Below are 56,853 nucleotides of genomic sequence, written 5' to 3' on the forward strand. Positions count from 1 at the left end.
GCGCCTTGCGGCGGACGTCGCGGAGGCGGGGCGCCCGACGCTTTCCGTGTGCCGCGTGGGGCAGTGGCACGAGGGCGAAGATGGCAATCTCGTGGAGCCGCTCCCAACCGACGGCGAGGGCGCCTGAACGCAGGTATTCTGTGCTAGGCGTGTTCTGCGTGTGAACGACGTTTCCCCGTTGACTCTGCAGGTCATCGCTAGTAAGATGTTCAGCTGTTGCACTAGAACCAGTAATGAAGGGTTAACACATGTACGCAATCGTTACCACTGGTGGCAAGCAGTATAAGGTTGCCAAGGGCGACATCTTCGATGTCGAGAAGCTCGACGCGCAGCCTGGCGACAAGGTCAAGCTTGACGTCCTCATGCTTAATGATGGCAAGAAGACCGTCGTTGACGCTGCCACGCTCGCAAAGAAGAAGGTCACCTGCGAGGTGCTCGACCAGTACAAGGGCGAGAAGGTCCTCGTCTTCAAGCTCAAGAAGCGCAAGCGCTATCACCGCACCAAGGGTCACCGTCAGAACCTGACGAAGCTCCAGGTCACCTCTATGCCGACCACCAGGACTGCCGCAAAGTCTGCCTCTACCGAGGAGGCCGCAGAGTAGTCTTCATAGTTTCAAGTCTCCAAGCTACGTAGAGAGCAGGTAACAGAATGGCTCACAAGAAAGGCCAGGGTACTTCCCGTAACGGTCGCGACTCCAACGCACAGCGCCTCGGCACCAAGATCTTTGGCGGCCAGGCCGTGAAGACCGGCCAGATCATCGTTCGCCAGCGTGGCACGCACATTACCCCGGGCGACAACGTCGGCCGCGGCAAGGACGACACCCTGTTCGCCCTCGCAGACGGCACCGTCGAGTTCGTTAAGGGCAAGAAGCACTACGTGCACGTCCGCACCGCCTAGTTGCGGCACAACAATGCGAATGACACCCTGGGCCCCTGGTCCGGGGTGTTTTTCTATCTTGGCGGACATGTGCGAGACCACGTCGAATGTCGGGTCAGGATGCCTTACCATTTGACACAGCCAAGGAGGTAGAGAATGCCAACCAACACATTCACCGACGTATGCCGCATCAACGTGAAGGGCGGGGACGGCGGCGCGGGATGCATGTCGTTCCGGCGCGAGGCGCACGTGCCGAAGGGCGGGCCCGACGGCGGCGACGGCGGACGCGGCGGCGACGTGGTGCTCGAGACCGACCCGCAGCTCTCGTCGCTCATCGACTACCGCTTCAAGCACCACTTCCGCGCCGAGAGGGGAACCCACGGCAAGGGCGCGCGCAAGCACGGCAAGGACGGGCAGGACCTCGTCCTGAAGGTGCCGCTGGGCACCGTGGTGCACGAGCTCGACCCCCAGACCATGGAGCCGCTCTACGACATCGCGGACCTCACGAAGGTGGGGCAGAGGGCCGTGGTGGCGCCTGGCGGCGTGGGAGGCCGCGGAAACATCCACTTCGTCACTTCCGTGCGCCGCGCGCCGGCGTTCGCCGAGAAGGGCGAGCCCTCCCAGGAGCACTGGATCGAGCTCGAGATGAAGCTCATGGCGGACGCGGCGCTCGTGGGCATGCCGTCCGTTGGCAAGAGCTCCATCATCGCGCGGATATCCGCAGCGCGCCCGAAGATTGCCGACTACCCGTTCACGACCCTTGTGCCGAACCTCGGCATGGTGCGTGCGAAGGACGGCTCGTCGTTCGTCGTCGCGGACGTCCCCGGACTCATCGAGGGCGCAAGCGAGGGCAAGGGCCTTGGGCACCAGTTCCTGCGCCACATAGAGCGCACGGCGCTCATCCTGCACGTCGTGGACGTGACGGGCGGCTACGAGGGCCGCGACCCCGTCGAGGACTACCGTGCCATCAACCACGAGCTGGACGCGTACGCCGCGGAGCTCGCGGAGCGCCCGCAGATCGTGGTCGCGAACAAGTGCGACATGCCCGGCGTGGAGGACGCCGTCAGGCGCCTGCGCGAGGAGGCCGAGAGGGACGGCCGCCCGTTCTTCTCGGTGTCCGCCGTGACGGGCAAGGGCATGGACGAGCTGGTGTCCAGGACCGCCGCCGAGGTGAGGGCCCTGAGGAGCGCCGTCGAGACGGAGGAGGACGCGGAGTCCAGCGTCGCGCTGAACCAGGGCGCGGAGCTGCTGCGCCGCCGCAGGGACGTCATGGTCTCCATCAAGAGCGAGTCCGCCGGAATCTGGCGCGTTTCCGGCGGAGCCGTGGAGCGCATGGTCATCCAGACGGACTGGGACAACGACGAGGCCATCGCCTACCTGCAGCACAGGTTCGACAGGATCGGCCTGGACGACAAGCTAGCCGCGGCCGGCTGCAGAAACGGGGACGAGGTCAGGATCCTGGGCTACAGCTTCACGTACGAGAGCCCGGAGGACGAGGACGACTTCGACGAGCTGGACGACGCGGACGACTCGATGCTCGCCGGGCTCGAGGACGGGGGCGCGCCCGAGGTCGAGGTCGTGGAAGTGCAGGCGGGGGAGTAGGAATGGAGAGCATCTTCGAGGCCCCCAACGTCGTCGTCGTGAAGGTGGGCTCGTCCACGCTGGTGGACGAGCTCGGACGCCCGGACCGCATGTTCATAGGGTCGCTGTGCGACCAGGCGGCAGACCTGCAGAAGCGGGGCTACCACGTAGTGATCGTGTCCTCGGGCGCCGTCGCGGCCGGCATGGAGAGGCTGGGCCTGGACGCGCGGCCGACCGACATGCCCGGTCGCCAGGCGTGCGCCGCGGCAGGACAGGCGGCGCTCACGGAGGTGTACGCGGAGCAGCTTGCGCGGCGCGGCGTGCCGTGCGGCCAGGTGCTCCTGACCCGTAGGGACCTGACGGACCGCGAGGGCTACCTGAACGCCCGGAACACGCTCGGCAGGATGCTGGAGCTGGGGGCCGTCCCCGTGGTGAACGAGAACGACACCGTGTCGTTCACGGAGTTCAACTTCGGCGACAACGACATGCTCGGCGCCATAGTCGCGGCGATGCTGAACGCGGACCTGTACGTGATCCTATCGGACATCGACGGGCTGTACACCGCGAACCCCGCGAAGGACCCCACGGCGCGCCTCGTGCCGCGCGTCGAGGAGGTGACGCCACAGATATCCGCGATGGCCGGCGGGGCGGGCTCCGCCATCGGAACGGGCGGCATGGCTTCGAAGGTGCGTGCGGCGCGCGCGATGATTGCGGCCGGCGTGCCCATGGTTGTGTGCCGCGGACGCGAGCACGACTCGTTCAGGCGCGTCGTCGAGGGAGAGGGGCTTGGCACCAGGTTCGAGGCGCCGGCGGGGGTCCAGCACGAGAGCGCCCGCAAGCTCTGGATAGGCCTCGCCGAGATGCCGCGTGGGTCCGTCGTCCTGGACGCGGGAGCGAGTCGGGCTATCCTGGAGCGCGGCGCGTCCGTGCTTCCCGTGGGCGTCACGGGCGCGGAGGGGCGCTTCTCGTCCGGCGACGTCGTGAACGTGGTCTCCGCGGACGGCGCGCTCCTGGGGCGCGGCATCACACGCTACTCGTCCGAGGACATCGGGCGCGTGCACGGGCTCCGGCTCGACGTGATCGCGCGCTTCATGCCCGAGAAGGACGGCCAGCCCGTCATACACCGCGACGAGCTCCTGGTGTTCTAGGGGGTGCCAATGGGACTGAGCATCGACGAGATAGAGCGCGTGGCGGCGGACGTCGTGAGGCGCGGCGACCTGCCCATGCTGGGGCAGGAGCCGGGTCGCACGTACCGGCTTGGCGTGATGGGCGGCACGTTCGACCCCATCCACAACGGCCACCTGGTCGCGGCCGAGCAGGCGTTCGACGACCTGAGGCTGGACACCGTCGTGTTCATGCCGGCCGGGCGCCCCGCGTTCAAGCAGGACAAGCAGGTGTCCGCGGGCGAGGACCGCTATGCGATGACGCTGCTTGCGACGGCGGACAACCCGCACTTCCTGGCGAGCCGGTTCGAGGTGGACCGCCCGGGCATCACGTACACGGCCGACACGCTTGAGCGCCTGCGCGCCATCTATCCGGAGAACGTGGAGATCTACTTCATCACCGGCGCCGACGCCATCGCGGACATCGTGCGCTGGCGCGACGCGGACCGCCTGAGCCGGCTCGCGCACCTTGTGGGCGCCACGCGGCCCGGCTACGACCTCACGCACGCGCAGCGGGCGATTGAGGACTCGGACATACGCTTCGACGTGACGTACCTCGAGGTGCCGGCGCTGGCGATATCATCCAGCTACCTGCGCGAGCGCGTGCGCAACGGCCAGAGCCTCAGGTACCTGACTCCGGACGCCGTGACGGGGTACATACACAAGCACCAGCTGTACGGCGCGAGCCAGCTTGGCTATGGCTCCAAGCCAACGGAAGGTCGTGAGTAGCCAGATGAGAAGGGCGGAATACACAAAGGACCAGCTTGCCTTGATCGGCAGGCTCGAGTCGGACCTGACGGACCGCATGAGCGCGGTCAAGCCGCGTCGCCTTGCGCACTCGCTCTCCGTCGCACGCTGCGCGGAGTCCCTGGCGCTGCGCTACGACGTGGACCCGTTTGACGCGCGCGTCGCCGGCATCCTGCACGACTGGGACAAGGTGGTGCCGGACGACGAGCTCGTGCGGCGTGCGCGCGAGCTGGGCATCGACTTCGGGGTCGACCTCGACCTGGTGAGGCCGCTGCTCCACGGCGTCGTGGCCGCGCGCGAGCTGCCGGGGCTCTACCCGGAGCTTGCGCCGGAGGTGTTCCAGGCGATCGCGCGCCACACGACGGCCGCCGTTGACATGACGCCCCTGGACGAGGTGGTGTTCGTGGCGGACGGCATCGAGCCCCTGCGCACGGGGAGCAAAGGCATCCAGCAGACGCGCGATATGGTGGGCAGGGCCTCCCTGGACGACGTGTTCTGGAACTCGTTCTGCGCAGGGATCGAGTACGTGGTGGAGACCAGGCGCTACCTGTATCCGGGTACGCTTGACATATACAACGAGCTCGCCCTCATGAGGGCGGGGGCCGGGTCGAACGCCCCGGCCGGAAGGTAGGCAACATGACGGTTACATCGCTCGAGCTTGCGAAGGCGGCCGCGACCGCCGCGGACGACAAGAAGGCCACCGACATCGTGCTTCTGGACCTGACGCACGCGACGGACGTGTGCGATTACTTCCTCATCTGCACGGTCCAGAACAACCCCCAGCTGGACGCGGTGACCGAGGAGGTCAAGAGACGCCTGGCCGCCGAGTGCGGCGAGAAGCCCGTGTCCACGGAGGGCCGCGGCGGCTCGTCCTGGGTGCTCATGGACTACGGCGCGCTCGTGGTGCACGTGTTCAAGCCGGAGGCCCGCGACTACTACCGCCTGGAGCACCTGTGGGGCGACGCCCCGCGCGTGAAGCTGGGCCTGGAGGGAGAGGCGCCCGCGAACGCCTAGTCGTCGTCCTTGTTCATGGGGGCCGTGTCGGAGGCGGACTCCCTCAGCCTGAGCTCGGACCCAAGGCTGAGCGACCCCTTCCCAAAGCGCGAGCGCACCTCATCCGCCGCGACGGAGAGCGCCCTGAGGTCACGGTGCCTTCCCGGTGCCGTGGCCTCGTCCTTCTCGCCCGCGTCGGGCGAGAAGAGCTCGAGCTGCCGCTGGCGGGGCGCCCCGGGGCCAAAGCCGCTCACGCCCACGCCCACCAGGCGGACGGGCGTGCCCTCGCGCCAGACGTCGTCAAGCAGGCGCAGCGCCTGCGCGCCAAAGACGTGCTCGTCGTCCGTGGGGGCATCGAGCTGGCGCTGCGCGGTGCGCGTCTTGTCGTACGAGAACTTCAGCTTCAGCGTCACCTGGTGGCCGCGCAGCCCCTTCGACCTCAGGCGCGTGCCCACCATCTGGCTCACCATGCGCACGGCGGCGGCCACGTCCTCGCGCGTCGTGAGGTCGCGCGCGAACGTGCGCTCGTTCGACACGGACTTCGCGGCCTCCGGCTTGGCGCGCTCGCGCACGCGCGACACCTCGCGTCCCGCCGCGCGCGTCACCAGGCTGGGCCCCGCGACGCCGAACGCGCGTCGCATGCGCTCCGGGTCCTGCCGCGCGAGCTGCCCCAGCGTGGCGATGCCCATCTGGCGCAGCCGCGCCTCCGTCGCCCTGCCGACGCCGCTCATGGCGGAGACGGGCAGCGGCGCCAGGAACGCACCCTCCGTTCCGGGGAGCACGACGGTCATGCCGCGCGGCTTCTGGCGCTCGGACGCGATCTTCGCGACGGTCTTGCTGGTGCCGAGGCCTATGGAGCAGGTGACGCCCAGCTCGGCTACGCGGCCCTGGACGCGCCGGCAGATGGCGATGGGGCTCTCGCGCGAGAAGCGCCCGGGCGTCACGTCGAAGAACGCCTCGTCGATCGACACCTGCTCCACGAGCGGCGTCTCGTCCAGGATCGCCTGCATCACCTGCGCGGACACCTGGCGGTAGCGGTCGTAGTGGCCCTGCGTCCAGATGGCCTCGGGGCACAGCCGCCTCGCCTGGTACGAGGGCATGGCGGAGTGCACGCCAAAGCGCCTCGCCTCGTACGACGCGGTCGAGACGACGCCGCGACGCTCCGGCGAGCCTCCCACGATGAGCGGCTTGCCGCGCCACTCCGGGTGGTCGAGCTGCTCCACGGACGCGAAGAACGCGTCGAGGTCGAGCAGGCCTATGGCAGGCCCCGACCACTCTGTGATGGATGCCGCCACAGTGCCTCCCTCCTGCTGCGCCGCGTCCCCGCACGGCGATGCCCGTCGCAGAACACCTTTCCGCAGATTATAGGCCACGGCCCGGCCATCGCCTAAGAGGGGAGGTAGCCGGGCCGTGGTGCGCGCGGGCGAGAGGGACGGCGGTGCTCGCTAGAGGGTCACCGTGAACGTGGTCCCGTCCTTCTCGTCGCTCGTGCACTGGATGGAGCCGCCGTGCGCGTCGACGGTGGACTTCGCGATCGCGAGGCCCAGGCCGAAGCCGCCGGCGCCGTCGTCGCGCGTGCGTGCCTTGTCGGAGCGGTAGAACCGCTCGAACACGTGCGGCAGGTCCTCAGCGGGGATCGCGGGACCCTGGTTGTTCACCGTCAGGCGGCACCCCTTGCCCCGGCGCTCGAGCGTCACCTTGACGGTGGTGCCGACGGCGGCGTACTTCACGGCGTTGTCGATAAGGATGCGGACCATGTGGCGCAGCCAGTCCGCGTCGCCCTGCACGTGCACGTCCTCCGCGACGGAATCCTCCACGGACGTGCCGCGCTCGAAGGCGACGGCGTCGAACTCGAGGGCCGCGGAGCTCACGATGTCCGAGAGGTCGACGTCGGCGCGCTTCAGGATGCCCGCGGTGCCGGCGACGCTCTCGTCGGCGCGGGCGAGCTGCAGCAGGTCGTTCACGAGCGTCTTCATGTGGCCGGCCTCCTCGGCCGTGCTGTCCACCCAGCGCCTGCTGTCCGCGGGGAGGTCCTCGTCGCGCTGGAGGATCTGCGTGTTCGCAAGGATGACGGCAAGCGGCGTCTTCAGCTCGTGCGACGCGTCCGAAACGAAGCGACGCTGCTGGTCCCACGCGCGCCTGACGGGCCCGAGCGCCCAGTCCGCGAGCTTCCACGAGATGCCGAACAGCACGAGGATGCCCACGGCGACGATCTCGACGTTGCGCACGATGGCGTTGTGGAACGTGTCGTCCACGGCGGTCGTGTCCACGATGGCGATGCGGGTCGTGCCGGAGCTCGTGGTGGCGGACTTCCACGACACGTGGTACTCGGGGAGCCTTCCATGGTTCGCCTGTGCCTCGAGCGCCTGCTCCACCACCTTCTCGAGCACGGGGCCGTTAATGCTCACGTTGTCGTCGCTCGACTCGAGGACGACGCCGCTCTGCGATATCTCGACGGTGAGGGCGAGCATGTTGGAGTTGTGCCTAGTGCCGGGAGCGTCCTTTCGCGTGGTGCCGATGACGGGTACGGCCTCGGTTGATCCCTCGAGGTTACGATTGAGGGCGCCCGCGATGAGGTCCTGCTGGTTGACGTAGGTGGAGTAGAGCGACATCCCAAGGACGCTCGCGAGGACGAGCCCCGCGAGCGTCGTGACGATGGCGACGAACTTCCTCTTGAGCTTCTTGAGCATGGCGCACCGACGCTACTCTTGGACGTCGAACGCCTCGAGGCGGTAGCCGAGCATGCGCAGCGTCGTGATCTGCACCTTGGAGCGCACGTGCGTGATCTTCTTCCGCAGGAACGATATGTACGCCTCCACGGAGTTCTCGGACGCGTCGGCGTCGGCGCCCCACACGCGGGTGAGGAGGTCCTGCTTCGACACGACGCGCGCGTTCGAGCTCATGAGCATCTTCAGGACCTCGAACTCCTTGCCCGAGAGATGCACTTCTCGCCCGTCGCACGAGAGGTCGTGCGTCTCGAGGTCGAGCGTGAGGTCCGCGAAGGTCACGGTGTCGATCACGACGTCGCCCTGCCTGCGCGTGAGGGCGCGGAGGCGTGCGAGGAGCTCGGGCGCCTCGAACGGCTTCGTCATGTAGTCGTCCGCGCCGGCGTCGAGGCCCTCGACCTTGTCAGAAGTGGACGTGCGGGCCGTGAGCATGAGCACGGGGATGGAGTTGCCCTGGTGGCGAAGCTCGCGCACGATCTGGATGCCGTCTGTGCCGGGAAGCATGACGTCCATGATGACGGCATCGTACAGGCCGCTCTCCGCGGAGTTGAGGCCGGCGTTCCCGTCGTACACGGCCTCGCAGTTGAATCCGGCATCGGACACGATGCGAACGATGGCATCGGCAAGGTTCCTCTCGTCCTCCACGACAAGTATGTTCATGGGGCCTCCTTGGGTTTCTGAAATCGTGTTTATTGGTGCAATATAGCGAGCGATACTTAAGGCCGCCTTAAATAGCGTTCCCCGTCAAAAGCACTGCACATTTGCCGTGCAAGGTTCACAAAAACGACACCTTGATACGCGTGGGCGGTGTCGTAGAATATAAAGTCGCTAATTGCGGCTATGCGGCGCACAAACTCATCTGACCCCGGCGCCGCGAATGTAAAGGAGTTTAGTTTTGGCAGTTAAGATTCGTCTCGCCCGTCACGGTGCAAAGAAGCGTCCGTACTACCGCGTCGTCGTCGCCGACGGCCGTATGCCCCGCGATGGTCGTTACATCGAGCTCGTTGGTCGCTACAACCCGCTGACCACCCCGAAGACCATCGACCTCGACCTCGAGAAGATCGACGAGTGGGTCGCCAAGGGCGCCCAGCCCAGCAACGCCGTCGCTCACCTGATCGACATCGCCCGCAGCGACGCTCCCGCTCCCGAGAAGAAGCAGAAGCTCTCCAAGAAGGCTGCCGCCAAGGCCGCTGCTGCCGCCGAGGACGCGGAGTAGCCATCGTGTCCGAGGAAATCGCGGACGTCGTGGATTCCCTGGACCAGCTCTCTGACGACTCTGAGGAACTTGCCTCCGACAAGGTGGCAGACCTGGTTGAGTACATCGTCTGCGGACTCGTGACCAACGAGGACGCCGTCTCGCTGGACGTGACGGACAGCGAGGGAGCAGCGCTCATCGAGGTCTCCTGTGCCGAGGAGGATGCCGGAAGGATTATCGGCAGGAGGGGCCGCACCATCAAGGCCATCCGCACGCTCGCGCGTGCGCTCGGCTCCAGGGTGGGCACCTCCGTAGAGGTTGAGGTTCTAGGCTAGACGTCTCGTGCGTAACGAATACAGAGCCATAGCCCGTGTGGTAAAGACCCACGGGAGGAAAGGGGAGGTCGTGACGGTTCCCGTCCACGGCCTTCCCTCGCTTATGCGCAAGGGCCTTGAGGTCGCGGTCGTGCCGCCGCCGCTGAAGGGCCCCCGCGTGCGCAGCGTCGCGTCCGCCGACGACGGGGACAGGGGCCAGCTGGTCCGTCTCGCCGGCGTCGGCGACTTGGACGCCGCGTCGTCGCTCGTGGGCAAGACGTTGCTGGCCCGTGTGGACGACCTGCCCGAGGGGTTCGAGTACCACGATGCCGACTGGCTCGTGGGAAGGGCCGTCGTGGACGAGAAGATCGGCCCCCTGGGCAGAATAGAGGAGGTCATGGTGGGCCCGGCGAACGACGTCTGGTCGATCATGGGCCCCTTCGGGGAGGTCATGCTCCCCGTGGTGGACGAGTTCGTCCTCGGGACGGACGACGACGGCGCCATCCACGTGAGCGCGCCGGACGGACTGGTCGATGCGGAGGGATAGGATGAGGTTCGAGACGCTCTCGGTGTTCCCGCAGGTCTTCGCACCCTACCTGAACGAGTCGATCATGGGTCGCGCGCAGCGCAAGGGGATACTCGACTTCGAGGCGTACGACCTCAGGCACTGGACCCATGACCGCCACAACACCGTGGACGACGCGCCGTTCGGCGGCGGGCAAGGCATGCTCATGAAGCCGGCCCCGATCTTCGAGGCGGTGCGCGACATCGCCTCGAGGGGGGGCGCCAGGCCGCACGTCGTGTTCTTCTCGCCCTGCGGAAGGCGCTACGACGAGGCGTGCGCACGACGCCTTTCCACGCTCGACCGCGTGCTTCTGGTGTGCGGCCGCTACGAGGGCATGGACGAGCGCGCCTACGAGCTCGCGGACGAGGTGTTCTCGCTCGGCGACTACGTGCTCACCGGCGGGGAGCTCGCGGCGCTCGTGGTGATCGACTCCGTCGTGAGGCTGCTTCCGGGCGCCCTGGGGGACGAGAAGAGCGCGGAGGACGAGTCGTTCAGCGACGGCCTGCTGGAGTACGCGCAATACACGCGCCCGGCGGACTTCGAGGGAAGGCGCGTCCCGGATGTGCTGCTCTCAGGCGACCACGGCGCCGTGGACGCGTGGCGCAGGCGCAGCTCGATTGAGCGCACGGCCCGCTGGAGGCCGGACCTGCTGGACGGAGCGACCCTGACCGAAGAGGAGCGCGCGTTCGCCCGCGAGGCGGCGCGGCGCGAGGAGGGTGAGTGCGATGCCTGAGGAAGAGGAAGCCCAAAAGGGCAGGCGCCTTCCCGCCTGGCTCGACTGGGTCATCACGATCGCCGTTGGCGTGACGCTCGCGCTTCTGGTGCGCACGTTCGTGGCCGAGGTGTACATCGTGCCGTCCGGCTCGATGCTCGAGACCATCCAGGAGGGGGACCGCCTGGTGGGAGAGAAGGTCAGCTACCGCGGCTCGACGCCCAAGCGAGGGGACGTGGTGACGTTCGACGACCCGGAGAAGCCGGGGACGACGCTCATCAAGCGGGTCATCGCGACGGGCGGCCAGACCGTGGACCTGAGGGACGGCCACGTGTACGTGGACGGGAGGAAGCTGGACGAGCCGTACGTGCTTGACAAGCCCACCTACCCGCTCGAACAGCAATCCAGCATCCTGAGCGAGGCGATCGCCTACCCGTACAAGGTGCCGGACGGCTGCATCTGGGTCATGGGCGACAACCGGACGAACTCGCTCGACTCAAGGTACTTTGGGCCCGTGAGCACAAGTAAGGTATCCTCGAGGGCGCTGTTCATTTTCTGGCCGATAGGTGACGCGCGCGGGCTGTAGCCGCCGCGCCGGAAGACATACGATGGGAGCTTATAGGGACATGAGCGACAAGCCGCTTACGTTTCAGGAGATCATCCTGACGCTTGATAAGTACTGGGCGGAGCAGGGCTGCACCGTCATGCAGCCGTACGACAGCGAGGTCGGTGCGGGTACGTTCCACACGGCAACGCTGCTGCGCTCTCTGGGACCCGCCGCCTGGCGCACCTGCTACCCGCAGCCGTGCCGTCGCCCGGCGGACGGCCGCTACGGCGACAACCCCAACCGCCTGCAGCACTACTACCAGTTCCAGGTGCTGCTGAAGCCGTCCCCCGTGGACTCCCAGGACCTGTACCTGGGCTCGCTCGCGGCCATCGGCCTCGACCCCAACGACCACGACGTGCGCTTCGTCGAGGACGACTGGGAGTCGCCCACGCTCGGCGCGTGGGGCCTTGGCTGGGAGGTGTGGCTCAACGGCATGGAGGTTACGCAGTTCACGTACTTCCAGCAGGTGGGCGGCCTGGAGGTCGATCCCGTCCCCGTCGAGATCACCTACGGCCTCGAGCGCATCGCCATGTACGCCCAGGGCGTGAACTCCGTGTACGACCTCGTGTGGAGCTACCTGCCCGACGGCACGCCCATGACGTATGGCGACGTGTTCCACGAGAACGAGTTCGAGTTCTCCACGTATAACTTCGAGGTCGCGAACGTCGACATGATGCGCCAGAAGTTCGACGACTACGAGAGGGAGTGCCACGCCTGCCTGGACCGCAAGCTGCCGCTTCCCGCGTACGACTGCGTCATGAAGTGCTCGCACGCGTTCAACCTGCTCGACTCCCGCGGCGCGATCTCCGCGACGGAGAGGGCCAACTACATCCTCCGCGTCCGCACCATCGCCAAGGCCTGCTGCGAGGCCTACCTCGAGCTGGTGGCGTCCAAGACCGACGCGGACAACAAGAAGGGGGAGGTGGCCTAAATGGCAGACACCTTGGATTTCCTGCTTGAGGTCGGCACGGAGGAGATGCCGTCCGCCCCGCTCATCCACGCCATCAAGCAGTTCGGCGAGCTCGTCCGCGCAGGCCTTGACGAGGCCGGGCTCGAGCACGGCGAGGTCACTCCCATGAGTACCCCGCGCCGTCTGACCGTCCTGGTGAAAGACGTCGCAACCTCCACGAAGGAGGTCCACGAGGTCAAGCGCGGCCCCGCGGCAAGCATCGCGTTCGACGCGGACGGCAACCCCACGAAGGCGGCCGCCGGCTTCGCGCGCAAGTTCGGGCTCGACGCCACGGAGCTCGTGCGCAAGCAGGACGCCGACGGCAGGGAGTACGTCTTCGCCGAGAAGAACGTGCCCTCCAGGCCGGCTGTCCCCATCCTGACCGAGCTCTCCCAGAACTCCATCGCATCCCTCGAGTGGCCGAACTACCGCAGCCAGCGCTGGGGGTCCGAGCACGCGACGTTCGTGCGCCCCATCCGCTGGATCTGCGCGCTTCTGGGCGAGGAGGTCGTGCCCGTCACGTACGCGGACGTCACGTCCTCCAACGTCACGCGGGGGCATCGCGTGCTTGGTCCCGGCGAGCACGTGGTGAAGGACCCGGCGAGCTACGTCGAAGTGTGCCGCGAGGCGGGCGTGCTCTTCGAGGACGAGCGCCGCAAGGTCATCCGCGACGGCATCGCCCGGGTCGAGGCGGAGCGCGGCGGCGCGCACGTGGACACGCCGAAGCGCATCTTCGACGAGGTGGTGAACCTCACGGAGTACCCGACGGTCCTCGTGGGCAAGTTCGACGAGGAGTTCCTTGACGTCCCGAACGAGATCATCTGCGACTCGATGCTCTCGAACCAGCGCTACTTCCCGGTGTACGACGCGACGGGTGCCCTCACGCGCGAGTTCGTCGTCGTTTCCAACAGCGCGCGTCGCAACAACGAGCGCGTCATCGACGGCAACGAGCGCGTCGTGCGCGCCCGCCTGGACGATGCGAAGTTCTTCTACGAGGAGGATCTGAAGAGGCCGCTCGAGGACTACGTCCAGAAGCTCAAGGACGTCGTGTTCCAGGAGAAGCTCGGCACCGTGTACCAGAAGGCGCTGCGCATGCAGGAGATTGCCCCCGAGGTCGCGACCCAGGCCGGCTGCGACGCCGCGACGGTATCCAACGCCGCCCGCGCGGCACTTCTCGCCAAGGCGGACCTCGTGACGCAGGCCGTCGTGGAGTTCACGAGCCAGCAGGGCGTCATGGGCGGCTACTACGCGAAGGCGTCCGGCGAGTCCGACGAGGTCGCGGAGGCCATCCGCGACCACTACCGCCCGCGCTTCGCGGGTGACGAGCTGCCGTCCGGCGTCGTCGGCAAGTGCGTCGCGATCGCGGACAAGCTCGACACCGTCTGCGGCATCTTCGCGATCGACGAGCCGCCCACCGGCTCATCCGACCCGTTCGCCGTGCGCCGCTCCGCCATCGGCATCATCTCGATGCTGCGCACGCTGCCGTCCGTCTCGCTGAAGTCGATCATCGCAAAGTCGCTGGACGCGTATGCAAGCCAGGGCCTCGAGTTCGACCGCGACAAGGTTCAGGCGCAGGTCGAGAAGTTCTTCGCCGGCCGCCTGAGCACGATCGCGAAGGACGAGAAGATCTCGCCCGACACGATTGAGGCGGTCTCGAGCGTGGGCGTCATCGACCCCGAGGAGTTCCTGGAGCGCGCGCATGCGCTCGAGGACGCCAGGCGCGACCAGCCGGAGCTCTTCGACGACCTCGCGACCGCCTACGCCCGCGCCGCGCACCTCGGCGACGCGAAGCTCGGCGTCGAGGTGGACGAGTCCGTCATGGGTGACGCCGAGAAGGCCCTTCTGGACGCGTGCCAGAAAGGTAGCGAAAACGTGGAGAAGGCGCTTGGCGAGGCGGACTACAGGGGCGCCTGCAAGGCTCTCGCCGAACTAAGGGAGCCAATCGACCGTTTCTTTGATGACGTGCTCGTCATGGACGAGGACACTGTAGTAAGGGAGAACCGACTTAGGTTGCTGAATCGTTTCGCATCGGTGTTCAGCGGCGTCGCGAACATTGGCGTCCTCTCGAAGAAGAAGTAGGATTGGCCGTGAGTTAGGTCGTAACGCAGGGGCCGTGCCCCTTGGCTTGGAGGTTGATATGGCAGACGAAGCGATTCTTGAGGACGACATCTTTGACGTGCCTACTCCCGTCGTGATCGTCATCTCGGACGCGCGCGGCAAGACGGCTACGAGCGTCGTCGAGGCTGCTGCCGACCAGTTTGGCGAGGACAGCGTGATTATCAAGAGCGTCGGCAACGTCAGGGACCTGGCGACCGTCAAGAAGTACCTCGACGAGAACATCGAGGAGGGCGTGCCGACCGCCGTGTTCCACACCATCGTCGACAGGAACCTTCGCAGGGACATCCGCCGCGAGCTCGACGGTCGCGGCATCCCGTCGATCGACCTGCTGGGCCCCGCGATCACGGTCCTCATGTCGCTCACTGGCGAGGAGCCGAAGCTCGAGGCCGGCCGTCGCGTCGACAGCAAGGTGGAAGAGCTCTAGCTCTTACTCCATAACTTCCACAAAGTAAAGAACTATTCCACGCATGGCAGTCGCTGGCATCTGAATGGATGCCAGCGACCTTTTTTACCCGTTAACGTTTATTTATGGGCAAACAACCAATATGTGTGGATACAATAGGTTTCGTTAGGGACGCCACCACAGGGGTTTGCAGAGTGGCGCCGCAAGTGTTGGGGTGCGACTTCGCACCATGGAAAAACGATCAGGGGTGTCAAATGGCTGAAAAGCACGTGTACAAATTCGGCGTTGACGAAAACGGTAACAACGTTACCGAGGTCGCCGGCAAGACCGTAGACGAGGCCAAGTGGATCACGGGCGGCAAGGGCGCGAACCTTGCCGAGATGGCGAACATCGGCCTCCCCGTTCCTCCGGGATTCTCCATCACCTGCCAGACCTGCGTTGCCTACTCCAGCGCTGGCAACGTCTGGCCTGACGGCGTCCTCGACGAGATCGACGAGTACCGCAAGGACCTCGAGAAGCGCATGGGCAAGAAGATCGGCGACCCCGACGACCCCCTGCTGGTCTCGGTCCGTTCCGGCGCACCGTTCTCCATGCCCGGCATGATGGACACCGTCCTGAACCTCGGCCTGAACGACGAGTCCGTCAACGGCCTCATCAAGCAGACGAACAACGAGCGCTTCGCATGGGACTCCTACCGCCGCTTCGTCCAGATGTTCTCCGACGTCGTCATGGGCGTCGACGGCCAGCTGTTCGAGGACGCGATCAACGAGAAGAAGGCCGAGAAGGGCGTCAAGCTCGACACCGAGCTCAACGCTGACGACCTCAAGGACCTGACCGAGACCTTCAAGGGCATCTTCGCCAAGAACGTCGACTCCCAGGCCCACCCCGAGGTCGCGCCGAACGGCGTCGCGGAGTTCCCGCAGGACCCCTACCTGCAGCTGCGTCTTGCCGAGCAGGCCGTCTTCGGCTCTTGGAACACCGAGCGCGCCGTGCTGTACCGCAAGCAGAACAAGATTCCCGATGACCTTGGTACCGCCGTCAACGTGCAGGTCATGGTCTTCGGCAACAAGGGCAACACCTCCGCGACCGGCGTCGCCTTCACGCGCAACCCCGCCGATGGCACGAACGAGCGCTACGGCGACTTCCTGGTGAACGCGCAGGGCGAGGACGTCGTCGCCGGCATCCGTAACACGGAGCCCATCGCCGACCTCCCGAAGACCCCGGGCCTCGAGGAGGCGGGAAAGGAGCTCTATCACGTCTTCGAGATCCTCGAGGATCACTACGCGGACATGATGGACCTCGAGTTCACCATCGAGCAGGGCAAGCTCTGGATGCTCCAGACCCGCGTCGGCAAGCGTACCGCGCTCTCCGCGCTGAAGGTCGCCATGCAGATGGTCGACGAGGGCCGCATCACCCGCGAGCAGGCAATCATGCGCGTCGCCCCGGAGCAGCTCGACCAGCTCCTGCACCCGCAGTTCGACCCGAAGGCCAAGTTCGACGTCGTCGCGAAGGGCATGAACGCTTCCCCCGGCGCTGCCGTCGGTGCCGTCGTGTTCTCCTCCGATGCCGCCGTTCACTACCACAACATCGAGAAGCCGTGCATCCTCGTCCGTTGGGAGACCACTCCTGACGACCTGAAGGGCATGGTCGCGGCCGAGGGCATCCTCACCTCTCACGGCGGCAAGACGTCCCACGCGGCCGTCATCGCCCGTGGCATGGGCGCGCCTTGTGTCTGCGGCGCCGAGGCGCTGAAGATCGACGCGAAGGCAAAGGAGTGCAAGATCTCCGGCACCGACGTCGTCCTGCACGAGGGTGACATCATCTCCATCAACGGCACCACGGGCGACATCATCGTCGGCGCAGTGCCCCTGACCCGCCCGGAGCTCACCGGCGACCTCGAGACCATCCTCGAGTGGGCCGACGACGTCCGTCACGACGCTTCTCGCGGCCGTCTGTTCGGCGTGCGCACCAATGCGGACAACCCCGCGGACGCGCAGCTCTCCGTCGACTTCGGCGCCGAGGGCATCGGCCTCGACCGTACCGAGCACATGTTCCTGGGCGACCGCAAGCAGATCATCCAGTCGTTCATCCTCGCCGACAACGACGGCCAGAAGCAGCAGGCGCTCGGCCAGCTCCTCCAGGCCCAGACCGGCGACTTCGAGGGCATGTTCAAGGCCATGGACGGCAAGACCGTCATCGTGCGTCTGCTTGACCCGCCCCTGCACGAGTTCCTCGACGACCCGCGCGATCTTGCTGTCGAGATTGCACGCGCCGAGGGCCGTGGCGAGACCGAGGTCCAGCTCAAGGCCATGCGCGATCGTCTTGCGCGCCTCGACTCCTTCCAGGAGGCCAACCCCATGCTCGGCCTGCGCGGCTGCCGTCTGGGCATCGTGTATCCCGAGCTCAACGAAATGCAGGTCCGCGCCATCGCTGGTGCCGCCGCGGCGCTGAAGAAGCAGGGCTTTGATCCCAAGCCCGAGATCATGGTCCCGCTCATCTCCACGGTCGAGGAGCTCAAGCTCGTCCGCGAGCAGATCGAGGCCGGCGTGCAGGCCGTCGCCGAGGCCGAGGGTGTCGAGCTCAACATCCCCGTCGGCTGCATGATCGAGCTGCCGCGCGCCGCCGTCACCGCCGACGAGATCGGCGAGTACGCCGACTTCTTCTCCTTCGGCACGAACGACCTAACGCAGACCACCTTCGGATTCTCGCGCGACGACGTCGAGTCCGCGTTCATTCCGCAGTACCTCGCGAAGAAGATCCTCAAGACGAACCCGTTCGAGACGCTGGACAAGGGTGTCGCCAAGCTCGTGAAGATGGGCGTCGAGGGCGGCCACAAGGCCAACCCGACCATCGTCTGCGGCGTCTGCGGCGAGACCGGCGGTGATCCGGACTCCATCCAGATGTACTACGACCTCGGCCTTGACTACGTGTCTTGCTCGCCGTACCGCGTGCCCATCGCACGCCTCGCGGCTGCCCAGGCCAAGATCAACTCCAACGGCGGTCCCGAGAAGATCTCCAAGTAGTGTCGACCACGTTGGACGCTAGGTCATAGTTTTATGTGGGGGAGAAGGACGCGCGTCCTTCTCCCCTTGCCCATATCTGGGCGAAGGGAGGCATGCGGCATGGGGCTTTTGGGAAGGGAAGCGCAAGAGAGAAGGGAGCACGAGCTCCTGTCCCGCCATGCGGCGTTTTCCGACGAGTCCGCGGGAAGGCTCGTGCCCGAGGAGCCGGACGAGCTGAGGACGTGCTACCAGCGCGACCGAGACCGCATACTCCACAGCAAGAGCTTCAGGCGTCTCGCTAACAAGACGCAGGTGTTCCTGGCGCCGGAGGGCGACCACTACCGGACGAGGCTCACACACACGCTCGAGGTGGCTCAGATCGCGCGCGACATCGCAAGGCCGCTTGGACTGAACGAGGACCTGACCGAGGCAATCGCGCTTGGGCACGACCTGGGCCACACGCCGTTCGGACACGCCGGCGAGCGTGCCCTTCGGGCGGCGATGGCCCGGAACCTTGGCATCGACCCGCGATCGAGCGCCGCGGAAGGGCTGTTCAGGCACAACGAGCAGAGCGTGCGCGTGGTCAGCCACTTCGAGAGGGACGGCAGGGGGCTCAACCTCTCGCGCGAGGTGCTCGATGGAATACGTTGCCATGCGGGAAGCCTGCGCGCGGAGACGCTCGAGGGGAGGGTCGTCGCGAAGGCGGACCGCATAGCGTACGTGACCCACGACATAGACGACGCGGAGCGGGCGGGCCTCCTTACGGAGGAGGTGCTTCCCGAGAAGTGCCGGGACGTGCTCGGGCACACGTCCTCGGAGCGCATCAAGACCATGGTGGAGGATGCCGTGACGTGCAGCGCAGGCACCGGCGACGTCGTCATGTCACCGGAGGTGTGGGGCGCCCTGATGGGCATGAGGGCGTTCTTGTTCTCGAACCTCTACAAGCGGGGAGACGCAAAGTCTGAGGAGCCGAAGGCGGAACACGTGGTCGCGGCGCTGTTTGACCACTTCGTGGCGCATGTGGACGAGATACCCGAGGAGTACCACCTGGCAGAGGGGCAGCAGGAGGTCATGGTTGCCGACTACATCAGCTCGATGACAGACCGCTATGCCATCAGGCTCTACAGGGACATTTTCGTGCCAAGGGCCTGGGGCATGCGATAAGTTGGCAATACATATGCATTGGTTCTTGCGGCGGGCCCTCGGTCGGCACGTCCATAGTGGTCCCTCCTGCACTAACCAATGGCAATCAAGGCCCGTGTGTCCTTGTGTATGGATATGTTTTGACGGGTGCTTTCTGCTTGTGCGGATCCCTGTCGTGGAATATACTTCTCGGTTGTGTGTAAACCTATGTGCCGCGCACACCGCGACGGCACCTCTAGAAGTGAGGAAACTATGGACTACATTCGCGCAATCGAGCGCCAGCAGATCCGCGAGGACATCCCCGAGGTCCGCGTTGGCGACAACGTCAAGGTGCACTATCGCATCAAGGAGGGTGACCGCGAGCGCATCCAGGTCTTCCAGGGCGACGTCATCCGCATGAGCGGTGCCGGCTCTCGCGAGACCTTCACCGTCCGCAAGATCTCCTTCGGCGTCGGCGTCGAGCGCACCTTCCCCCTGCACTCGCCCAAGATCGGCAAGCTCGAGGTTGTGCGTCACGGCGACATCCGTCGCGCAAAGCTCTACTACCTGCGCGATCGCGTCGGCAAGGCCGCCCGCATCCGCGAGAAGCGCTAAGGGTTTCTCAGTCGCACGCATTGAGCGGCACCCCGAGGGGTGTCGCTCTTTTTTTAGGAGCTGCCATGAGCGAAAGAGTTCATCCCGCCAGTGCGCGCGAGGTTGCCGCACGGCTTTCCGATGCCGGGCTCGACGAGATAGACGGCCTGTTGGAACGCTATGGCGACGACCCGCGAAAGCAGGTGCAGCATGCCGTGGCCGTGGCAAGGAGGCGCCGTGACCGAGAGGCGGCCGAGCGAGACCGCGTGAGTGCCATGTACGACCTCCAGCACGAGCTTGGGGGAGATGGCGTCGTCCTGGGCGTAGACGAGGTGGGAAGGGGAGCCATCGCTGGGCCCCTCACGGTGTGTGCGGTCGCGCTGCCAGCGAACCCCAGAATATGGGGCCTGAACGACTCGAAGCAGCTCACCCCTGCCCGGAGGGAGGCGCTTGCGGCTCAGATCGCCGAGGTCGCGACGGCAATTGGCATCGCGCACATAGAGCCTGCGTCCATAGACGCGGTGGGCATGTCATCCGCGCTCAGGATGGCCATGGCAAACGCGATCGAGGACACGGGCGTCGACCCAGACTGCGTGCTCATAGACGGAAACCCCGTGCACGTTCACCCAAGGGAGAAGACCCTGGTCAAGGGCGACGCGCGCGTCGCATGCATCGCGGCTGCCTCCATCGTCGCGAAGGTCACGAGAGACGCCATCATGGTGGCATACGACGCGGAGTATCCAGAGTACCACCTTGCGGAGTGCAAGGGATACGGGTCGGCGGCGCACATCGAGGCTATCAGGCAAATCGGCCTGAGTCCCATCCATAGGGTGTCGTTCTGTGGAAACTTCTTGGAGACCCCCTCTCTCTTCTAATCAAAAGTAGAATCGCCTGAATCGACGTTCCGTTCGCGTGCCTGCGATGAACGGGCTTTCGGGACGAGACGGCGGCGTTAGCAAAGTCTTCCGAAAGACGTGCGGCAGCTAGCTGCGAGCCGCGCATGAGAACCTCTTGGTCCCATTTGGCGAGGACGGGAGGATGCATGTGCGACAACGAGTTCTATCAGGATGGCGAAGACGTCTACGGGAAGGGGCAGCCTGCGTCGGTTCCAGAAGAGTCTTGCGCAGCGGCTGACGGGGGCTATGCGCCCGAAGGCCTAGAGGAGCAGGCTCGGTGTGCGGGCACGGGCGGGTACCAGGGAGGGGAGAGCCCGGCCCGCAAACCACTCATGGAGATGAGCGCCCGTGAGATCGGCGACATGGGCGAGCACATAGCGTGCTGCTACCTCCAGAATCACGGATACAGGATCATCTCCCGAAACTGGATGTGCAAGATGGGCGAGGCCGACATAGTCGCCACCCAGCAAGACGAAGACGGCAATGACGTGTGCGTGCTCGTCGAGGTCAAGACGCGACTTTCGCTCGGCAAGGAAGACGACGGCATGCCAGAGCTTGCCGTGAATGGCGAGAAGCAGAAAAGGTATCGCGGCATTGCGGAAACGTTCCTCAGCGTCTCCACACAGTTTCACCAAGTAAGGTTCGACGTGATCGCAATCAAGATAGTCGCGGAGCACTCTGCGAAGCTCAGGCATCTCATCGGCGCCTATGAGGCTGACGACTGATGGGCGCCGGCGGATCCCTGAGCGTCGCGTCGGCGACTCTCAGGGGCATCGAGGCACTGCCGGTGGACGTGGAGATCGCCACGTCGGCGGGGATTCCGGGCATGTCTATCGTCGGGATGCCGGACGGAAGCGTCCTGGAGGCGCGTGCCAGGGTGAGGTGCGCCATAAAGGCCTCCGGATTCACCGTGTCTAGGCTGAGGTTCACGGTGAACCTGTCGCCAGGGGAGCTCAAGAAGTCGGGGACGGGCTTCGACCTGCCGCTCGCAGTTGCCATGCTCGCGGTGACGGGGCAGATTCCGACGAGGGGACTCGAGGATTGCATGTTCGTGGGGGAGCTTGCGCTTGACGGCTCGGTAAGTGCCGTAAGAGGGCTCGTGGCCTATCGGAGGCTCGCCGAGAGAACGGGAAAGACCCTCGTCTGCCCTGCGTCATCCTACGATGGCCTTGGCGAGGGGGTCCTCAACATCGAACGGCTCGAGGACCTGCGCCGAGGGGTAGGAAGCCTCGAGGCGGGCGGACGGGGAGAGAGGCGCGAAGCCCAGGCGGGGTGTCCGGATCTCGACTATGAGGACGTGCTCGACCAGGAGGCGGCGAAGCGCGCGCTCGTGATATCCGCTGCGGGAGGGCACGGTCTGCTCATGGTCGGACCTCCCGGCGCGGGAAAATCCATGCTCGCGCGTCGGCTTCCGACCATTCTTCCCCCGTTGACGCCTGAGGAGGCCGAGGAGGTGGCCTTGATAGGGTCTGTTGCTGGACGTGCGGGCGGATGCCAGGACAACGGCGCAAGGCCATTCAGGGCTCCCCATCACTCGATATCGCAGGCGGGAATGATCGGGGGCGGCAGCCCCGTGCGTCCCGGGGAGGTCACCCTTGCGCACCATGGCGTGCTGTTCCTCGACGAACTGCCGGAGTTCTCAACCAACGTGCTGCAGTCGCTGAGGCAGCCATTCGAGGAACACGTGGTGAGGCTGGTGCGTGCGGACGGACTGTACAGGTTTCCCTGCGACTTCACGTTTCTCGCGGCAGCCAACCCCTGTCCCTGCGGATACCTCGGAGACCCGGCGCACGCATGCACGTGCGCCCCGGCAAAGGTTGAGCAGTACCAGGCGAGGGTGGGAGGTCCCCTGAAGGACCGCATAGACGTACACATCTTCGTTGCGCGTCCCGATTCCAGAAAGGTCGTGGAGGGTGAGCGCGGCATGAGCTCGGCGCAGATGCGCGAACTCGTGCTTGGGGCGCGGGAGTTCAGATCCTGGAGGGAGTCCAGGCTTGGCCCTGAGGACGAGGAGGGGCTCGATGGCCTGGCATTGGGGGAGGAGGCGGCCTCGGTGCTGGAGTCGATGGCCAGAAGCCTTGGGTTCGGCGGCAGGTCGATCGTGCGCGTCGCTAGGGTGGCGAGAACGATAGCGGACGTTCGGCAGGGAGACACGGTGTCAAGGGAGGACGTGCTGGAGGCGTGTGCGTACAGGGATAGGAGGGGATGAGGAATGAGGGGGAAGTCCTTCGAGCTGAGACGGGGTGAAGAGGAGTATCCGAGGCGACTAGAGGACCTCTCCGACCCTCCCGAGCGCCTCTACGGCATCGGTGCCGCAGAGGTTCTGATGGACGCGGGCATCGCAATCGTCGGATCGAGGCGCGCCTCCCCCTACGGGGTCGCCACGGCCGAGATGGCCGGGAGAATCGCGGCGGAGAGCGGGCTCGTAGTCGTCTCGGGGGGAGCCCTCGGCTGCGATGCGGCGGCGCTGAGGGCGGCGCAGGCGTCGGGGGGCACGACTGTGGTCGTATGCGGATGCGGCGCCGGCGTCGTCTATCCGCAATCGTCTCGGGACGTGTTCGAGGGCGCTATATCGAGGGGCGCGGTGATATCCCTCGAGAGGTGGGGCGCGCCTCCTCGGAGATACGCGTTCCCGAAGAGAAACAGGATCATCGCCGCAATCTCCGATTCCACGCTCGTCGTGGAGGCCGGCGTGAGGTCTGGGACCATGAGCACGGCGGAAGCAGCATCAGCCATGGGGAGGAGGCTGTATGCGATACCTGGGTCGATCTACTCGCCCCAGTCCGTTGGGACGAACGAGCTCATCTCGGACGGTGCGAGCATCGTGTGCTCTGAGCGAGACCTAGAGATGTGCATCGCGCTGGATTACGACAAGCTGAGGCTTTGCGCGGACGGCTCGCATTCTGAGCGAGGCCGCGTCCTCTCCGCCCTCGTGGCATCCCCGACGAGGGCGGACGAGCTGGCGAACAGGCTGGGCGAGAGCGTCATCACGATTCTGGGCACGCTGAGTGACTACGAGGCGCGGGGGATGATCGTCCGGCTCCCGGACGGAAGATACTCGCCCACGGCCGAGCTCCTCCGCGCTTCGGATAGAATGGGTCCCTGAGAATGGCTGTCGAGAGGAGTGCACGTTGTCGAAGAGTGTTGTCGTGGTCGGTGGGGGACTAGCCGGCAGTGAGTGCGCGCTGCAGCTTGCGGATCGGGGGGTTTCCGTGACACTCGTCGAGCAGCGTCCCGTGGCAAGCACGGCCGCTCACCACACCGACGGCTTCGCCGAACTCGTCTGCTCGAACTCCCTCAAGTCAATGAGGCACGAGAGTGCGGCGGGGCTCCTGAAGGAGGAGCTCGAGAAGATGGGGTCTAGGCTCATCCGCCTTGCGAAGGAATCCGCCGTGCCGGCCGGAGGGGCCCTCGCCGTAGACCGCGGGCGGTTCTCCGCGCTCGTGGGTCACGCGATCGACGAGAGCCCGAACATCACCGTGGAGCGTCGCGTCGTCGAGGAGATTCCGGAAGGACCGTGCGTCATAGCCGCGGGCCCGCTCTGCGGAGACGCACTCTTCGCATCGATCGCCGCAAAGGTCGGCGGAGAGTCCCTCTCGTTCTATGATGCCGCGGCGCCGATCGTCGACGTGGAGTCGCTGGACAGGGGAGTCGTGTTCTCGCAGTCGCGCTACGACGAACAGGGTAGGGGCGACTACCTTAACTGCCCGATGACCCGCGAGGAGTATGAGAGCTTCTACGAAGAGCTCGTTTCCGCGAAGCGCGTCGTCTCCAAGGAGTTCGAGCAGAGCGACCTCTTCAGTGCGTGCCAACCCGTCGAAGAGGTCGCCAGGACGGGCAGGGACTCGCTCAGGTTCGGCGCCCTGAAGCCAGTGGGACTGACCGACCCCCGCTCCGGCAGGCGACCGTGGGCGGCGGTGCAGCTCAGGGCGGAGAACGCCGACCTGACCGCATACAACCTCGTTGGATTCCAGACGAATCTGACGTGGGGAGAGCAGAAGCGCGTGTTCCGCATGATTCCGGGCCTCGAGAACGCCGAGTTCTTCAGGTATGGGGTCATGCACAGGAACTCGTTCGTCGACGCCCCGAGGGTGCTCGACCATACGTTCAGGATCCCCGGAACGCAGACAAGGCTTGCGGGGCAGATTACCGGTACAGAGGGGTACACCGAGGCAATCGCATCGGGGCTGCTCGCCGCCCTCAACACATATGCGGACATCACCGGCATCGAGGAGGTCGATCTTCCGAGGACGGGTGCGCTCGGATCGCTCGTCGCGTACGCCACGAACCCCGATACCAGGCCGTACCAGCCGATGCACGTGAACTTCGGACTCGTTCCGCCGCTTGAGGGCGGGCGACGCAAGAAGAGGGAGCGGTATCAGGCATACGCAGACCGGGCGACCGTCGACCTGGAAGGGTACCTTGAGTCGCGTCGCGACCTCTTCGAAGCCTTCCGATAGCGGAACGCGCGTCACCATGGCGACCGCAGGAGGGGAGCTCGAGAGGTTCCGTTCGTGCGTCGGGCGGTTCCTCAGGCACATAGGGGGAGTCGAGAGGCTTTCGGACAACACGGTAAGGGCCTATTCGGGAGACCTTCGGGCATATCTCGACTGGGCGGAAAGGCGTCACGTCGACCCGTTCCACGTTACGCACTCCGAGCTGAGGGGCTACCTTGCCGAGATGAGCCGCGCGAGGTACTCGACGGCGACCATGAACAGGAGGCTCTCCTCGGTACGGGACCTCTACAGGTGGCTTGTGGAGGAGGGCGTGACGACGGAGGACGCTGCGGCGGCGATCGTGAGCCCGAAGAGGGCCAAGACGCTCCCTAGGACGCTTACCGAGGAGGAGGCCGAGAGGCTTCTGGGGGCTTGTGACGGACGGGATGCGAAGGACGTGAGGGACAGGGCATTCCTGGAGCTCCTGTACGCGACCGGGGCGAGGATTTCCGAGGTGTCGAAGCTCGACCTCGGGGACGTTGACCTCGACCAGAGGCAGGTGAGGCTCGAGGGAAAGGGGTCCAAGACCCGCATCGTCCCGATATACGACCTCGCGGCGGAAAGGGTCGGGTCCTACGTGTCTGAGGCGAGGCCCGCGCTTGCCGCGAAAAGCCTCACGCGTGAAGAGGCCCTCTTTCTTTCCACCCGTGGCAATAGGATGTCCGCGGACGCGCTTAGGACCGTGTTCGAGAGAAGGGCGACGGCGGCGGGCATCGACAGGAGGGTCACGCCGCATGCGATGAGGCACACGTATGCCACGGAGCTCCTCTCTGGCGGTGCCGACCTGAGAAGCGTCCAGACGCTTCTTGGGCATGCCGACCTCTCGACGACGCAGATCTACACCCACCTCACGATCGATAGGATGAAGGCGGCGGCTCGGCAGGCCCACCCGCGGGGAGAGTGAAGGTGACGGATGTCACGGAAAGCGGGCGTGGGGCGTTCGAGAAAAGCGGTGCCGCCGCCCATGCCGAGGGTTGCGGCGCGACTTGTGGAGCTGATACGATTTTTTCACGTCGTGGAAAATCGGCTCTCCCGCTGTTATAATTTTTTCTCGCTGTGCGATCGCACGGCATAAATTCACACGTGTGACGACTCGTCGACCACGGTGCCTAAGGCGACAGCCGCGCCTTAGGTGGTTAGCACGGGGTTGATATCACACGGAGGACCAACCAATGGAGGTTTTCAGAATGGCTGTTAAGATCAACATCCGCACCCTGCTCGAGGCTGGCTGCCACTATGGCCACCAGACGCGTCGCTGGAACCCGAAGATGAAGCCCTACATCTTCGGCGAGCGCAACGGCATCTACATCCTCGACCTCAAGCAGACCGTGCTCGACGCGGACAAGGCATACACCTTCCTGAAGGACACCGCTGCCAAGGGTGGCCGCGTCCTGTTCGTCGGCACCAAGAAGCAGGCCCAGGAGCCCATCGCGACCCAGGCCGAGCGCTGCGGCATGCCCTACATCAACCAGCGTTGGCTCGGCGGCATGCTGACCAACTTCGTGACCATGCGCTCCCGCATCGATCGCCTGGAGGAGCTCGAGGCCATGGTCGAGGACGGCCGCATGGCTCTTCTCCCCAAGAAGGAGCAGGCTGTCCTGAGCAAGGAGCTCGAGAAGCTCCAGCGCAACCTCGGTGGCGCCCGTGACCTGCACGCCCTGCCGCAGGCCCTGTTCGTCGTGGACAGCAAGCGCGAGGAGATCGCCATCCGCGAGGCAAACCGCCTGCACATCCCGGTCGTCGCCCTTCTCGACACCAACTCCGACCCCGACGTCGTCGACTACGGCATCCCCGCGAACGACGACGCGATTCGCTCCGTCAACCTCATGTGCGAGCTCGTTGCCGACGCCGTTCTGGCTGGTTCCGGCAAGGAGCAGATCACCGAGCAGGAGATGGCTGCCGGCGAGACGACCCCTGCGGTAGAGACCCCCGCTGCCGAGTAGCCCAAGGTCACAAGCTCTATAGGATTTCAACCCCAAAGGAGGGGCAACATGGCAAAGATTACCGCCGCCCTCGTCAAGCAGCTGCGCGAGATGACCGACTCCCCCATGATGGAGTGCAAGAAGGCCCTCGTCGAGGCTGATGGCGACATCGACAAGGCCGTCGACGTTCTCCGCAAGATGGGCGTTGCCAAGGCCGTCAAGCGCGCTGGCCGCGAGACGAACGAGGGCACCGTCGCCGCCTACATCTCCGAGGACGGAAAGACGGGCGCTCTTCTCGAGCTCACCTGCGAGACCGACTTCGTCGGCACCAACCCCAAGTTCACCGGCTTCGCCAACGAGCTTGCCAAGGTCGTCGTCGAGAACGACCCCGCTGACGACGAGGCGCTCAAGGCATGCAAGATGGGCGAGAGCACCGTCGCCGACGAGCTCACCGAGATGATTCACGTCATCGGCGAGAACATGAAGGTCGCCCGCTTCAAGCGCGTCTCCGTCGAGAACGGCGCCCTTGCGAAGTACGTGCACCACAACGGCAAGCTGGCCGACATCGTCACCTTCGAGTTCGCGAAGCCCGAGACCGCCGCTGCCGGCGAATTCAAGAGCTTTGCCCACGACGTTGCGATGCAGGTCGCTGCATCTAACCCCGTCTCCGCGCGCCGCGAGGACGTCCCCGCAGACGTTCTTGAGCACGAGAAGAGCATCTACATGGCTCAGGCCGCCGAGTCCGGCAAGCCGGAGTTCATCCAGGAGAAGATCGCCCTCGGCAAGCTCGAGAAGTTCTACAAGGAGAACTGCCTGACCGAGCAGGAGTCCATCAAGGAGTCCGGCGTCACGATCAACGAGCTCGCCGCGAAGGTCTCCAAGAGCCTCGGCGACGACGTCAAGGTCGTCAGCTTCGTGCGCTTCTCCTTCGGCGAGTAGCCACGTACAGAGTGTTTTCTGTGGAGCCGGTGCCAAGCACCGGCTCCTTTTATATGGCGCCAGGGACTGCTTGCCTATTGGTTGGGTGGTTCTTCTCGCGCTTTGCTAGAATCTTATGAGCGTGAACGAACAGCTTTTTAGTCTTCCCCAAGTGACTGGAGGCCTGGATTGTCCGACTACAAGTTCAAGCGCGTGCTTCTGAAGCTCTCTGGCGAGGCCCTCATGGGGTCGAAGGAGTTTGGAATCGACCCCGACGTTCCGCAGAAGATCGCGGAGGAGCTCAAGCCCGCATACGTCGCGGGAATGCAGATCGCGGTCGTCGTGGGCGGCGGCAACATATTCAGGGGGCTTTCCGGCGCGGCCGCAGGCATGGACAGGGCCCAGGGCGACAACATGGGCATGCTCGCGACCGTGATCAACTCGCTTGCGCTGCAGGATACCTTCGAGCGTAACGGGATGGTATGCAGGGTCATGAGCGCGATCGAGATGCACCAGGTCTCCGAGACCTACATCAGGCGCCGCGCCATCAGGCACCTGGAGAAGGGTCGCATCACGATCTTTGCCGCGGGCACCGGCAACCCGTACTTCACGACGGACACCGCCGCGGCGCTGCGCGCGTGCGAGATCGGTGCGGAGATCCTGATGAAGGCGACGAAGGTCGACGGCATCTACGACTCCGACCCCATGAAGAACCCGGATGCGAAGAAGTTCGACACCATCACGTACATGGACGTCCTCAACAGGGACCTCCACGTTATGGACGCGACCGCGACGGCACTCTGCCATGACAACCACATGCCCATCATGGTGTTCAACCTCGATGAGGACGGAATATTTGACAGGGCGCTTCGCGGCGAGCACGTTGGAACGACCGTCGTAGACGAATAGGAGAGCGAAATGAGCACCTTTACCGATTCCGCGAAGAAGAGCATGGACAAGGCGATCGACGCGTTGAAGTTCAACTTCAGCAAGGTCCGCACGGGGCGCGCGAACGCGCACGTACTCGACGGCATCAGCGTCGAGTACTACGGGCAGCCCACGCCCATCACGCAGCTTGCGGGCGTGAAGGTCCCCGAGGCCTCAATGCTCGTGATCGAGCCGTGGGACAAGACGGCGCTCAAGGCGATCGAGAAGGCCATCGAGGCCTCCGACCTGGGCATCACCCCCGGCAACGACGGCGTCTCCATCCGCCTGCCGTTCCCGAAGCCGACGGAGGAGCGCCGCAAGGAGCTCGTGAAGGACTGCAACAAGTACGCGGAGGAGGCGCGCGTCGCCATCAGGAACGCCCGCCGCGACGCGATACACGCCGCCGAGAAGGACGAGGAGCTCTCCGAGGACGACGTGAACCGCGAGAAGAAGCAGATCCAGAAGGTCACGGACGAGTTCGTCGCGAAGGTCGACTCCATGCTGAAGGAGAAGACCTCCGAGGTTATGGAGATCTAGCTTGAGACGAGACTTGGACAAGCTCGCCGCATACTACGCAGACGCACCCGAGGACATATCGCTCGCGGACGTCGACCTCGAGCGCGTGCCCAGGCACGTCTCCATCATCATGGACGGCAACGGCCGCTGGGCACAGGCGCGCGGGCTCGACCGCTCGCAGGGACATGTCGCGGGCGTCGACTCGCTGCGCGAGACCGTCACGACGAGCGTGCGGCTCGGCGTGGACGCGCTTTCCGTGTACGCGTTCTCGACCGAGAACTGGAAGCGCCCGCAGAAGGAGGTCAACCTCCTGATGCACCTGTTCGCGACGACCCTCCTGAAGGAGCTGCCGCTCTTCCACCAGGAGAACGTGCGCCTGCGCTTCCTGGGCGACCTGACGCGTCTTCCGGACGAGACGCGCGCCGTGTTCCAGGAGGGCCTCGACGAGACGTCTGACCACGACGGCATGACGTTCGCGCTCGCGGTGAACTACGGGTCCCGCGCGGAGATCGTGCGCGCGTGCAGGGGCATCGCGCGGGACGTTGCCGAAGGCAGGATGTCTGCCGACGACGTGGACGAGGAGCTCTTCTCGTCCAGGCTCTACACGGCGGGCATGCCTGACCCCGACCTGCTCATCAGGACCTCGGGCGAGCTCAGGCTCTCCAACTACCTGCTGTGGCAGCTGGCATACACGGAGTTCTATGTGACCGACACCCTGTGGCCGGACTTCGACCGCTGGGAGTACTTGAGGGCCGTTCGTTCCTTCCAGGGCAGGAACCGGCGCTTTGGAGGTGTTACGGGCAAGTGAGCGACATGGGTGACAACAAGGGCGAGAAGAACGTGGAGACCCAGACGGGCGACGCCCCGCTGACGGAGGGCACGACGTCGCGGCGAGCTGATGAGCAGGAGGGCTCGGCGGCGCCGGAGAAGGAGCAGGAGGCCGCATCTGGCGCGAAGCCTGCGGCCGCGGCGGAGAAGGCCGAGGATGCCGGCCGGAAGGACGGCGGAAAGCACCCGTCCACCATGACCATGCGCATCGTCTCCGGCGCGATCTACGCGATCGGAACGGTCGCGTGCCTGTTTCTGGGCACGTGGCCCACGGCGATCCTCATCGCGGTGATGGCGTTCTTGTGCTGCTCGGAGTTCCTGAAGATGTCCCGCCGCAGCGGCAGGATGCCAAACGACGTCATAGCGCTCGCGTTCGCAGTCATCTTCCCGTTCGCGCCGCTCTCGAACATATCGGACTCGGAGTTCTTCGTCATCTTCGCGCTGCTCGTGGTGTGCGCGCTGTGGTATGTCTCGACGCCGCGTGCGAACATGGGCGACGTGGCGCTCACGGTGTTCGGGCCCATCTACACGTCGCTCGCGTTCTCGAGCATCGTGATCATCCGCGACGCCTTCCCGGGCTGGAGGGGCGCCCTTCTCACCTTTGCGGTCATGGGCTCCATCTGGCTCAGCGACTCGTGCGCGTACTTCGTGGGGTCGAAGTTCGGCAAGCACAAGCTAGCGCCCAGGATCTCTCCCAACAAGAGCGTCGAGGGCTTCTGGGGCGGCATGGTCGGCAGCGTCGCCGTGTGGGTCGTGGTGTTCGCGCTCGGCATCTACAACATCAACCTGCCGTACGCCATCGTGTGCGGCGTGCTGGTCGACGCGGCCGCCGTCGCGGGCGACCTGTTCGAGTCGCGCATCAAGCGCGGCGTCGGCGTGAAGGACTCCGGCAACCTCATGCCGGGCCACGGCGGCATGCTCGACAGGTCGGACTCGCTCCTCTTTGGCGGCATGACTGCGTTCCTGCTGCTCAGGCTGGGAGGAATCCTGTGAGCATATTCGAGGACTTCAAGTCCGGCGTCACGCGGCGCGAGCCGCAGCGCGTCGCGGTCCTGGGCGCCTCGGGGTCGATTGGCACGCAGACGCTCGACGTCTGCCGCAAGCACGCCGACCGCCTGCGCGTCGTCGCCGTGGCAGTGAACGACTCCGTGGCGTTCGCCGTGAGGGCGGCGCGGGAGTTTGGCTGTGCGCACGTCGTGATCGCGAACGAGGCGCACCGGGACGACCCGGCCCTTGCCGAGCTCCCGGCGTCCTGTGAGGTGAGCTTCGGCCAGGAGGGCCTCGTGCGCGTCGCGTCGGCCGAGGACGTAGACAGCGTCGTGGACGCGGTCGTGGGCTTTGCGGGCATATACGCTGGCTACGCCGCGCTCAGGGCCGGCAAGGCCCTCATGTACGCGAACAAGGAGTCGCTCGTCGTCGGCGGCGACCTCCTCATGCCGCTCGCGCGCCCCGGCCGCCTCATACCGGTCGACTCGGAGCACAGCGCCATCTACCAGTGCCTGGTGGGGGAGCACCGCTCCGATGTCCACCGCATCTGGCTCACGTGCTCCGGCGGTCCGTTCTACGGCATGGGCCGAGAAGAGCTTTCCCACGTGAGCGCGGCCATGGCCCTCAAGCACCCAACGTGGGCCATGGGCGCCAAGATCACGATCGACTCCGCGACGCTCATGAACAAGGGGCTCGAGGTGCTCGAGGCGCACCACCTGTTCGACGTCCCCGTCGACATGGTCAACGTGCTCGTGCACCCGCAGAGCATGGTGCATTCCATGGTCGAGTTCGAGGACGGCGTCGTGAAGGCCCAGCTCGGCCCCTCCGACATGCGCATACCCATCCAGTACGCGCTCAGCTACCCAGAGCGCTGGGAGACTCCCGCGCTCCGCGTGGACTACCGCGCGGCGCCGGACTTCACGTTCGGCCGCGCGGACGAGGACGCGTTCGGCTGCCTCAGGCTCGCGAAGGAGGCGGGCCGTGCGGGCGGCACCATGCCGTGCGCCATGAACGCGGCGAACGAGGTGGCGAACCTCGCGTTCAGGCAGGGCCGCTGCGGCTTCCTGGACGTTGAGGCGACGGTCGCCCACGTGATGGGCAAGACCGAGGTCGCCCCCGTGGAGTCCCTGCCGCAGCTCGAGGAGGTCGACGCGCGCTCCCGCAAGCTCGCCGCGTCCTACCTGGACGGGGCATGCCGTTGATGGGCGTCGTGTCCGCCGTGTTCTGGGGCGTGGTCGTGTTGTCGCTCCTCGTGTTTTTGCACGAGGGCGGCCACTTCCTCGCAGCCCGCGCCTGCGGCATGCGCGTGACGGAGTTCTACCTGGGCATGCCGTGCCGCCACCACCTGGCGCGCAAGTCCCGCACGTACGGCACGGAGTTCGGCGTAACGCCCATCCTGCTTGGCGGCTACACGCGCATCTGCGGCATGGAGGGCACGCACGACGAGCTGCTGCCCGCGCTGCCCGCCTGCTTCGGCATGGTGCAGCGCGAGGGCCGCGTGCTCGCCACGGACGTCGCAGCGGAGCTCGGGGTGGACGCTGACCGCGCATACGACATGCTCGCGACGCTTGCGGACTGGGCCGCCATCCGCCCGTACTACGATGCCGAGAAGGGCGAGGCGCCGTCGCAGGCAACCCTGCCCGAGGCCTTCGAGACCCTCCGCCGCGACGCCAACATGCTGACGGAGTACGATCGGGGTCACGACTTCTCTCTTCCGGGCACGACCGAGGCGGGCGCCCCGCGACCGCTCGAAGACCCGGCCAAGGCGCTTGAGTGCGAGAAGAGCCGCACCTACCTGGGGAAGGGCTTCCTCAAACGGGTCTTCACGCTGCTCGCGGGCCCGCTCGTGAACGTCGTGCTCGCGTTTCTCGTCGTGACGGCGAGCCTCTCACTCGTCGGCGTCGAAGTCGCGGTCAACTCAAACCGGCTCGGTGCCGTCACGAGGGGCTCGGCCGCCCAGGCGGCGGGCCTCAGGGCGGGGGACGTCGTCACGAGCGTCGGCGGCAGGTCGTGCGGGGACTGGAACACCCTCGCCTCCGCCATAGACGCGGCGCTCAAGACCGGCGAGGACTTCAAGGTGACCTACGAGCGCGGCGGCTCCTCGCATGAGGCGGTCGTGAGGACGGGCGGCAAGCGTCTGGGCGCGCTCGGCGTCGAGGCGCTCACGCGCCGCGTGCGCCTGAGCCTCGCGGACGCGGCATACTCCGCCGTGCGCTACGGCCAGGAGGTCGCCGGCTTTGCGGTGAGGCTCATCATGCCGCAGCACACCATGGAGACGCTCGGCTCGGCCTCGTCCGTGGTCGGCATCTCCGCCGCGGCCAGCCAGGCGGCGTCGAGCGGCGTGAACGACCTTCTCCTCTTCATCGCGATGGTGTCGATGTCGCTTGGCTTCATGAACCTGCTTCCCATCCCGCCGCTCGACGGCGGCAAGATCCTGATAGAGATCGTGCAGCTCGTGATCCGCAGGCAGCTCTCCGTCAGGGTTCAGGCGTACATCAGCTACGTCGGCCTTGCGTTCTTCCTGTTCATCTTCGTGTTCGCCCTCAAGAACGACGTCGTCCGCCTTGTCCTGGGCTGACGTTGCGGGGGCCGATAGGGGGTTTGTATGAGTGACGAGAACGACGCGCGTCCGGCGCGCGAGCTCACGCACCAGGTCCACGTGGGAAACGTCGCCGTCGGCGGCGGGGCGCCCGTGTCGGTACAGTCCATGTGCACCACGAAGACGGACGACCCCGCGTCCACGCTCGCGCAGATCGAGGGCCTCGCGAAGGTGGGGTGCGAGATCATCCGCGTCGCCGTCCCCAACGCGGCGGCGCTCGACGGCTTTGGCGAGATCTGCGCCCAGAGCCCGCTTCCCGTGGTGGCGGACATCCACTTCGACCACCGGCTCGCCATAGGGGCGGCGCGCCGCGGCGCGGCGGCGCTTCGCATCAACCCCGGCAACATCGGCTCGTTCGACCGCGTGGACGCCGTGATCGACGAGGCGGGAAGCCAGGGCATTCCCATCCGCATCGGCGTGAACGCAGGCTCGCTCGACCCGAAGGTCGACGCGCGCCAGGACCTCACGCTGCCGCAGAAGCTCGTCGCGTCCGCCTCTTCCTACGTCGAGCACTTCCGCGAGCGCGGCTTCGACGACATCGTGCTCTCCGCGAAGGCGCACTCCGTCCCCATCACGCTCCAGACGTACCGCATGCTCTCGCGCGAGCTGCCCACGGTGCCGCTGCACGTGGGCGTAACTGAGGCCGGCACGCTGCGCCAGGGCACGGTAAAGAACTGCGTGGGCGTCGGCATCCTGCTGGAGCAGGGCATAGGCGACACCATGCGCCTCTCGCTCACGGCCGACCCCGTGGAGGAGGTCAACGTCGCCTGGGACCTGCTGTCCTCGCTCGGCATGCGGCGCCTGCACCCCGAGCTGGTGAGCTGTCCCACGTGCGGGCGCTGCCAGGTGAACCTCATCGGCATGGCGGACGAGGTCTCAAGACGCCTTGCGCAGGTGAAGGCCCCCATCTCCGTCGCGGTCATGGGGTGCGTCGTCAACGGGCCCGGCGAGTCGCGCGACGCGGACCTCGGCATCGCGTGCGGCCGTGGCCAGGGCGTGCTGTTCCGCAACGGCGAGAAGATCCGCAACGTCCCCGAGGACCAGATCGTGGACGAGCTCTTCCGCGAGATAGAGGCCCGCTACGGGGACGCGATCGAGAGCGACGCGGGCGAGAAGGACGCGTAGAATATACCGCTAGTGTTCTTGCCGACGCAGGCGTCGGCTGGCAGTGACTTGGAAGGAAGCACGTTGAGAAAGTACATGCAGATGTCGAAGCTCTACGCTCCGACCCTCAAGGAGGACCCCAGGGAGGCGGAGCTCGCAAGCCACAGGCTGCTGCTTCGCGCGGGCATGATCCGCCGCGGCGCGGTGGGCCTGTACAGCTACCTGCCGCTCGCGTGGCGCTCCATCAACAAGATCGAGGACATCATCCGCGACGAGATGGAGGCCATCGACGCGCAGGAGATGCAGGTGCCCATCCTGACGGACGGCGAGCTGTGGCACCAGAGCGGCCGTTGGAACGACTACGGACCCGAGCTCATGCGCCTGAGCGACCGCTACGAGCACGAGTACGCGCTCGGCCCCACGCACGAGGAGACGTTCACGGACCTGGTGCGCAACGAGCTCCGCAGCTACAAGCAGCTGCCCGTCACGCTCTACCAGATGCAGGACAAGTTCCGCGACGAGCGCAGGCCCCGCTTCGGCCTCATGCGCGGCCGCGAGTTCATCATGAAGGACGCGTACTCGTTCAGCGCGACGCAGGAGTCCCTGCAGGAGTGCTACGACCAGGAGAAGGCCGCGTACGCCAGGATCTGCGAGCGCGTGGGCCTGAGGGCGCTCCCCGTGGTCGCAGACTCCGGCCAGATCGGCGGCGACACGTCCGTCGAGTTCATGGCGCTCGCCGACGCCGGCGAGGCGGCTCTCGTGTACTGCGACGACTGCGGGTTCGCGGCGGACACCGAGGCCGCGACCGCCGGCGTGACCGTGGTCGACGGCGAGCCGGGCGACATGGAGAAGGTCTCGACCCCGGGGATCGGCACCATCGACGACGTCTCAGCGTTTCTCCACATCCCCGCGGCGGCGACCCGCAAGGCGCTCGCGCTCGTGGACGGAGATGGCAGGCCCGTCGTCTGCTTCGTCCCCGGCGACCACGAGCTGAACGACGTGAAGGCGGAGCACGCGTTTGGCGCGTACCACCTGATGAGCGACGAAGAGCTGAAGGAGTACGGCCTCGTTAAGGGCTTTATCGGCCCGGTCGGCCTGCCCGAGGGCGTGCGCGTGTTCTTCGACGAGTCGCTGCGCCCGTCCGAGTGGTGGACCATCGGCGCGAACGAGGCGGACTTCCACTTCGTGCACGCACACCCCGGCCGCGACTTCAAGATCGCGGACGACGCGTGGGTAGACGTCGTCACGGCGAAGGCGGGCGACCGCTGCCCCAAGTGCGGCGCCCCCCTGAAGGAGGCCCGCGGCATCGAGGTCTCGCAGGTGTTCCAGCTCGGCAAGAAGTACTCCGAGGCCATGGGCGCCACGTTCATGGACGAGGACGGCGTGGAGAAGCCCCTCATCATGGGCTGCTACGGCATCGGCATCAGCCGCACGCTGCAGGCGATCGTGGAGCAGCACCACGACGAGCACGGCATCATCTGGCCGGTGAGCGTCGCTCCGTACGAGGTCGAGGTCATTCCGCTGGACGTGCACGACGAGCTCGTGTGGCCCGTGGCGGACAAGGTCGCGCGCGAGCTTCTGGAGCTTGGCGTCGACGTGATGGTGGACGATCGCAAGGAGCGCCCGGGCGTCAAGTTCAACGACGCCGACCTCATGGGCATGCCGTTCCAGGTGGTCTGCGGCAAGAAGGCCGTAAAGAACGGCAACGTCGAGCTCAAGGTCCGTGCGACGGGCGAGCGCACGGAGGTCGCGATCGAGGACGTGGCGCAGCTCCTGGCCCAGAGGGTCAAGGCGGAGCGCGCGTAGGCGCATCGCAGCAAGGAAGTGCCCAGGCGGCCCGACCCAGAGGGGGAGGGCCGCCTCGCGTATGGCAACAGGCAGAGGCAGGGGGAGAAGAGTATGGAATACAAGGAGCTGGCCGCCGCGGCGCGCGGAAGCATGGGCCAGTGGTGCAAGGCGTGTCCCGTCTGCGACGGCCGGGCGTGCGGGTCTCACATGCCGGGCCCCGGCTCGAAGGGCACCGGGACGGTCGCCGCCCGAAACTACGCGGCGTGGCAGGACGTGCTGGTGCGCATGGACACGATACACGAGGCGTACGAGGCCGACACGTCCGTGGAGCTCTTCGGCAGGAGGCTCTCCGTTCCCGTCATGGTCGGCCCCCTGGGCGACGTGAAGCTCCACTACGGGGACAAGTGGGAGATGGAGGACTACAACTCCTGCATACTGCACGCGGCGGCGAAGGCCGGCTCGCTCGCGTGGACGGGCGACGGGATGGTCGCCGCGATCCACGAGTCCGCGGTGCACGACATCGGCGAGCTCGGCGGGTGCGGCATTCCCACCATCAAGCCGTGGAACCTCGAGACCGTGATGCGGAAGCTCGAGCTCGCGTTCGCGGCGCGCCCCGTGGCCGTGGCGATGGACATCGACGCGGCGGGGCTCCCGTTCCTGAAGGGCTTCCAGCCGCCCGCGGGGCCGAAGTCCGTGACGGAGCTGCGACGGGTGGCGGACGCCTGCCACGCGCACGGGACGCCGTTCGTGCTGAAGGGCATCATGGGCGTGCGCGCCGCACGCAAGGCGGCGGAGGCGGGCGCGGACGCCATAGTGGTGAGCAACCACGGCGGCCGCGTGCAGGACGGCGTCCCCGCGACGGCCGAGGTCCTGCCCTCGATAGCCCGGGAGGTCGGCGACGACCTCAAGATCCTCGTGGACGGGGGCATACGATCCGGCCTCGACGTGTTCCGCGCGCTGGCGCTTGGCGCAAACGCATGCCTCGTGTGCAGGCCGTTTGCCGTCGTGACGTACGGAGCTGGGGCGGAGGGCGTGTCCGACTACTTCGCGCAGCTCGCGCGCGAACTCAGGGACACGATGGAGATGTGCGGCGCGCGCACGGTGGAGGACATCGACGCCGACGTGCTCGCGTGACTTGGCCTTCGGGAAGCGACTTCCCCTCGGGCAGAAGATTTTTTTGAGGCACGCCTTCTGGATTGCCGCAGTTAAACGCACGTGAGCCTAAAACTCCGCAAACAATTTTGTGATTGATTGCACTTCTCGGCTTTACAAGCCGCCGTCTTCTGATACTATAGCTACCGCACTGAGGGCGATTAGCTCAGGGGTAGAGCACTTCCTTCACACGGAAGGGGTCGCTGGTTCAAATCCAGCATCGCCCACCATTGGATACGAGGGCCGGACGGGTTGACCGTTCGGCCTTTTTTCTACGCAGCCAACGCGGGGGCGGTACGAGGGCTCCGGGCGGAACATCGCGCCAGCCGTCGCGCCCGTCCCACGACGCGCGGGCATGGCGTGGCTATCGGCACAAAGAAGGCCGCGCCCGCCTGGAAGTTCCAAGCGGGCGCGGCTGATTTCTGGCAAGTGCCTTGGGGGAGAAGTGCGTGGGCTCCGGGCGGGGGCTGCGCCGCGTGACGCGGCCGCGAGCGTGCGGAGGCCCTACTTTGCGTCCAGGATCGTGACGACCTTCTTGGCGAGCACGAAGACGAGAAGCGCCATCACGACGCAGGTGGAGCCGATGAAGATCTCGGCAAGGGACTTCTGGGGCGCGACGAGGATGTACGCCGCGCAGAAGAACATCACGAGCACCATGACGGAGCTCATGTTGCGGATCTGCCTGGCGTTGGAGGGCACGTTGATCTTGCGGGCGCACTGGAAGCCCATGTAGGCGCAGAGCACGCCGTCAAGCAGCCCGACGTATGCGCGCGGGTTGAGGTGGTTCACGACGACGAGGGCGACTGCGGATGCGGTCGCGAGCACGCCGACGATGAGTGAGATGATGCATACGATCTTGAGCTTCTTGCACGCGTCGTTCATGTGGGTCTCCGTTTCGGGTTTGTGGGCGGGCGCCTGGGCGTCCGCGCTGCGTGACGGGGGAGAGTCCCCCTCTGTCTTGGTTCCCAATAGAGTGAAGTTTAGCGTTTTGTGGAGGAAGTTCACAACTGCGGAGCCAGTCGGGCGGTTTGAAGATTCTCGCTTGACCGCCTTGGTGACTTTGGTACTATATCTCTCGCACCAACGAACGGGGAATTAGCTCAGTTGGGAGAGCGCATGACTGGCAGTCATGAGGTCAGGGGTTCGAATCCCCTATTCTCCACCACGTAGACTCTGGGGCGGCGGCTGTGGTCGCCGCCCTTTCCAGTTTCCGGGCCTATGGCGCAACGGTTAGCGCAGGGGACTCATAATCCCTGGGTTGGGAGTTCGAATCTCTCTGGGCCCACCACATGCGACGGGACCCCCTCGGGGGTCCCTTTTTTGTTGTCGGAAATTGTCAAAACTTTTCCGTTGACTCAAGTCCGCGTTTTGGTAATATATCTCTCGCACCAACGAACGGGGAATTAGCTCAGTTGGGAGAGCGCATGACTGGCAGTCATGAGGTCAGGGGTTCGAATCCCCTATTCTCCACCACGTAGACTCTGGGGCGGCGGCTGTGGTCGCCGCCCTTTCCAGTTTCCGGGCCTATGGCGCAACGGTTAGCGCAGGGGACTCATAATCCCTGGGTTGGGAGTTCGAATCTCTCTGGGCCCACCACATGCGACGGGACCCCCTCGGGGGTCCTTTTTTGTTGGGCGAGTTTGCATCAGGCAAATGGAGCTGTGACGCAATGGTGCTTTGGTAAGCGTCACGGGCGGCGTGCGCGGCTGGTGCCGGACCCACGTATAATCAAGTGGATTGTACTTCTCGGGCAGACGCCCGTATTGTGGAACGGACAGCACTTGATAGCACTTGCAGACAAGATCACGAAGTCGTTTGGCGGCCGTGTCCTGTACACGGCCGCAACGTTGCAGCTGAACGCGGGGGAGCGCTGGGGCCTCGTTGGACCGAACGGCGCGGGCAAGACCACGCTCCTCAAGATCATGATGGGGCAGGAGGAGCCGGACGAGGGCACCGTGTCGTTCGCGCGCGACGCTTCCGTAGGCTACCTCGAGCAGGAGACGCACCTTGCGGGCGAGAAGAGCGCGCTCGGCGAGGTCGTGGACTCCGCCGTGGAGGTCAAGCGCCTCGAGGCGCGCATCAAGGAGATGGAGCGCCAGATTTCCGAGATGCCCGAGGGCGACGAGCAGTACGCGCTCCTGGAGCGCTACGGCGCGGCGCAGGACCGCTACGAGCGCCTGGGCGGCTACGAGCTCGAGGCCAGGGCGAAGCAGATCCTGGGCGGCCTGGGATTTCCCGTCGAGGACTTCGACAAGCCGGCGAAGGAGTTCTCCGGCGGCTGGCAGATGCGCATCGCCCTGTCGAAGCTGCTGCTGAGGCACCCCGACCTTCTCCTTCTGGACGAGCCCACCAACCACCTGGACCTGGAGTCCGTCAAGTGGCTCGAGTCGTTCTTGGCGGGCTACGACGGCGCCGTGCTGCTGGTGAGCCACGACCGCTCGTTCATGGACGCGTGCGTGAGCCACATCGCGTCGCTCGAGAACAAGCGCCTCATGACGTACACGGGAAACTACACCAGCTACCTGCACCAGCGCGAGGACAACCTGGAGCAGCTCCGCGCGAAGCGCGCGGCGCAGGAGCGCGACATCCAGCACATGGAGGTGTTCATCGAGCGCTTCCGCTACAAGCCCACGAAGGCGAGGCAGGTGCAGGAGCGCATCAAGAAGCTCGAGAAGGTGCGCGAGGAGCTGGTGGTGCTGCCGGAGTCCTCGAAGAAGGTGCACTTCAAGTTCCCGGACCCGCCGCGCACCGGCGACGAGGTCGTGAGCCTGGAGGGCATCTCGAAGCACTACGAGGACAACGACGTGTACGACGGCGTCGACCTGAAGCTGTACCGCGGCGACCACGTGGCACTCGTGGGGCCCAACGGAGCGGGCAAGTCCACGCTCATGAAGATCATCAACGGCCACGAGGCCCCCACGGCGGGCTCCGTGAGGCTTGGCCAGAACGTGACCGTGGCGTACTACGCGCAGCACCAGCTGGAGACCCTGCGCGAGTCGTACACCGTTCTGCAGGAGATGGACGAGGCCGCGCCCGGCTGGACCACCTCCCAGGAGCGCAAGCTGCTGGGCGCGTTCCTGTTCCACGGCGACGACGTGGAAAAGAAGGTCGGCGTGCTTTCCGGCGGCGAGCGCGCGCGTCTGGCGCTCGCGCGCATGCTCGTGGCGCCGGACCCGCTGCTGTGTCTGGACGAGCCCACGAACCACCTGGACATCGACTCCGTGGACGTGCTCGAGGAGGCCCTCGTCAACTTCCCGGGCACCATCGTGCTCATCAGCCACGACGAGCACCTGGTGCGAGCGGTGGCGAACAAGGTGGTGGACGTTCGCGACCACAAGGTGACGCTCTACGACGGCGACTACGACTACTACCTGTACAAGCGCGCGGAGCTCGAGGGGCAGGTGCAGGGCGCCCAGGCGGGCGAGAAGGGCGCGGCGTCCCGGCAGGAGGCGGCGCATTCCGCCGCGCCCGCGGCGGCCCCCGCGCCCGCGGGCCGCAACGTGAAGACGAAGGAGCAGCGCCGCGCGGAGGCGGAGGCCAGAAACGCCGCGAACAAGGCCGTCCGCGAGGAGAGGAAGCGCCTGAAGCAGGTGGAGGCCGCGCTTAAGCCGGCGCAGGCGCGCTACAAGGAGCTCGTGAACATGATGGCCGACGAGGCGCTGTACAACGACGCCGCGAAGTTCGACCAGTGCATGAAGGAGTACAACGCGCTCTCGAAGAAGATCCCGGCGCTCGAGGAGGAGTGGCTGGAGCTTACGGAGAAGATCGAGGAGAGTCTGAATGCCTAGGCATGCCGCCCCTGACTGGGACGAGAGGACGCAGGCGTATCCCGCGACGCAGACGCGCCGCCAGCCGCAGGACGCCGAGGCGGAGGGCGCGGCCACGCCTTACGCCGGCGAGGTGCGGACCCAGACGTACGCGCGGCAGCAGTACGCCGCGCCACCGCAGCGGCCTTACGTGGCACCGGTAGAAGGCCCGAGGCAGACGCCCTTCTCGCCCGGGGGCGCGCAGGTGCCGCCCGCGGCGCGCCAGGCGTACGGCCGCGCGCTGTCGTGGCTGCTTAGGGTGGTCGCCCTCGCGTGCAGGCTGTACGCGATTGCGCTCGCGGCGCTCGTGGCGGCAAACGCCGTGGTGCTGGGCTCGTGGCGCATCCACGTGGTGGAGCTCACCGCGGCGTTCACGGCATGGCTGCCGTCTTCCGTCTCCGGGACGCTCGTGTTCCAGACGCCGTTTGGCGGCGTGCTGCGCGGGGACTTCGTCGCCGTGGCCGTCGCGCTGTTCGTGATCGACTGGCTGCTTGTGCGCAAGGCGCGCACGATTGGGGCAAGGTAGGGAAGACATGCTCTCTAACCAGCGGATATTCATGATCGTGGGCTCGGTCGCCCTCGTGATGCTCTCGGCAATCGTGCACGAGGTGGCCCACGGCTGGGTCGCGTACAGGCTGGGCGACCCCACGGCGAAGCAGGCGGGAAGGCTCACGCTCAACCCGCTCGCGCACCTGGACCCTGTGGGCTCGGTGCTGCTGCCGCTCCTTATGGCGTGGATCGGCGGGCCGGTGTTCGCGTTCGCGAAGCCGGTGCCGTACAACCCGTACAACCTCAGGAACCCCCGCCGCGACGAGGTGCTGGTGGCGCTCGCGGGGCCGGCGTCCAACCTGCTGCAGGCGCTCGTGGGCGCGGTCGCGTTCAGGCTGGCGTTCGCTTCTTGGTCGGGCGCGGAGGACGCGCTGTACTGGGTGCTCATGGCGCTGCAGATCTACGTGTACGTCAACCTGACGCTCATGTTCTTCAACCTCATCCCGCTGCCGCCGCTGGACGGCTCCAAGATCGTGATGCCGCTCCTTCACGGCGGCGCGCGGCAGAGCTACTACAAGATCCAGCAGTACAGCATGCCCATCCTTCTGGTGGTGCTGTACGTGCTGCCGTCGGTCCTGGGCTTCGACCCGCTGGGCATGTACCTGGACGCGACCGCCGGCAGCCTCGCGACGCTCATGATGGGGGCGTAGGTGTCGTACAACGTAAAGACACAGGCGTACTCGGGCCCGTTCGACCTGCTGCTGCAGCTGGTCAGCCGGCAGAAGCTCGACATCGGGTCCATCTCGATCGCCGAGGTGGCCGACCAGTACATGCGCGAGGTGCAGTCCATGGGCGAGCTCGACCTGGACGTGGCGAGCGACTTCGTGCTCGTGGCGTCCACGCTGCTCGACATGAAGGCGGCTGCGCTCGTTCCAAACGAGCCGCAGCGCCCCCGCAAGGAGGAAGAAGAGGAAGACGACGAGGACGACCTCGCGAACCTCTCGCCGGACGAGGCGCGCGAGGTGCTCATCGCGCGGCTCATCGCGTACAAGCAGTTCCGCAACGCAGCCGCGGCGCTCGGCAGCCGCATGGAGGCCGAGAGCCTGATGGAGCCGCGCACGGCCGGGCCGGACCCCGAGTTCATGGGGCTCATGCCGGACTACCTCGAGGGCATCACGCTGCGCTCCCTCGCGGTGATCTGCGCGGACCTGGACAGCCGCCGCCAGGGCTTCCTGCTGGAGGCGGAGCACATCGCCCCCAAGCGCCTGCCCATTGCGCTCACCGTGGCGTCCGTCGACCGCGTCACGCGCGCGCACCCGCTCGTGAGCTTCTCGGACCTGCTCGACGGCGACCTGCGGCCCGAGACGCTCGTCGCGACGTTCCTCGCGATACTGGAGCTCGAGAAGCGCGGGTCCGTCGTGCTGACGCAGGAGCACACGTTCGGCGAGATAGACGTCGCGCGCGTCGAGGGCGCGAAGCCGTTCGAGCTCGACAACTCGGACCTCACGAGCATCGAGGAGGATGCCTGATGCAGGACCTGGAACATCTTGACCACGACTCGCTGAAGGGCGCGCTCGAGGCGCTCCTTCTGGTATCCACGGACGCCGTGCCCGCGACGGAGCTCTCCAAGGTGCTGGGCATCGCCCCCAGCGAGGCGGCGGGCGCCCTGGCGGAGCTCGCGGCGGAGTACTCCGACGCCGACCGCGGCTTCCAGCTGCGCGAGGTCGCGGGCGGCTGGCGGCTGTTCACGCACCCCGCCTACCACGACGTCGTGGAGCGCTACGTGCTCTCCTGGGACACGCGCCGCCTTTCGCAGGCCGCGCTCGAGACGCTGGCGGTCATCGCGTACCACCAGCCCGTCACGCGCGAGGGCGTGAAGGCCGTCCGCGGCGTCAACTCCGACGGCGTGATCGGCTCGCTCAAGGAGAAGGGCCTCGTGCGCGAGGTGGGGCGCGAGCGCGACCGCAGCCGCGCCATGCAGTACGGCACCACGCAGCGCTTCCTGGAGACGTTTGGCCTGCGCAGCCTGCGCGACCTGCCGCCGCTTGAGGACTTCGCCCCGGACGAGGAGTCGAAGCGCTTCATCCGCGAGCGGCTTTCCGGCAGCGCGATATCCTCCACGCTCGAGGAGGCCTCGGCCGACATCGAGGAGGAGCAGGAGCTGCTGGGCGACGCGTTTGAGGACGACGATGCGAGCCCAGGGGTGGGCGACTCCGAGGACTCCACCGCAGAAGAGTCCCCCGCGTACGGCGAGGGCGAGGCGGACCTTTGATGGCGGCGGCCAGGGAAGGCGACGGCGCCGAGAAGGGCGCCGGCCTCGACATCGCCTACACCATGAGGCTCCAGCGCTACCTGGCCCGGGCGGGCGTCGCGAGCCGCCGTGGGTCGGAGGCGCTCATGACCGCAGGCCGCGTGCGCGTGAACGGCCTGGTCGTGACGGAGCTCGGCAGCAAGGTGACGCCGGGCGTGGACGTGGTGACGGTGGACGGGCGCGAGTGCACGCTCGCGGACGACTCCGCGTACGTGATGCTGTACAAGCCGTCCGGCTACGTCACCACCATGAGCGACCCGCAGGGCAGGCCGTGTGTCGCATCGCTCGTGCCCACGGAGCGCTACCCGGGGCTCTTCCCCGTGGGGAGGCTCGACGCCGACACGACCGGGCTTCTCCTCTTCACCACGAACGGCGACGTCGCGAACCAGATGCTTCACCCGTCGCACCACGTGTGGAAGCACTACGTTGCGCTCGTGCGCGGCGTGCCCACGCGCCACCAGCTGCAGATGCTGCGCGACGGCGTGCGCATGCCGGACGGCATGGCGTCACCCGCGAAGGCGCGGCTGCTTTCCGCGGACGACCCGGCCGCGCTGCCCGTCGTCGGCGAGGGGCTGCCGTACAACCACGCCGTGGTGGGGCTCTCCATCCACGAGGGGCGCAAGCACCAGGTGAAGAAGATGCTGCGCTCCATAGGCCACGAGGTGGTGAGGCTGCACCGCGACGAGTTTGGCCCGCTCGCGCTCACCGGCCTGATGCCCGGCCAGTGGCGGCCGCTCACGGACGCCGAGCGTGCGATGATAGAGGGGCTGGGCAAGGCCGACGCGCCCAAGGCGGCGGGTTCTTATGGGGCGCCGCGCCAACGGGGCGCGCGTGCGCCCAGAGACGGGAGGGAGGCCCATCGTGGCTAGGCAACGGATACTTCTGATGCGTCACCCCGAGACGCGCGAGAACATGGCGGGCGTGCTTTCCGGCCGCATCGACGTGGACCTCACGCCCAGGGGAGAAGAGCAGATGCGCCGCGCCATAAAGGCCGTCGTGGCGTGGGAGCCCGACCGCATCTGGTGCTCCCCGCTGTCGCGCTGCCGCTCCATCGCGGAGGAGGCGGCGTTTCGCCTGGGAATCGAGTGCCGCGTGGAGCCCGGGCTCGCGGAGATAAACTTCGGCAGCATCCAGGGCATGCGGATGGATGAGGTGCACGAGCTTGGCTACGACTTCCCGTGGCCGCTGGACGAGGACGGGCGCTCCATGCCGGCACCGGGCGCGGAGAGCTTCGAGGACCTGCTCGGGCGCGCCCGCGGCGTGCTCGCGGCCCTGGAGCCGCTGGAGGGCCGCACGGCGTGCATCAGCCACGGCGGCATGTCCCGCGCCATACTGGGCGCCGTGTTCGGGACGCCGCTCTCCACGTTCTGGCACGTGACGCTCCCCAACGTGAGCTCGCAGATCCTCACCTATGGAGGCGGGCACTTCTCGCTCGCGGCGCTTGCCCTTGCGCCGGAAGAGGTTGTCAGGCGCATGCGGGAGCCGGAGCTCATAGGAATCGACACGACGCAGAACATCTCTGGGAAGGACGCATGATGATAGTAGCCATTGACGGACCGGCGGGATCGGGCAAGTCGACGACGGCCCACGCCATCGCGGACCGGTGCAACCTCACGTTCCTGGACACGGGCGCCATGTATCGCGCCGTGACGTGGCGCTGCCTCGATTCGGGCGTGGACGTGAGCGACGGCGACGCGGTATCGGCCGTGGCGGAGCGCGCGAAGATCGTGTTCGGCAAGTCCGCGGACGGACAGACCGTGAGCATCGACGGGCAGGACGTGACGCGCCAGATCCGCACGCCGGAGGTCGACCGCAACGTGTCCGTGGTGTCCGCCTACCCCCGGGTGCGCGAGGCCATGGTGGCGCGCCAGCGCGAGCTGGGCGCGGCCGGGGACGTCGTGGCGGAGGGAAGGGACATCGGCACCGTCGTCTTCCCCAACGCGGAGGTGAAGGTGTTTCTGACGGCCGATGCCGCCGCGCGCGCCCACCGCAGGGCCGTGCAGCGCGAGGGCGGAGACGCTGGTCGCGACGCCGCTGCGAAGGCCGACGCGGCAGAGGAGCGGCAGATACTCCAGGACCTGGTGCGCCGCGACAAGCTTGACAGCTCGCGCAAGGAGTCTCCGCTGAGGCCCGCGGCGGACGCGCACATGATCGACAACTCCGCGCTCACGCCGGAGCAGGTGGTGCAGCAGATCGTGGACCTGATGGACGCAGCCCGCGCGCAGGGCGAAGCACCTAAGGCGGGCGAGGTCGCCCCTTTTGACGACGGGGGCGAGCGCACCTCGCCCAGTCCTGCCGCAGACGGCGGGGCGGCGGACGCCCCCGCAGGCGCACGCGCAAAGGACGCTGCGGCCGAGAAGGGCGCGGGCAAGCCGGCCGCGAAGGCCGCCGCGAAGTCGAAGGCACCTGCGGGCCGGATGCGCGCGTTTGCGGGCAACTCGTTCGACGACTACTACGACCACGGGATGAAGGAGTTCCCGCTGCCGGCGCGGGCGCTTCTGGCCGTGGCCGCCACCATCGTGTGGGCGGTCACGAAGGTGCTGTGGCCGTGGAGGATCGAGGACGTGCGGCTGCTTCGCGACGACGCGCGGGGCCGCATGATCGTGATGAACCACACCTCCATGCTCGACCCCGTGGTGATCGTCTGCGGGCTGTACTTCCACGGCATCCGCGTGAGGCCGATCTCGAAGAGCGAGTTCAACAAGACCGACTTCGTGTCGTGGCTGTTCTCGCGCGCGGGGGCCATCCCCGTGAGGCGTGGCACCGCAGACCTGAAGGCGGTGCGCCGGGCGCAGGCGGCCCTCACGCGCGGCGAGTGCGTGCTGGTGTTTCCGGAGGGCACGCGCATCAAGAGCGACGACCAGCCCGTCACCATACACGGCGGGTTCGCGCTCATGGCGCAGATGGCGAAGGCGCCCGTGCAACCCGTCGCCATCGTGGGCGCGCGCGACATTACGCCCAAGGGCACGCACTGGAAGCGCTTTGGCCGCGTGTTCTGCAAGGCGGGGGAGTGCATCGAGTTCTCCGACCTGGGCGTGAGGGGCCGCAAGCAGCAGGCGCTCAGGATGGAGGAGGTCGCGATGGAGCGCGTGTACGCGCTGCGCGACGAGCTCCGCCGCGAGCACCCGGGAAAGATGTAGGGAGGACGCATGCCGACGATCGAGGTGGCCCGCGAGGCCGGGGCCTGCTACGGGGTGAACCGCGCGCTCGAGCTGGTGCGCAAGGCCGCGGCGCAGGCGGAGGGACCCATCCATACGCTCGGGCCGCTCATCCACAACCCCACCGTCGTGGAGTCCCTTGCGCAGGGCGGCGTAACGGTGGCAGGCGCGCCGGACGAGTTCTTGGGCGGCACGCTGGTGCTGCGCACACACGGCGTCACGCCGGACGAGGAGGCGCGCGCTCGCGAAGCCGCGGACAGCGTGCTGGACGCGACGTGCCCGTTCGTGGTGCGCGCCCACCGCGCGGCCGAGACGCTCACGCGCGAGGGCTACCAGGTGCTGGTGTTTGGCGAGGCGGGCCACCCCGAGGTCTTGGGAACGCTCGGCCACGCGCCGGGCGCGACGGTGGTGGAGCGTCCGGAGGACGCGGACGCGCTCGAGCTCGGGCGCAAGGTGGGCGTCGTGGTGCAGACCACGCAGTCCCGCGCGCGTCTGGCAGAGCTCGTGAGGCGCCTGCTGGGCCGCACTGACGAGGTACGCGTGATGGACACGATCTGCGAGGCGACGTCCGAGCGCCAGGCCGCCGCGGCGGAGCTTTCCGCCCGCGTGGACGCGATGGTGGTCATAGGCGGCAGGATGTCCGCGAACACGCGACGGCTCGCAGAGATCTGCGCGGGGGCGTGCGCGCGCACCCACCACATAGAGACGCCGGACGAGCTCGACCCCGCGTGGTTCGCGGGCGCGGAGGCCATCGGCGTGACGGCGGGCGCCTCGACCCCCCAGGAGCAGATAGACGAGGTCGTGGCCGCCATCGGCAGGCTCACGGGCGCCACGTGCGCAAGCGCGCCCGCCGCGGGCGAGAAGGACGGGGCCCGGGGCTAGCGCCTGCCCGTGGCCGTGCGATCTTCTCGCCCGTGGCGCCCGCCTTGCCATGCGCGCTTTCGCTGTGTTGGTGAGGGCGCCGCTCAACCGAATAGCCCGCGCGAGCGAATGGTAGACTGAGCGTAATTGTGCCCCTATAGCAAGGAGTGATATGTCAAAGCCAATCGTCGCCGTTGTCGGCCGGCCCAACGTGGGCAAGTCCACGCTGGTGAACCGCCTCTCCGTCAATCGCGATGCCATAGTCCACGAGTCGCGCGGCGTCACGCGCGACCGCTCGTACCACGACTGCGACTGGAACGGTCGCGACTTCGTGCTGATAGACACCGGCGGCATCGAGTCCGCCAAGAGCAAGGACGTGTTTGCCCCGCGCATCCGCGAGCAGGCGCTCGCCGCGTGCGACGAGGCGGACGCAATCATCTTCGTGGTGGACGGGACCGTGGGCGTCACGGACGAGGACGAGGAGGTCGCGCGCGTGGTGCGGCGCTCTAAGAAGCCCGTGTTCCTGTGCGTGAACAAGCTGGACGACCCGGCCAGGGAGCTGAACAGCTGGGACTACTACTCGCTGGGCGTGGGCGAGCCGCGCGGCATCTCTGCCGGCCACGGCTTTGGCACCGGCGACCTGCTGGACGACGTGGTCGCGGCGCTGCCCGACGAGGGCGAGCCAGAGCCGGAGCGCGAGGACGGCGTGCTGAACGTCGCGATCATCGGCAGGCCGAACGTGGGCAAGTCCTCGCTCACGAACCGCCTGGCGAAGCGCAACCGATCGATCGTGAGCGACGTCGCGGGCACCACGCGCGACGCCGTAGACATCGAGATCGCGTGGAAGGGCAGCCGCATACGCCTGGTGGACACGGCCGGCATGCGCAAGAAGACCCAGGTGCACGAGGACGTGGAGTACTACAGCCTCGTGAGGGGCCTGCAGGCCATGGACAAGGCGGACGTGTGCCTGCTCGTCGTCGACGCGAGCGTCGGCGTGACGGAGCAGGACCAGAAGCTCGCGGGCATGGCCATCGACCGCGGCTGCGCCATCGTCGTCGTGCTGAACAAGTGGGACCTCATCGACACGGAGGAGAAGCGCGAGGCCGTGAGGTCGTCGCTCGACCAGAGGATGACGTTCGCGCGCTGGGCGCCTTCCGTCAACGTGAGCGCGCTCACGGGCCGCGCGACGGACAAGGTGCTCGCCGCGGCAGTGAGGGCGTCCGAGAACCACGCGCGCCAGGTGCGGACGTCGGAGCTGAACAGGCTCGTCACCTCCATCCGCGAGGGCGGCCACACCGTCACGTACAAGAACCGCCGCCTGAAGATCCACTACGCCACGCAGACGGGCACGAAGCCGCCGGCGCTCACGTTCTGGTGCAACGCGCCGGACCTCGTGGACGACAACTACGAGCGGTTCCTGGAGAACCGCATCCGCGAGACGTTCGACTTCGCGGGCACGCCGCTCAGGCTCAGGTTCAGGCGGAAGGACGACTAGCATGCCAACAATCGCTATCGCGACGCTCGCGTGCATGGCGGGTGCGTTTCTCATCTGCGGCATCCCGAGCGGGCTCATCATCGCGCGGCACTCCAGCGAGCACGTGGACGTGCGCAAGGTGGGCTCCGGCAACATCGGGATGACGAACGTGGCGCGATCGGCCGGCGGCGGCGCGGCCGCGCTCACGCTCCTGTGCGACGCCGGCAAGGGCTACCTCGCCATCATGCTCGGACGCCTCGTGGTGTCCCAGGTGGCCTTTGGCGGGGACTTCTCGCAGACGGCCGCGCTCGGCGCCGCGGGCTGGTCCACGACCGCGCTGTACATGGCGTGCGTGCTCGGCCACGTGTACTCGCCGTACCTGGGCTTCCACGGCGGCAAGGGCATCAGCGTTGGCCTGGGCGCCGGCCTTGGCTTCTGCTGGCCCGTCACGCTCATGATGCTCGCGGTGTTCCTGGTGCTTGCCGTGCCGACGCGCTACGTTTCGCTCGGCTCCGTGAGCGCGGCCATATCGCTTCCCATCATCTCGTTCGCGTGGGGCATCCGCGGCGTCGCGATCGTGCCGCTTCTGGTGGTGGCGGCCGTCGTGGTGTTCGCGCACAGGGGAAACATCAAGAAGCTCGCGTACGGCCAGGAGCGCAAGTTCAGCGTTCACAGGCGCGGCGACAAGGAAGGCAGGTAGCGATGGCGGGAAGGATAGCCGTCATCGGCTCGGGGTCCTGGGGCACGGCGGCCGCGGGCCTGCTTGCGGCGCACGCCAACGACGTGCGGGTGTGGGCGCACTCGCCCAAGGTGGCCGAGGCCATCAACCGCACGCACAGGAACCCGCGCCACCTCAAGGACTACGAGCTGCCGGCAAACGTGAGCGCGAGCCACGACTTCGCGGAGGTGCTCGACGGCGCGGAGTCCATGGTGATGGTAGTGCCGTCCTCGTTTCTGCGCGGCATATGCGAGGGGCTGAGGGGGCTCGTTCGCGAGGACCTGCCCATCGTGGTGCTCACGAAGGGCATCGAGCCGGGGACGCACCTCCTCATGGCGGACGTCGTGGCGGACGTGCTGGGAAACCCCGGGCGCGTAGCGGCGCTTTCGGGCCCCAACCACGCCGAGGAGATCTGCCAGGGCCTGATTTCCGCCGCGGTCGTTGCGTGCCAGAGCGAGGCTCTCGCGGCATACTTCCAGGAGGCGTTCGTGTCTCAGGAGTTCCGCGTGTACCGCTCGCAGGACATCAAGGGTGTCGAGGTGTGCGCGGCCGTGAAGAACGTCGTCGCGATCGCGTGCGGCATCTGCGCGGGCCTTGGCCTGGGCGACAACACGCTCGCGGTCCTCATGACCCGCGGCCTCGCCGAGATCAGCCGGATCGTGTGCGCCGTGGGCGGCGACCCCATGACGTGCATGGGCCTGGCGGGCATGGGCGACCTCGTGGCCACCTGCACCTCTCGCCACTCGCGCAACCGCACGTTCGGCGAGGCGTTCTCGCACGGCGAGAGCCTCGAGGCGTACGAGGAGCGCACCGGCATGGTGGTGGAGGGCGCCCGCGCGGCGCAGAGCACGTGGGAGCTCGCGCGGGAGCTTGGGATCGAGGCCCCGCTCACGAACGCGGTCCACTCGATTCTGTATGATGGGACGGAGCTGGGCGAGGCGGCCCAGCTGCTTTTGGACCGCGACCCGCACGTTGAGTTCTACGGCCTAGACACAAGGGAATAGAGCACGGGGGAGAAGATCGAAACATGCCAAACGAAAGCGTACTGATTGCACCGTCGGTCCTCTCGGCCGACTTCACGCGTCTGGGCGAGGAGCTCGAGAGCATCAAGAGCGCGGACCTCGTCCACTACGACGTGATGGACGGGCACTTCGTGCCGAACCTGAGCTTTGGCACGGAGATTCTGCGCCAGGCGAAGGCCGCGACGAGGCTTCCCCTGGACGTGCACCTGATGGTGACGAACCCGGAGGAGCAGGTGCCGTGGTACCTCGCGGCCGGCGCGGACGTCGTGACGTTCCACTACGAGGCCCAGACGCACGCGGACCGGCTCGTGGGTCTCATCCACGACGCGGGTGCGAAGGCGTGCGTCGCGCTGAACCCGGGGACGCCAGTGGCCGCGCTCGACGCGATCCTGGACGAGCTCGACATGGTGCTCGTGATGACGGTGAACCCCGGCTTTGGCGGGCAGAGCTTCATCCCCGGCTCCGTGAGGAAGCTCAGGGCCCTGCGCAGGATGTGCGCGGAGCACGGCGCGAGCCCGCTCGTGGAGGTGGACGGCGGCATCGGCGCGGACAACGTGGGCGAGGTCGTTGCCGCGGGCGCGAACGTGATAGTGGCCGGAAGCAAGGTTTTCAAGGCGGCGGACCACGCCGCAGCGATTGAGGAGCTCCGCCGCAACGGCACCATGGGGCTCGCCAAGAGGGCATAGGGATGCAGAACAAGAACTACGTGTACCTGGACTTTGCGGCCTCAGCGCCCATGTGCGAAGAGGCCATCGAGGCGGAGCGGTTCTACGAGGAGTCGCCGATAGCGGGCGCGAACCCGAACTCGCTCCACACGCTGGGACGCATGGCGTACGCGCGGCTGGAGCAGTGCCGGCGCGACATAGCGCGCTGCGTGGGCGGCGGCTTCAGGCCGGCGGACGTGGTGTTCACCTCCGGCGGAACGGAGTCGAACAACCTCGCGCTGTACGGCATGGCCGAGGGCGCGCGCGACCGCGACCGCAACAGGACGAGGGTCATCGTCTCGGCCATCGAGCACGACAGCGAGCTTGACGTGGTGCCGGCGCTGCGCGGCCGCGGCTTCGAGGTGGAGCTCGCCAGGCCAAACCGCGAGGGCGTCGTGACGGAGGACGCCGTACGAAGGCTCCTGGGGCCCGACGTGGCGCTGGTGAGCGTGATGAGCGCGAACAACGAGACGGGCGTCGTGCAGCCGGTGGGCAAGATCGCCCGCGCGGCGCACGAGGCCGGCGCGCTGTTCCACACGGACGCGGTGCAGGCCTTCGGGCGGATCCCGCTCGACGTGGCCGACGCCGACGCCGTGAGCATCGCCGCGCACAAGATCGGCGGCCCCGTGGGCATAGGCGCGCTCATGGTGCGCTCGCGCTGCCCCCTGCGGCCCCAGAGCTTCGGCGGCGGGCAGGAGCAGGGGCGCCGCCCCGGCACCCAGGACGTGCGCGGGGCGCTCGCGTTCGCGGCGGCGGCCAAGAGCTGCGCGGACGGGCTGGACCGCACGCGAGCGGTCGTCCAGGGCCGGGCAAACGCGCTCTTCTCGCGCCTGTGCGCGGAGGGCACGGGCATCCTGCCCACGGTGAGCGCAACGGTGGACGAGGGACGCCTGCCCGGCATGGTCTCCGTCATGGTCCCGACCCTGGACTCCGAGACGCTCATCCTGAAGCTCGACCAGCTTGGGTTCGAGGTGTCCGCGGGATCGGCGTGCTCGTCCGGCTCGCTCGACCCCAGCCACGTGCTCTCCGCCATGGGAATCGCCCGGGGCGACGCCCTGGGATCGCTCAGGATCTCGTTCGACGAGCGCGTGAGCGAGGGCGACCTGGACCGCTTCGCGGACGCTCTCCTTGGCATCGTCTCTAGCAACCGGAGGTAGACATGAACGACTACGAGGCGCTCCTGCGCCTTCAGCAGATCGACCTGGAGCTCATGCGCGACAGCCGCAGGCTCAAGGCGATGCCGCAGCAGAAGAGGATCGCCGCTGCCGACGCGGCGAAGCGCAAGGTGGCCGGCGAGCTCACGAAGATCGTGGGCCAGCGCAAGGACGCCGAGCTCGAGCTCCAGGACGCGGAGGCCGAGCACGAGCACCTGATGCAGAAGACGGACGAGGTGAGGGCCCTCGCGCAGGAGGGCGACTACCGCCAGGCGTCCAGCATCGAGCAGCAGCTGACCTCGCTCGCCAAGAAGATGGAGAAGATCGAGTTCAACTACAAGGAGACGTCCGACCGCCTGAAGCGCCTCCAGAAGGCCGAGAGGAACGCGCGCGACCTGGACGCGAAGCTCGACGAGGAGCGCGCGGCCCAGCAGGCGTCGTTCGAGAGCGACACCGCGGACATCATGGCGCGGGTGCGCCAGCTCGCCGACGAGCGCAAGCGCATGGTCGCGGCGCTGGACGAAGACACGCTCGCGCGCTACGACGCCGCGGCGAAGCGCTTTGGCGGCCTCGCCGTCGAGAAGCTCGAGGGCAACGTGCCGTCCGTGTGCCGCGTTAAGCTGCAGCCGAGCCTGTTCAGCGACCTCAAGCACGCCGGTTCGATCGCGGAGTGCCCGTACTGCCACCGCCTGCTGGTGACCGAGGAGGTTGCCGACTGATGGCGAACGTGACGCTGGTGGTGTGCGGTGGCATCGCGGCGTACAAGGCGTGCGAGGTCATGCGCGGCCTGCAGAAGGCCGGCTGCGACGTGCGCGTCGCCATGACGCAGGACGCGACGCGCTTCGTGGGCGAGACCACGTTCAGGGCGCTCTCGCACCACGAGGTGGTCACGTCGCTGTACGGCATGCACGAGACGGCCATCCCGCACGTGGAGTCCGCGGACTTCGCGGACCTGGTGCTGGTAGCGCCCGCGACGGCGAACGTGATGGCGAAGATGGCGTGCGGCATCGCGGACGACGCGGCGACGGCGACGATCCTCGCGGCGCACTCGGACGTGCTGGTGGCGCCCGCCATGAACGTGAACATGTGGCGCAACCCCGCGACGCAGGCTAACGTCTCGCTGCTGCGTGGCCGCGGCGTGCGCTTCGTGATGCCGGCGTCCGGCGAGCTCGCGTGCGGATACGTGGGCGAGGGCAAGCTCGCGCCCGTGGAGGACATCGTGGCCGCGGCGCTGGCCCTTCTCGGCAAGGCAGAGGGCGCAGGCGAGAAGGACGCGGCGCTCGCGGGCAGGGACGTCGTCGTGACGGCGGGTCCCACGCACGAGGCCATAGACCCGGTGCGCTACATCGCGAACGCGTCAACCGGCAAGATGGGCTACGCAATAGCGCGCGAGGCGGCGCGCCGCGGGGCGAACGTGACGCTCGTGAGCGGCCCGACGGCGCTCGCGACGCCCGTCGGCGTGCGACGCGTGGACGTGGTGAGCGCCGCGCAGATGCACGAGGCGGCGCTTGCGGCGTTTGGGGGCGCGGACGCCGCGATATGCGCCGCGGCCGTGGCGGACTACACGCCGAAGGCCCCGGCGGACCACAAGCTGAAGAAGACGGAGGAGCGCCTGGATGCGATCGAGCTCGTGGAGACCGCGGACATCCTGCGCGACCTGAGCGCGCGCAAGGGCGACCGCGTGGTGGTGGGGTTCGCCGCCGAGACGGACGACCTCCTTGCCCACGCGCACCAGAAGCTCGAGCGCAAGGGCTGTGACCTCATAGTCGCGAACGACGTGAGCCGTGCGGACAGCACGTTTGGGTCCGACACCGACCGCGTTGCCTTCGTGTACCCGGACCGCGTGGAGCAGATGGACACGCTGCCGCTGGAGCAGGTCGCGGCGGAGCTCCTGGATAGGCTGGGCGCCCTTCTGGGGAGGGTGCGGTAGCGTGGGCGCGATCACGATCGGCTGCCACCTGTCCACCTCCGCGGGCTTCGAGGCCATGGGCAGGACGGCGCTCGAGATCGGCGCGAACACGTTCGCGTTCTTCACGCGCAACCCCCGGGGCGGCAGCGCGAAGGCGCTGGACCCCAGGGACGTGGAGGCGCTTCTGACCCTGATGGCCGAGCACGGCTTTGGGAAGCTGGTGGCGCACGCGCCGTATACCATGAACCTGTGCTCCGCCACGGAGCGGACCGTGGAGTTCGCGCGCGAGGCCATGGCCGGCGACCTTGAGCGCATGGAGGCGCTGCCGGGCAACTACTACAACTTTCACCCCGGCAGCCACGTGAGGCAGGGGGCAGGTCGCGGCATCGAGCTCATCTGCGAGGGGCTGAACCAGGTGCTGGTGCCCGGCCAGCGCACGCGCGTGCTGCTAGAGACCATGGCCGGAAAGGGCACGGAGGTGGGCCGCAGCTTCGAGGAGCTGGCGCGCATAATCGACGGGACGCGCGAGAATCAGCTGCTTGGCGTGTGCCTTGACACGTGCCACGTGAGCGACGCCGGCTACGACGTGGCCGGCGACCTGGACGGCGTGCTGGACGAGTTCGACCGCGTGATCGGCCTGGACCGGCTGTGCGCGCTGCACCTGAACGACTCGAAGAACCCGCGCGGGTCGCACAAGGACCGCCACGAGAGGATAGGCGAGGGCACGCTGGGCCTGGATGCCTTCCGCGCGGTGGTCACGAACCCAAGGACGCGCGACCTGCCGATGATACTGGAGACGCCGAACGACCTTGCGGGATACAGGCGCGAGATAGCGCTGCTGCGTGGGCTTGCGGCGGACGTGGAGGAATAGCTTTGGGAATTCTGATTGGCTGCGAGCACCTGAGCATGGAGTGGCCGGGCAAGCAGGTGCTGCGCGACCAGACCATAGGCATAAACGAGGGCGAGCGCATAGGCATCGTGGGCAGGAACGGCGACGGGAAGTCGACGCTCTTGGAGCTTGTGGCTAAGCGCCTGGAGCCGGACTCCGGCAAGGTGACGTACCGCAACAACATCGAGGTGGGCATGCTCGCCCAAGACGACGCGCTCGACGACGCGGACACGGTGGAGCACGCCGTGGTGGGCGACGTGCCGGAGTACGTGTGGGCGTCCGACCCCAAGGTGCGCTCCGTGGTGGACGAGCTTCTGGGCGACGTTGACTGGCACGCGAGGGTGGGGGAGCTCTCCGGCGGGCAGCGCCGCCGCTGCGACCTGGCACGCGTGCTCGTGGGCACGTGGGACGTGATCCTGATGGACGAGCCCACGAACCACCTGGACATGGGCGCGATCACGTGGCTCGCGCGGCACCTGAGGCACCGCTGGCAGCAGGGACAGGGCGCCCTTCTCGTCGTGACGCACGACCGCTGGTTCCTGGACGAGGTGTGCGAG

At 66.9% G+C, this 56,853-nt stretch carries 58 protein-coding genes and 5 tRNA genes (2 of these 63 running past the window's edge); 59 read left to right on the forward strand and 4 right to left on the reverse strand.

Annotation, left to right across the window (positions count from 1 at the left end):
• The 8 genes from HF885_RS06215 to rsfS form a co-directional block, all read left to right on the forward strand.
• Nucleotides 1-127: the end of a TIGR03936 family radical SAM-associated protein gene (locus HF885_RS06215; RefSeq protein WP_170104079.1), read on the forward strand. 608 nt of this gene lie to the left of the window's left edge; 127 of the gene's 735 nt are visible here — the last part of the coding sequence; its start codon lies off the left edge, out of view; it ends in the stop codon at nt 125-127.
• Between the two features lie 121 nt (nt 128-248).
• A complete protein-coding gene (gene rplU / locus HF885_RS06220; RefSeq protein ID WP_170104080.1) occupies nt 249-602 on the forward strand; it encodes a 50S ribosomal protein L21 in 354 nt (117 codons plus the stop codon).
• A gap of 47 nt (nt 603-649) precedes the next feature.
• Nucleotides 650-898, forward strand: coding sequence for a 50S ribosomal protein L27 (gene rpmA / locus HF885_RS06225; protein ID WP_090846519.1), 249 nt, complete (start codon nt 650-652; stop codon nt 896-898).
• Nucleotides 899-1,033: 135 nt separating this feature from the next.
• On the forward strand, nt 1,034-2,479 hold the full coding sequence (obgE, locus tag HF885_RS06230) for a GTPase ObgE (protein WP_170104081.1): 1,446 nt from the start codon (nt 1,034-1,036) through the stop codon (nt 2,477-2,479).
• A 2-nt stretch (nt 2,480-2,481) separates the two neighbouring features.
• Nucleotides 2,482-3,606 (forward strand): glutamate 5-kinase, encoded by a 1,125-nt coding sequence (gene proB, locus HF885_RS06235; protein WP_170104083.1) that lies wholly within the window; start codon nt 2,482-2,484, stop codon nt 3,604-3,606.
• 9 nt (nt 3,607-3,615) lie between these two features.
• The gene (gene nadD / locus HF885_RS06240) at nt 3,616-4,350 is read left to right on the forward strand and encodes a nicotinate-nucleotide adenylyltransferase (RefSeq protein ID WP_170104085.1); all 735 of its coding nucleotides are present in this window, start codon (nt 3,616-3,618) and stop codon (nt 4,348-4,350) included.
• Between the two features lie 4 nt (nt 4,351-4,354).
• Nucleotides 4,355-4,999, forward strand: a complete 645-nt coding sequence (gene yqeK, locus HF885_RS06245; RefSeq protein WP_170104087.1) for a bis(5'-nucleosyl)-tetraphosphatase (symmetrical) YqeK — start codon at nt 4,355-4,357, stop codon at nt 4,997-4,999.
• 5 nt (nt 5,000-5,004) lie between these two features.
• Nucleotides 5,005-5,382: a ribosome silencing factor gene (rsfS, locus tag HF885_RS06250; RefSeq protein WP_170104089.1), complete on the forward strand. Its 378-nt coding sequence runs from the start codon at nt 5,005-5,007 to the stop codon at nt 5,380-5,382.
• Here the strand turns inward: rsfS and dinB are convergent.
• From dinB to HF885_RS06265, 3 genes are all read right to left on the reverse strand, one after another.
• A complete protein-coding gene (dinB, locus tag HF885_RS06255; protein ID WP_170104091.1) occupies nt 5,379-6,656 on the reverse strand; it encodes a DNA polymerase IV in 1,278 nt (425 codons plus the stop codon). The genes rsfS and dinB overlap by 4 nt on opposite strands.
• 150 nt (nt 6,657-6,806) lie before the next feature.
• On the reverse strand, nt 6,807-8,051 hold the full coding sequence (locus HF885_RS06260) for a sensor histidine kinase (protein ID WP_170104093.1): 1,245 nt from the start codon (nt 8,049-8,051) through the stop codon (nt 6,807-6,809).
• Nucleotides 8,052-8,063: 12 nt separating this feature from the next.
• The gene (locus tag HF885_RS06265; protein WP_170104095.1) at nt 8,064-8,747 is read right to left on the reverse strand and encodes a response regulator transcription factor; all 684 of its coding nucleotides are present in this window, start codon (nt 8,745-8,747) and stop codon (nt 8,064-8,066) included.
• A gap of 235 nt (nt 8,748-8,982) precedes the next feature.
• Between HF885_RS06265 and rpsP the strand changes: the two genes are divergently transcribed.
• The 29 genes from rpsP to HF885_RS06410 all read left to right on the forward strand — a co-directional run bounded on the left by rpsP (nt 8,983) and on the right by HF885_RS06410 (nt 38,031).
• Nucleotides 8,983-9,303, forward strand: a complete 321-nt coding sequence (rpsP, locus tag HF885_RS06270; RefSeq protein WP_090862125.1) for a 30S ribosomal protein S16 — start codon at nt 8,983-8,985, stop codon at nt 9,301-9,303.
• Between the two features lie 5 nt (nt 9,304-9,308).
• The gene (locus HF885_RS06275; RefSeq protein WP_090846502.1) at nt 9,309-9,617 is read left to right on the forward strand and encodes a KH domain-containing protein; all 309 of its coding nucleotides are present in this window, start codon (nt 9,309-9,311) and stop codon (nt 9,615-9,617) included.
• A 37-nt stretch (nt 9,618-9,654) separates the two neighbouring features.
• On the forward strand, nt 9,655-10,143 hold the full coding sequence (locus HF885_RS06280) for a 16S rRNA processing protein RimM (RefSeq protein ID WP_328804343.1): 489 nt from the start codon (nt 9,655-9,657) through the stop codon (nt 10,141-10,143).
• A gap of 1 nt (nt 10,144) precedes the next feature.
• A complete protein-coding gene (gene trmD, locus HF885_RS06285; RefSeq protein ID WP_170104099.1) occupies nt 10,145-10,894 on the forward strand; it encodes a tRNA (guanosine(37)-N1)-methyltransferase TrmD in 750 nt (249 codons plus the stop codon).
• Nucleotides 10,887-11,459, forward strand: coding sequence for a signal peptidase I (lepB, locus tag HF885_RS06290; protein WP_170104100.1), 573 nt, complete (start codon nt 10,887-10,889; stop codon nt 11,457-11,459). Before trmD ends, lepB begins: the two co-directional genes overlap by 8 nt.
• A gap of 40 nt (nt 11,460-11,499) precedes the next feature.
• Nucleotides 11,500-12,411 carry a glycine--tRNA ligase subunit alpha gene (locus tag HF885_RS06295; protein ID WP_090862119.1) on the forward strand — a complete coding sequence of 304 codons (912 nt, stop codon included), beginning with the start codon at nt 11,500-11,502 and terminating at the stop codon, nt 12,409-12,411.
• A complete protein-coding gene (glyS, locus tag HF885_RS06300; protein WP_170104102.1) occupies nt 12,412-14,508 on the forward strand; it encodes a glycine--tRNA ligase subunit beta in 2,097 nt (698 codons plus the stop codon). It abuts the gene before it with no gap.
• A gap of 58 nt (nt 14,509-14,566) precedes the next feature.
• Nucleotides 14,567-14,971 (forward strand): kinase/pyrophosphorylase, encoded by a 405-nt coding sequence (locus tag HF885_RS06305; RefSeq protein WP_170104104.1) that lies wholly within the window; start codon nt 14,567-14,569, stop codon nt 14,969-14,971.
• A 233-nt stretch (nt 14,972-15,204) separates the two neighbouring features.
• Nucleotides 15,205-17,973, forward strand: coding sequence for a pyruvate, phosphate dikinase (ppdK, locus tag HF885_RS06310; RefSeq protein ID WP_170104106.1), 2,769 nt, complete (start codon nt 15,205-15,207; stop codon nt 17,971-17,973).
• Nucleotides 17,974-18,072: 99 nt separating this feature from the next.
• Nucleotides 18,073-19,116 carry a deoxyguanosinetriphosphate triphosphohydrolase gene (locus tag HF885_RS06315; RefSeq protein ID WP_170104108.1) on the forward strand — a complete coding sequence of 348 codons (1,044 nt, stop codon included), beginning with the start codon at nt 18,073-18,075 and terminating at the stop codon, nt 19,114-19,116.
• Nucleotides 19,117-19,347: 231 nt separating this feature from the next.
• Nucleotides 19,348-19,689 carry a 50S ribosomal protein L19 gene (gene rplS / locus HF885_RS06320; protein ID WP_090846485.1) on the forward strand — a complete coding sequence of 114 codons (342 nt, stop codon included), beginning with the start codon at nt 19,348-19,350 and terminating at the stop codon, nt 19,687-19,689.
• 65 nt (nt 19,690-19,754) lie between these two features.
• Nucleotides 19,755-20,543: a ribonuclease HII gene (locus HF885_RS06325; RefSeq protein ID WP_170104109.1), complete on the forward strand. Its 789-nt coding sequence runs from the start codon at nt 19,755-19,757 to the stop codon at nt 20,541-20,543.
• A 167-nt stretch (nt 20,544-20,710) separates the two neighbouring features.
• Nucleotides 20,711-21,289: a YraN family protein gene (locus HF885_RS06330; protein WP_170104111.1), complete on the forward strand. Its 579-nt coding sequence runs from the start codon at nt 20,711-20,713 to the stop codon at nt 21,287-21,289.
• Nucleotides 21,289-22,773 (forward strand): YifB family Mg chelatase-like AAA ATPase, encoded by a 1,485-nt coding sequence (locus HF885_RS06335; RefSeq protein WP_170104113.1) that lies wholly within the window; start codon nt 21,289-21,291, stop codon nt 22,771-22,773. The genes HF885_RS06330 and HF885_RS06335 overlap by 1 nt, the downstream gene beginning before the upstream one ends.
• 3 nt (nt 22,774-22,776) lie before the next feature.
• On the forward strand, nt 22,777-23,670 hold the full coding sequence (locus tag HF885_RS06340; RefSeq protein WP_170104114.1) for a DNA-processing protein DprA: 894 nt from the start codon (nt 22,777-22,779) through the stop codon (nt 23,668-23,670).
• A 25-nt stretch (nt 23,671-23,695) separates the two neighbouring features.
• A complete protein-coding gene (trmFO, locus tag HF885_RS06345) occupies nt 23,696-25,024 on the forward strand; it encodes a methylenetetrahydrofolate--tRNA-(uracil(54)-C(5))-methyltransferase (FADH(2)-oxidizing) TrmFO (protein WP_206109824.1) in 1,329 nt (442 codons plus the stop codon).
• Nucleotides 25,025-25,040: 16 nt separating this feature from the next.
• Nucleotides 25,041-25,964 carry a site-specific tyrosine recombinase/integron integrase gene (xerA, locus tag HF885_RS06350; protein ID WP_170104116.1) on the forward strand — a complete coding sequence of 308 codons (924 nt, stop codon included), beginning with the start codon at nt 25,041-25,043 and terminating at the stop codon, nt 25,962-25,964.
• 283 nt (nt 25,965-26,247) lie between these two features.
• Complete coding sequence (rpsB, locus tag HF885_RS06355; protein WP_170104118.1) at nt 26,248-27,003, forward strand: 30S ribosomal protein S2; 756 nt, start codon at nt 26,248-26,250, stop codon at nt 27,001-27,003.
• A 48-nt stretch (nt 27,004-27,051) separates the two neighbouring features.
• A complete protein-coding gene (gene tsf / locus HF885_RS06360) occupies nt 27,052-27,921 on the forward strand; it encodes a translation elongation factor Ts (protein WP_170104119.1) in 870 nt (289 codons plus the stop codon).
• Between the two features lie 168 nt (nt 27,922-28,089).
• A complete protein-coding gene (gene pyrH, locus HF885_RS06365) occupies nt 28,090-28,809 on the forward strand; it encodes a UMP kinase (RefSeq protein WP_170104120.1) in 720 nt (239 codons plus the stop codon).
• Nucleotides 28,810-28,818: 9 nt separating this feature from the next.
• Entirely contained in the window at nt 28,819-29,364 is a 546-nt protein-coding gene (gene frr, locus HF885_RS06370; RefSeq protein ID WP_090846467.1) for a ribosome recycling factor, read from the forward strand.
• 1 nt (nt 29,365) lies between these two features.
• Nucleotides 29,366-30,151, forward strand: coding sequence for an isoprenyl transferase (locus tag HF885_RS06375; protein WP_170104121.1), 786 nt, complete (start codon nt 29,366-29,368; stop codon nt 30,149-30,151).
• Nucleotides 30,152-30,156: 5 nt separating this feature from the next.
• Nucleotides 30,157-31,164: a phosphatidate cytidylyltransferase gene (locus HF885_RS06380; protein ID WP_235927338.1), complete on the forward strand. Its 1,008-nt coding sequence runs from the start codon at nt 30,157-30,159 to the stop codon at nt 31,162-31,164.
• Nucleotides 31,161-32,360, forward strand: a complete 1,200-nt coding sequence (dxr, locus tag HF885_RS06385; protein WP_170104122.1) for a 1-deoxy-D-xylulose-5-phosphate reductoisomerase — start codon at nt 31,161-31,163, stop codon at nt 32,358-32,360. The genes HF885_RS06380 and dxr overlap by 4 nt, the downstream gene beginning before the upstream one ends.
• Nucleotides 32,351-33,736 carry a M50 family metallopeptidase gene (locus HF885_RS06390; protein ID WP_170104123.1) on the forward strand — a complete coding sequence of 462 codons (1,386 nt, stop codon included), beginning with the start codon at nt 32,351-32,353 and terminating at the stop codon, nt 33,734-33,736. The genes dxr and HF885_RS06390 overlap by 10 nt, the downstream gene beginning before the upstream one ends.
• A gap of 27 nt (nt 33,737-33,763) precedes the next feature.
• Nucleotides 33,764-34,882, forward strand: coding sequence for a flavodoxin-dependent (E)-4-hydroxy-3-methylbut-2-enyl-diphosphate synthase (gene ispG, locus HF885_RS06395; RefSeq protein WP_170104124.1), 1,119 nt, complete (start codon nt 33,764-33,766; stop codon nt 34,880-34,882).
• Nucleotides 34,883-34,945: 63 nt separating this feature from the next.
• Entirely contained in the window at nt 34,946-36,667 is a 1,722-nt protein-coding gene (locus tag HF885_RS06400) for a proline--tRNA ligase (protein WP_235927339.1), read from the forward strand.
• A 93-nt stretch (nt 36,668-36,760) separates the two neighbouring features.
• Nucleotides 36,761-37,783, forward strand: a complete 1,023-nt coding sequence (locus tag HF885_RS06405) for an alpha-hydroxy-acid oxidizing protein (RefSeq protein ID WP_170104125.1) — start codon at nt 36,761-36,763, stop codon at nt 37,781-37,783.
• Between the two features lie 173 nt (nt 37,784-37,956).
• Nucleotides 37,957-38,031, forward strand: a tRNA-Val gene (locus tag HF885_RS06410).
• A gap of 274 nt (nt 38,032-38,305) precedes the next feature.
• Here HF885_RS06410 and HF885_RS06415 read toward each other — a convergent pair.
• Entirely contained in the window at nt 38,306-38,683 is a 378-nt protein-coding gene (locus HF885_RS06415) for a hypothetical protein (protein ID WP_170104126.1), read from the reverse strand.
• Nucleotides 38,684-38,890: 207 nt separating this feature from the next.
• On the opposite strand from HF885_RS06415, the gene HF885_RS06420 reads away from it, so the two are divergent.
• The 22 genes from HF885_RS06420 to HF885_RS06525 all read left to right on the forward strand — a co-directional run.
• Nucleotides 38,891-38,966: transfer RNA gene (locus tag HF885_RS06420), tRNA-Ala, on the forward strand.
• Nucleotides 38,967-39,013: 47 nt separating this feature from the next.
• Nucleotides 39,014-39,089, forward strand: a tRNA-Ile gene (locus HF885_RS06425).
• A gap of 109 nt (nt 39,090-39,198) precedes the next feature.
• Nucleotides 39,199-39,274, forward strand: a tRNA-Ala gene (locus HF885_RS06430).
• A 47-nt stretch (nt 39,275-39,321) separates the two neighbouring features.
• Nucleotides 39,322-39,397, forward strand: a tRNA-Ile gene (locus tag HF885_RS06435).
• 185 nt (nt 39,398-39,582) lie between these two features.
• Nucleotides 39,583-41,589 (forward strand): ribosomal protection-like ABC-F family protein, encoded by a 2,007-nt coding sequence (gene abc-f / locus HF885_RS06440; protein WP_170104128.1) that lies wholly within the window; start codon nt 39,583-39,585, stop codon nt 41,587-41,589.
• Nucleotides 41,582-42,133 carry a hypothetical protein gene (locus HF885_RS06445; RefSeq protein ID WP_170104130.1) on the forward strand — a complete coding sequence of 184 codons (552 nt, stop codon included), beginning with the start codon at nt 41,582-41,584 and terminating at the stop codon, nt 42,131-42,133. Before abc-f ends, HF885_RS06445 begins: the two co-directional genes overlap by 8 nt.
• Before the next feature lie 7 nt (nt 42,134-42,140).
• On the forward strand, nt 42,141-42,806 hold the full coding sequence (locus HF885_RS06450) for a site-2 protease family protein (protein ID WP_235927340.1): 666 nt from the start codon (nt 42,141-42,143) through the stop codon (nt 42,804-42,806).
• Complete coding sequence (locus HF885_RS06455) at nt 42,807-43,625, forward strand: segregation and condensation protein A (RefSeq protein WP_170104131.1); 819 nt, start codon at nt 42,807-42,809, stop codon at nt 43,623-43,625.
• Entirely contained in the window at nt 43,625-44,368 is a 744-nt protein-coding gene (gene scpB, locus HF885_RS06460) for an SMC-Scp complex subunit ScpB (RefSeq protein WP_170104133.1), read from the forward strand. The genes HF885_RS06455 and scpB overlap by 1 nt, the downstream gene beginning before the upstream one ends.
• The gene (locus tag HF885_RS06465; protein WP_170104135.1) at nt 44,368-45,276 is read left to right on the forward strand and encodes a pseudouridine synthase; all 909 of its coding nucleotides are present in this window, start codon (nt 44,368-44,370) and stop codon (nt 45,274-45,276) included. Before scpB ends, HF885_RS06465 begins: the two co-directional genes overlap by 1 nt.
• Nucleotides 45,269-45,943: a histidine phosphatase family protein gene (locus tag HF885_RS06470; protein ID WP_170104136.1), complete on the forward strand. Its 675-nt coding sequence runs from the start codon at nt 45,269-45,271 to the stop codon at nt 45,941-45,943. The genes HF885_RS06465 and HF885_RS06470 overlap by 8 nt, the downstream gene beginning before the upstream one ends.
• On the forward strand, nt 45,940-47,547 hold the full coding sequence (gene cmk, locus HF885_RS06475) for a (d)CMP kinase (protein WP_235927341.1): 1,608 nt from the start codon (nt 45,940-45,942) through the stop codon (nt 47,545-47,547). Before HF885_RS06470 ends, cmk begins: the two co-directional genes overlap by 4 nt.
• 9 nt (nt 47,548-47,556) lie before the next feature.
• A complete protein-coding gene (ispH, locus tag HF885_RS06480; protein WP_170104137.1) occupies nt 47,557-48,447 on the forward strand; it encodes a 4-hydroxy-3-methylbut-2-enyl diphosphate reductase in 891 nt (296 codons plus the stop codon).
• Between the two features lie 151 nt (nt 48,448-48,598).
• Complete coding sequence (gene der, locus HF885_RS06485; protein WP_170104138.1) at nt 48,599-49,921, forward strand: ribosome biogenesis GTPase Der; 1,323 nt, start codon at nt 48,599-48,601, stop codon at nt 49,919-49,921.
• Between the two features lies 1 nt (nt 49,922).
• Nucleotides 49,923-50,600: a glycerol-3-phosphate acyltransferase gene (locus tag HF885_RS06490; RefSeq protein WP_170104139.1), complete on the forward strand. Its 678-nt coding sequence runs from the start codon at nt 49,923-49,925 to the stop codon at nt 50,598-50,600.
• A 2-nt stretch (nt 50,601-50,602) separates the two neighbouring features.
• Complete coding sequence (locus tag HF885_RS06495; RefSeq protein ID WP_170104140.1) at nt 50,603-51,622, forward strand: NAD(P)H-dependent glycerol-3-phosphate dehydrogenase; 1,020 nt, start codon at nt 50,603-50,605, stop codon at nt 51,620-51,622.
• A 23-nt stretch (nt 51,623-51,645) separates the two neighbouring features.
• Nucleotides 51,646-52,326 carry a ribulose-phosphate 3-epimerase gene (gene rpe / locus HF885_RS06500; protein ID WP_170104141.1) on the forward strand — a complete coding sequence of 227 codons (681 nt, stop codon included), beginning with the start codon at nt 51,646-51,648 and terminating at the stop codon, nt 52,324-52,326.
• A gap of 2 nt (nt 52,327-52,328) precedes the next feature.
• A complete protein-coding gene (locus tag HF885_RS06505) occupies nt 52,329-53,501 on the forward strand; it encodes a cysteine desulfurase family protein (RefSeq protein ID WP_170104142.1) in 1,173 nt (390 codons plus the stop codon).
• Between the two features lie 2 nt (nt 53,502-53,503).
• The gene (locus tag HF885_RS06510; protein WP_170104143.1) at nt 53,504-54,217 is read left to right on the forward strand and encodes a zinc ribbon domain-containing protein; all 714 of its coding nucleotides are present in this window, start codon (nt 53,504-53,506) and stop codon (nt 54,215-54,217) included.
• Nucleotides 54,217-55,428: a bifunctional phosphopantothenoylcysteine decarboxylase/phosphopantothenate--cysteine ligase CoaBC gene (coaBC, locus tag HF885_RS06515; RefSeq protein WP_170104144.1), complete on the forward strand. Its 1,212-nt coding sequence runs from the start codon at nt 54,217-54,219 to the stop codon at nt 55,426-55,428. The genes HF885_RS06510 and coaBC overlap by 1 nt, the downstream gene beginning before the upstream one ends.
• A 1-nt stretch (nt 55,429) precedes the next feature.
• Nucleotides 55,430-56,278, forward strand: coding sequence for a deoxyribonuclease IV (locus HF885_RS06520; RefSeq protein WP_328804348.1), 849 nt, complete (start codon nt 55,430-55,432; stop codon nt 56,276-56,278).
• Between the two features lie 2 nt (nt 56,279-56,280).
• On the forward strand, nt 56,281-56,853 hold the 5' portion of the coding sequence (locus tag HF885_RS06525; RefSeq protein ID WP_170104145.1) for an ABC-F family ATP-binding cassette domain-containing protein. It continues 1,248 nt past the right edge of the window; only the first 573 of its 1,821 coding nucleotides appear in the window; it begins with the start codon at nt 56,281-56,283; the stop codon falls past the right edge of the window.

The organism is Parafannyhessea umbonata, assembly GCF_012844235.1.
In the GTDB taxonomy this organism is placed as follows: Bacteria; Actinomycetota; Coriobacteriia; order Coriobacteriales; family Atopobiaceae; genus Parafannyhessea.

Coding starts and splice junctions, on each gene's coding strand:
- rplU (WP_170104080.1), top strand. CDS start 249: ATGTACGCAATCGTTACCACTGGTGGCAAGCAGTATAAGGTTGCCAAG.
- rpmA (WP_090846519.1), top strand. CDS start 650: ATGGCTCACAAGAAAGGCCAGGGTACTTCCCGTAACGGTCGCGACTCC.
- obgE (WP_170104081.1), top strand. CDS start 1,034: ATGCCAACCAACACATTCACCGACGTATGCCGCATCAACGTGAAGGGC.
- proB (WP_170104083.1), top strand. CDS start 2,482: ATGGAGAGCATCTTCGAGGCCCCCAACGTCGTCGTCGTGAAGGTGGGC.
- nadD (WP_170104085.1), top strand. CDS start 3,616: ATGGGACTGAGCATCGACGAGATAGAGCGCGTGGCGGCGGACGTCGTG.
- yqeK (WP_170104087.1), top strand. CDS start 4,355: ATGAGAAGGGCGGAATACACAAAGGACCAGCTTGCCTTGATCGGCAGG.
- rsfS (WP_170104089.1), top strand. CDS start 5,005: ATGACGGTTACATCGCTCGAGCTTGCGAAGGCGGCCGCGACCGCCGCG.
- HF885_RS06260 (WP_170104093.1), bottom strand. CDS start 8,051: ATGCTCAAGAAGCTCAAGAGGAAGTTCGTCGCCATCGTCACGACGCTC.
- HF885_RS06265 (WP_170104095.1), bottom strand. CDS start 8,747: ATGAACATACTTGTCGTGGAGGACGAGAGGAACCTTGCCGATGCCATC.
- trmD (WP_170104099.1), top strand. CDS start 10,145: ATGAGGTTCGAGACGCTCTCGGTGTTCCCGCAGGTCTTCGCACCCTAC.
- lepB (WP_170104100.1), top strand. CDS start 10,887: ATGCCTGAGGAAGAGGAAGCCCAAAAGGGCAGGCGCCTTCCCGCCTGG.
- HF885_RS06295 (WP_090862119.1), top strand. CDS start 11,500: ATGAGCGACAAGCCGCTTACGTTTCAGGAGATCATCCTGACGCTTGAT.
- glyS (WP_170104102.1), top strand. CDS start 12,412: ATGGCAGACACCTTGGATTTCCTGCTTGAGGTCGGCACGGAGGAGATG.
- HF885_RS06305 (WP_170104104.1), top strand. CDS start 14,567: ATGGCAGACGAAGCGATTCTTGAGGACGACATCTTTGACGTGCCTACT.
- ppdK (WP_170104106.1), top strand. CDS start 15,205: ATGGCTGAAAAGCACGTGTACAAATTCGGCGTTGACGAAAACGGTAAC.
- HF885_RS06315 (WP_170104108.1), top strand. CDS start 18,073: ATGGGGCTTTTGGGAAGGGAAGCGCAAGAGAGAAGGGAGCACGAGCTC.
- rplS (WP_090846485.1), top strand. CDS start 19,348: ATGGACTACATTCGCGCAATCGAGCGCCAGCAGATCCGCGAGGACATC.
- HF885_RS06325 (WP_170104109.1), top strand. CDS start 19,755: ATGAGCGAAAGAGTTCATCCCGCCAGTGCGCGCGAGGTTGCCGCACGG.
- HF885_RS06330 (WP_170104111.1), top strand. CDS start 20,711: ATGTGCGACAACGAGTTCTATCAGGATGGCGAAGACGTCTACGGGAAG.
- HF885_RS06335 (WP_170104113.1), top strand. CDS start 21,289: ATGGGCGCCGGCGGATCCCTGAGCGTCGCGTCGGCGACTCTCAGGGGC.
- HF885_RS06340 (WP_170104114.1), top strand. CDS start 22,777: ATGAGGGGGAAGTCCTTCGAGCTGAGACGGGGTGAAGAGGAGTATCCG.
- xerA (WP_170104116.1), top strand. CDS start 25,041: ATGGCGACCGCAGGAGGGGAGCTCGAGAGGTTCCGTTCGTGCGTCGGG.
- rpsB (WP_170104118.1), top strand. CDS start 26,248: ATGGCTGTTAAGATCAACATCCGCACCCTGCTCGAGGCTGGCTGCCAC.
- tsf (WP_170104119.1), top strand. CDS start 27,052: ATGGCAAAGATTACCGCCGCCCTCGTCAAGCAGCTGCGCGAGATGACC.
- frr (WP_090846467.1), top strand. CDS start 28,819: ATGAGCACCTTTACCGATTCCGCGAAGAAGAGCATGGACAAGGCGATC.
- HF885_RS06380 (WP_235927338.1), top strand. CDS start 30,157: ATGGGTGACAACAAGGGCGAGAAGAACGTGGAGACCCAGACGGGCGAC.
- HF885_RS06390 (WP_170104123.1), top strand. CDS start 32,351: ATGCCGTTGATGGGCGTCGTGTCCGCCGTGTTCTGGGGCGTGGTCGTG.
- ispG (WP_170104124.1), top strand. CDS start 33,764: ATGAGTGACGAGAACGACGCGCGTCCGGCGCGCGAGCTCACGCACCAG.
- HF885_RS06405 (WP_170104125.1), top strand. CDS start 36,761: ATGGAATACAAGGAGCTGGCCGCCGCGGCGCGCGGAAGCATGGGCCAG.
- HF885_RS06415 (WP_170104126.1), bottom strand. CDS start 38,683: ATGAACGACGCGTGCAAGAAGCTCAAGATCGTATGCATCATCTCACTC.
- HF885_RS06445 (WP_170104130.1), top strand. CDS start 41,582: ATGCCTAGGCATGCCGCCCCTGACTGGGACGAGAGGACGCAGGCGTAT.
- HF885_RS06450 (WP_235927340.1), top strand. CDS start 42,141: ATGCTCTCTAACCAGCGGATATTCATGATCGTGGGCTCGGTCGCCCTC.
- scpB (WP_170104133.1), top strand. CDS start 43,625: ATGCAGGACCTGGAACATCTTGACCACGACTCGCTGAAGGGCGCGCTC.
- HF885_RS06465 (WP_170104135.1), top strand. CDS start 44,368: ATGGCGGCGGCCAGGGAAGGCGACGGCGCCGAGAAGGGCGCCGGCCTC.
- cmk (WP_235927341.1), top strand. CDS start 45,940: ATGATGATAGTAGCCATTGACGGACCGGCGGGATCGGGCAAGTCGACG.
- ispH (WP_170104137.1), top strand. CDS start 47,557: ATGCCGACGATCGAGGTGGCCCGCGAGGCCGGGGCCTGCTACGGGGTG.
- der (WP_170104138.1), top strand. CDS start 48,599: ATGTCAAAGCCAATCGTCGCCGTTGTCGGCCGGCCCAACGTGGGCAAG.
- HF885_RS06490 (WP_170104139.1), top strand. CDS start 49,923: ATGCCAACAATCGCTATCGCGACGCTCGCGTGCATGGCGGGTGCGTTT.
- HF885_RS06495 (WP_170104140.1), top strand. CDS start 50,603: ATGGCGGGAAGGATAGCCGTCATCGGCTCGGGGTCCTGGGGCACGGCG.
- rpe (WP_170104141.1), top strand. CDS start 51,646: ATGCCAAACGAAAGCGTACTGATTGCACCGTCGGTCCTCTCGGCCGAC.
- HF885_RS06505 (WP_170104142.1), top strand. CDS start 52,329: ATGCAGAACAAGAACTACGTGTACCTGGACTTTGCGGCCTCAGCGCCC.
- HF885_RS06510 (WP_170104143.1), top strand. CDS start 53,504: ATGAACGACTACGAGGCGCTCCTGCGCCTTCAGCAGATCGACCTGGAG.
- coaBC (WP_170104144.1), top strand. CDS start 54,217: ATGGCGAACGTGACGCTGGTGGTGTGCGGTGGCATCGCGGCGTACAAG.